The organism is Photobacterium halotolerans DSM 18316 (assembly GCF_000425165.1).
In the GTDB taxonomy this organism is placed as follows: Bacteria; Pseudomonadota; Gammaproteobacteria; order Enterobacterales; family Vibrionaceae; genus Photobacterium; species Photobacterium halotolerans.
Map to the genome: position 1 here is coordinate 1 of NZ_AULG01000028.1, position 57671 is coordinate 57671.

A 57671-nucleotide genomic window follows, 5' to 3' on the forward strand; every position below is an offset into this window, starting at 1 on the left:
CGGCCTCTCGTTGAACTTTCCAGACCTTCGATACCGCACTCTGTGTACCATCGAACCCACCTGTTTACAGAAGACCGAGCTGCAGCAAGTGTATTGGATACAGCAGCAACAGTCTGGCCTTCAGCGAGAAGCAAAATGGCAGTCAAACGTCGGCAGTGATCCTTATCTTTGGTTTTATGTATATTTTTAATGAGGCGACGTCGCTCTGCCCGGTCGGGTAATGTTAGAATCATGGCACTCGGTACTGTTTTGTGAGTTTTGGATGTTTGGCGACTGATCAGATCGCACAAACGCTACCGAGTTCCCTTCAATTTCTACTTATCAGTGATCTACATTTAGGAACAGTTATTTAGTCGGGGCTTTTTTTATTGGACTGCAGATGATGTTTTCCGGGATTTGAAAATCCCTCTATACCTTGTTCTGGTTCCGCCACATTCGAAGAAACCGCTGAACTGTCAGCGGTTTTTTTTCGCCTGAACCTTTGCAAAATGAGAGAGCAAGATGAGACAGGGTGAAGAAGCCTGGACGGGGCGGACGGCCAGTCTTCAGCCGAGCCTATTCAGGCACAGGCTAGCCCCGAGGTCGCAATCCTGTACTTCGTCTCAAGTAAGGGACAACACCGCCACCCGTGAATGGGTTTTACTCTATAGATAGGTTGATTTGATTACACGGGACCTGTTCCGGGTCGCCGTGGTGCGCCTGCGCCATAAACCATAGTTGGCTGAGCGAGCACTCTGTGCGTGTGGTCCAGGTAATGAATGACGCGGAGGCGGGTATGAGCCAGCTAGAGGCTGCATCTATTGATAGATTCAGGGTGCATTTTCAGGGGAAGGTGATAGTCCCCAAAGATGATGAATATGATGAGGTCCGGCAGATCTGGAACGCGATGATTGACCGTAAACCGGCTCTCATTGCTCGTTGTACTTCGGCGGAATGTGTTCTCCAGGCGGTGAATTTTGCCCGTGAACATGACCTTCTGTTGTCTGTGCGCGGCGGTGGACACAATATTGCCGGTAACGCGGTTTGCGATGACGGGATCATGATCGACCTGTCATTGATGAAGGCGGTGCATGTGAACCCGAATACCCGCAAGGTGATGGTGGAACCTGGCTGTACGCTGGGCGATGTGGATGCCGCGGTACAAAAATACGGCCTTGCTACTCCTTTCGGCATTAACTCAACCACAGGTGTGGCAGGTTTGACTCTGGGAGGCGGCTTCGGCTGGTTGAGCCGTCTGTATGGCATGACGGTCGATAACTTACTTTCAGCGCATGTAGTCACTGCCAAAGGCACACAGGTAAAAGCCAGCGACACTGAAAACGCCGATTTATTCTGGGGACTACGGGGCGGCGGCGGTAATTTCGGTATTGTCACCAGCTTTGAATTTCAGTTGCACCCTGTGGGCCCGGATGTGCTTAGCGGGCTGATCGTTTTTCCGTTTGAGCAGGCAAAATCCATTTTGACGCAATTTGCCCGCTTTACCGAATCCATGCCAGACGCGCTGAATGTCTGGATGGTGACACGCAAAGCACCGCCCTTACCATTTTTACCGGAAACGGTTCATGGCAAAGAAATGATCGCGCTGGCCTTGTGTTATTTTGGCGATCCCGAAGAAGGTGAAAAACTGATTGCGCCACTGCGCAGTTTCGGTACACCGTACGGTGAGCATGTCGGCGTACAACCTTATGTCGCCTGGCAGCAGGCATTTGATCCTTTATTGGCCCAAGGCGCCCGGAATTACTGGAAGTCGCACAACTTTACCCATTTATCGGATGAGGTATTGGATATCCTGATCGCATTTGCCGGAAAATTGCCGTCACCCCAGTGCGAGATATTTATCGGCACCATTGGCGGTCAGACAGAAAACGTATCACCGGATGCCATGGCATACGCCAGCCGTGATGCACGCTATGTCATGAATGTACACGGCCGCTGGGACACTGCAGAGGAAGATGAAGCCTGCATCGCCTGGGCACGGGAATTCTTCGCTAAATCCCAACCATTTGCCAGTGCCGGGGCATACATTAATTTTCTGACTCAGGACGAAGGTGATCGTGTGGCCTTCGCGTACGGGGAGGCCTACACGCGCTTGGTCGCACTGAAGAAAAAATACGATCCCCACAACCTGTTCAGGATGAATCAGAATATCAAGCCAGAGTAGAAATCGTGCATCTCAATGAGACCGTCCGCAGCGGAGCGGTCTCGGTTTGCTGTCATTGGCGTTTACTTGTCCCAATCACAATGGTTTTTGTCCTGAACGAGTAAGACAGTCATGGCATGCACCTTTAGGGTATTAAACATACTTATAAGGAGACATGTCATGCTAAATCCCGCGAAAAAATATATTCCCTCATCAGTAATAGATTTTCCTCAACGTAGTTGGCCGTCACACAAGCTAGTTCAGGCACCTCGTTGGTGCTCTACAGATCTTCGTGATGGGAATCAGGCTTTGGTCAATCCGATGGACTTTGCTAAAAAAACACGCTTGTTTGAACATTTGATTAAATGCGGTTTTAAAGAAATTGAAGTTGCTTTTCCGTCTGCATCAGCAATCGATTATGACTTTGTGAGGTATCTGATAGAGCAAAGCATGATACCCAAAGATGTGTGGATTCAGGTGATCACTCAGTCCCGCCCCGAGCTGATTGAAAAAACGATGAGTTCTCTGAGGGGAGCTCCCCGAGCCATTGTGCATCTGTATAATGCAACAGCGCCTGTGTTCCGGGATATTGTGTTTAAAAAGAGCAAAGAAGAAACACTCAATTTGGCAGTAAACGGCGTGAAGCATATTCGTCAGTTATGCGAAGAGAATACCGAGACAGACTGGGTTCTTGAATACTCTCCGGAGACCTTCTGTTTTACTGAGTTCGAGTTTGCTCTGGCTATCTGTGAAGCTGTCAGGGATGCGTGGCAACCGGATGAAAAGCGGCCTTTAATCTTAAACTTACCCACCACTGTGGAAGTGAATACGCCAAACGTGTATGCCGATCAAATCGAAAAATTCATCCATTCTTTTTCTGATTTACGGCACGTTACAATCAGCATCCATCCTCATAATGACAGAGGCACTGGTGTTGCCGCTGCTGAATTGGCTATGCTTGCTGGTGCTCAGCGAGTCGAGGGGTGTTTATTCGGTAATGGTGAACGAACAGGAAATGTTGATATTGTCACCCTGGCGCTGAACTTGTATACACAGGGAATTACACCTCATCTGGATTTTTCAGATATCAGAGCATCGGTAGATATTGTTGAAGAGTGTAACGATCTACCCGTTCACCCCAGGCATCCTTATGCGGGAGAAATGGTGTTTACCGCTTTTTCAGGCTCCCATCAAGATGCAATCAAAAAAGGCTTTGATGCCAGAGCAAATGAGCCATCTGAGCGATGGCAAGTGCCTTACTTGCCGATTGATCCGAAAGATGTGGGTTGTGATTACGAAGCGGTCATCCGGGTAAACAGCCAGTCAGGAAAAAGTGGCGCTGCCTGGCTTATTGAGCAAAATCATGGTTTGAAATTACCACGGAATCTGCAGATAGATTTTAGCCAACAGGTACAGCGTTGCAGTGAGCAACACGGACTCGAATTAAGTCTGGCGGAGATATGGACCTTGTTTCGCCGTCATTATGGTATGACACCCTATACATCAATGCTTTTGCTGGACTATGAGAGTAAGCCTGAGGGGGCAGAGCAAAGCATCACCGCCAGAGTTCGATATCACAACCAGGTGATAAAAGTTCAGGGAAGAAGTAATGGCTTGTTAAGTGCTCTTATTTGTGGCCTTGAAAGAATACTGGACATTCCGATAGCGATAAGGCATTACTCCGAACATACGCTGGGTAAAACAACCCGCAGCCGTGCGGTTTCATATATTGAATGTCATTCATTCCAAAGTGGGCGTTATTTTGGTGTTGCAATTGAAAGTGATACCAGTCGAGCATCATTACAAGCGACATTGAATGCGGTATCCAATCTTCTGGTTGAAGAGGAGATTCAGGTTTTTCCGACCGGGGAAACAGAGCATTTAAATGTTACTGAAGGCGATAAGTAATCTTGTGATGTCGTCTGTCAGGCAGTCAGGGTTTGAGAGTAAATAGAGGTGGTCATTATGTATTTCCAGTTTGAGTCAATGCCTGGTGGATTGAAAGCGCTGGCGCATTGTTACTTTCATGGTGATACCGAACCACCTCATTCTCATACAACGGCCCAACTGCTTCATACACTGCATGGTTTACTACGAATAGAAACGGAAAAAGGGAGCTGGATAGTACCACCTGGGCGGGGATTGTGGATTCCAGCCGGAATGACGCACAGTTTAAGGGCTAATGGTACGGTGCAGGTGAAAACGCTATTTATTGATCCCTTAGCTCGTGCGGATTTACCGAATGAGTGTCAGGTGCTGGAGGTGACTCCCTTACTACGAGAGTTAATTCTTGCAGCTATCAATATCCCTCAACAGTACCCAAAAGGTGGAAAAGAAGAGCGGATTGTTGAGCTTATACTAGATGAGCTCAGAGAAATTTCCGCATTGGATTTTTACGTACCTGTACCCCACGAGGATTCAGGCTTAAAAGTGATTTGCGAGAAAATATCCTCCCGGTTGGAACATCCATGGTCGCTCACTGATGCTGCTAAAATGTTAGGGATCTCTGAACGCAGTGTGTCCAGAAAATACCATCTGCATTTGGGGTTGAGTTTTGGTGAATGGCTTCGCAGACAGCGGTTATCTCGTAGCCTGGAGTTATTGTCCAGCGGTTTGAATGTCATGGACACATCACTTGCGGTAGGTTATGACAGCCCTGGTGCGTTCAGCACAATGTTTAAAAGCCGCGTGGGCCTTTCTCCGACAGACTATGTGCTGTTATCCAGAGACTAAAAATATCCTTCATCTGTTACCAGTTTTGGGGCCTTTCAGCTCAAGATCACCACTCCATGCAGGACAATCACGCCTGCAGTCAGTCTGCCACGTAAAGTCTGATACCCTTTGGGGTTCACTTCACCTTCTGTTTGCCGGATGAGTTTCTCTGCAAACCAGACGGCTGCATAACCCAGTGCCAGTAAACCTGTTGCGATAAGGTCATGTTTATGACCTTGCAGTATGGCTGCCCAGGCAAGCAGCACAAACAGATTGCTCAATATAAGGGCATTGCGGCTGAGTTTATGGGAAATATGATCAATGGCATTTCCCCACAGGATCCCGGATAAAAAGCTCAGGATAACCGCACTGTAAGCGATGAACATTTGTTGCCCGGACAGGTTAAAAAGGCTGATGTCAGCAACAGCAAGCAGGGCGGTGATGACAAAAGGGACCAGCCCTAAATACCCGAGTTGTTTCATGATAGTGTTGGGTTCTTGCATGAGCCAATCCTGTGTGACAAACATTGAGTTAATCGCTTACTTTGTTGTATTGACTATAGCTTCTGTAAATATCTCCCGCCAAACGCTGTTATGTCTTCTGTAGCGAGAGCCAGAACCTGCCAGGCAATGCCCGGTATTTGATTTTCAAATACCTGCCAGTGAATCATTTAATTTCAGAGTACTCAGGACAAAACGTATAGTGTCGGATTATCCTGATTAATGAATTCCGAAATAGTCACACGTAAGTAAAAGGCGCAGTATGAATCCATTTTTATCGCAAGCTATCTCATTGGCTGAAAGTAACGTCAAACAAGGCGGACGCCCGTTTGGTGCAGTGGTTGTGAAAGACGAGAAAGTGATCGCGACAGGGGTAAACCGGATGCAGGCCGAGTGTGATCCTACGGCTCATGCTGAGTTGCTGGCATTACGTGAGGCCGGTAAGGCGCTCAAATCCCCCCGGCTGGATGGCTGTAAAGTGTATGCCAGCGGTCAGCCCTGTCCTATGTGCCTGGCCGCGATGCGAATGTCCGGCGTTACAGAGATAGTGTTTGCTTACTCTAATGAACAGGCGGAAGCTTTTGGCTTATCTACCGCCGCGATTGCACGCGAGTTGTCTGTGCCTGTTGAACAACAAAGCTGGGCGGTGATAACACATCAGCCTGACCCGTCAGCGGTGGAGGCTGAGCACCATCTGTATGAAAAGTGGCAGGTGGCAAATGCACTTTCTGACACTCAGTCATGATACCGGCTGCCAAGTATGCTCAGCCTCGCTCAGGCTGGATGATACTCGTACTGATTGTATTAATCGGGCTTAACCTCAGACCTTTCCTGGTTGCTCCCGGACCCATTTTAAATACCATCATGCCCGAGTTAGGCATGACGGTGTATTCGGCATCTTTACTGACCCTGTTACCTATGCTGCTGATGGGAGTCGGTGCGTTTGTTTCTCCCGGGCTTCAGGCCGCCTGGGGAACCCGGAAAGGGATGTTAATTGCCCTGGCAATCCTGTTACTGGGTACGTTATTGCGATTTTGGGTGCAGGATGGGGTGACTTTCATCTTTACGGCTGTGTTGTGCGGGGTGGGCGTGGCATTTGTTCAGTCAGCCATGCCCGGCTTGATTAAATCCTCGTTTCCCCGGCAGGTTGCACCCATCACGGGGGTGTATTCGGCCTGTCTGATGGTGGGCGGTGCGCTGGGTGCTTACAGCATTCCGCATCTCATGGACGCTGGATTGAGCTGGCGTCAATCGTTAGGGCTGCTGGCTGTACCTGTCTTTATCGCGATGCTGGTTGGCTGGCGGTATTTAACAGGAGTTCCGGCAAAGCGGCCGAATATGTCGCAGGTGCAGACTTTGTTGCATCGCCCTCGCACCTGGTCTTTGATGGCTGCATTTGGCTTGGTCAATGGCGGTTATTCTACGCTGGTCGCCTGGCTTGCACCTTATTATCAGTCACTGGGCTGGGAGCGCTCTGACAGCGCAACGCTGATTGTTGTGATGTCTGTCTGTCAGGCAATCAGCGCCGTGGGATTGCCGGTATTGGCAAGAAAACAAACGGACAGGCGGCTGTGGTTAATGCTGACGCTTGTTATGCAGTCGCTCGGCTTTTGTGGGCTGGCACTCTGGCCGGCCGGAACGGCTATGCTATGGGTCGGGATGTGTGGCGCAGGGCTGGGAGGCAGTTTCTCATTAATCATTGTTACTGCATTGGACCACAGCAAAGCTCCCGAAGAGGCGGGCACACTGGCCGCTCTGATGCAAGGAGGCGGGTTTATTATTGCCGGCCTGGCCCCCTGGGTGATCGCCTTACTGAATGATCTTACGGGTTCGTTTGTGTCTGGCTGGCTGCTGCATTTGGGTCTGGTGGCGATCACCGCCTGTCTCTACTGGCGATTCAATCCGCGTTATTACGATCAGGTGATGCAGCCTGTGGCTGCGGGTAGCCGATGATCACAGTGCCGGGGTCAGGCGCAAAACCGGTAATTGGGGCACTGAGCAAACGTCATTTCTCAGAGACTCAGCTACAGTTATTTCTACAGAAGAATTTGGCGGTTCAGGCAATGGGAGAGAGGCCAGGCATAGTCCTGAATAATCTTTCCTGAAGGATGTGTTCTACCGTCATTGAACTATCGCATTCACTAAATGGAGAAAAGTAATGAAAGTTCTGTATTCAACAAAAGCAACATCTACTGGCGGCCGTGACGGAGCATCGGAGTCAGCGGACGGTAAACTGAAAGTGAAACTCAGCACGCCAACTGAGCTGGGGGGCCAGGGAGGAGAAGGCACTAACCCGGAGCAGTTATTTGCGGCAGGGTATTCCGCCTGTTTTATCGGAGCCATGAAATTTGTTGCGGCTCAGGACAGTATCAAACTACCTGGCGAGCCGAGTGTGACAGCGCAAGTAGGCATTGGTGAAAATCCTGCCGGTGTTGGTTTTGCTATTGATGTTGAACTGCACATTTCACTGCCGGGGCTGGATCGCGAGGCTGCCACTCAACTGGCTGAGAAAGCACATCAGGTTTGCCCTTATTCGAATGCAACGCGCGGAAACGTACGAGTCGAGCTGGTCGTCGAATAACATTCATCCTATTGATGCGAATTTTAAAGGGCTTAAATAGCCCTTTTTTCGTTGGCCTTCATAGCACGATACAATTAATGCGCTATCTGTCAGCAAACCTGAATCAGATTTGTACTGAGATACTAATAAAAACAACTATGCTCAGTGAAAAGGCCTGTTAAAGAAGCAAGAGCAGAGCGTTGTGAACAGTAAAATGGTACCAACATAAACGACCATATTGTCACTTTAATTAAGTGGTGATGAACATTCATTGATTATTTCACTCCCCACGCTTTTATCAACGGGAAAAATTATTTGGGATCAATATCAACATCCCATTATTGCGGGTATTTTTGTCTGCGCAAAAGCTACTCATCGCCCTGTTTCATTATGAGCTTTTTTATAGTGAAAATGACTTTCTTGACTATCAAAAAGTCGGAATGTTATTCGCCTATTGAAATGCTTAATAAGACAACTCTAAACTCTCGCCATCTATTGGTTTTATGGCTGGTTTTTCCCTTTGTCTGAATCTGGCAATCAAAAGGTGTCTGCGATTGATGATGTTATTAATCGCGCGCTGATAAAGAAAAAGAAACGTCAAAAGGAATTGGATCTTGCGAGCAGACCTTCTCTTGAAGAAAGCTTGCGGGCGAAGTTCGATATTCTCGACACGATTACCAAGCCGGGTCGTGGCACTGTGCTGTATAAATTAGCCGATAAAGATGAACCCAATAAAATCATTTGCTGTAAGTCGGTATTAGAGCGAGGCAATGAAGCCACCGAAAATGCACTACTGAGCGAGGCAACCAAACTCGAAGTGTGTCAGCACCCCAATGTTGTGAAGTACATAAAAGTCGGGCATGAGTTTTCCACACCATACTTCTTCATGGAATGGGTGAGCGGGGAGAATCTGGCACAGAAAGTCAGTCGTCATAATCACGGTGGTTTTCGTGCCGACCATATTGCCTGGCTGATTTACCAACTGGCCGGTGCGCTGGACTATGCGCACACACAAGGTGTGTGCCACCTTGATGTCAAACCCTCTAATGTGCTGATAGGCGCTGATGATGCCGTTCGTCTGGTGGATTTTGGCGCTGCACAATATACCGGTGAAACGAACACCTATGCGGAAGCCAGCCTGAATTACGCGTCACCAGACTATATCCGCTCCGGAATCGGGCAGCCTGAAGATGATGTGTACTCCCTTGCTGTTATGGCGTATTGCCTGTTTCTGGGGGTAGCGGCAAGCCCGGAGATTGGGGTGGTGATAACCGGCCAGAAGCGGCCTGTGGTCATTCCGCCACATGCCTGGAAAGCCATTAAAACAGTGATCGGTAAACCGCGCAGCCATGGTTTCTCACCGATTCATTTTGCGCAGATCCTGGGTCAGATTGACACAGATACACCGCTGTCTAATGCACCTATTTTTAACAATATGCGTAATGCCGATCTGTTATTAAGCAGAAGAAAGCACGATCTGATACATGCCATTGATGGCTGGCGCTCGTTGGAAATTACTCTGATTTGCGCCACGTTAGTGCTGGTGGCGTTTCTGGTGCTCCGCCATGCTTACTTTTTTGCCATGGATAACTATCAAACCAGTTCGCCGGCCAGTTTTGCTTATGACGGCAAGGTTTTTCAGCCTGATGATACCTCGTGGTACAGCTACCAGTTTCTGAATGAATTCACCTCAGAAACTCCTGAGTTATCAAAAACAGCGGTATCTGTGGTTGAAGAATATGACCGCAGAAAATCAGCGCAGGAGAAGCAGATTTATCAGCAGATGAGTCCGGTGTTTGAGCAGGAAAGAGCAACCAATGCCGAACGCCGCGATCAATTGCAGGCCGTAAAGAATGAATTAATCGTCATGCGCCGATTAATGCAGGGTGGTAAAGACAGTGACAAAGTTCACATTGAAAAACAGCTGTCGAGTGCGCAGGCGAGAATTAATGCCCTGTTGCAAAACGCAAGTTTATACAGTGAAAACGCAGTGACACCAGAAGAAGCCTTGAATTTACTGGAGTTGGGCGATGTGATGTTTGCCCGTAAAGCGTTTGAAGCGTCATGGAAAAAAGCAACGGCAAACGCATATTACTATTCTCACGAAGTCCGGTACCAGACTGTCACCAAAATTCTTGCCCGCGTGTCACAGCTTATGGATAAAGCGCAATTTAAAGATGCGGCCGGCCTGATCGAAAGTGCCCAGCAGGTGTTTCCCGAAAGTAAGGACATCCGCAGCATGGGCGCCTTACTGTATGCCCGCCGCGGTGAATACATACTCCGTCAGTCTCTGCAGTCCGATCTGGTGGTAGAAAAAAATATTATTCAGCAGGCCTATCAGGATGTGAAAACCTTTGCGCCTGACAGAGTAGATACCATCAAAGCCCTGCTTAAACAGGATATTGAAGCAAGCCATGCAACCCGCTTTAAAGCCGGGGCACTCAGTATCAATGCCAATAATGTTACCTCTGTTGTTTTGCCTGACTGGGAGTGGGATACATGAGCGAACTCAATACCCGATTAGATAAGCTGTTGTCACCGATAGGTGCCGGGCTTCCGGTCGGAGAAGATGCCCGTTATGAACTGTGCTATGAGCTGATGGAAGCGGAAGTCAAAAAGTTCGGCTCATTGTTTGGTGAAACGGTGGACTGGCAAATCGTTGAGCTGCAGGCTGAAACCGTACTGCTACAGCACAGTAAAGATCTGAAAGCCATGGCTTACATGGCTCGGGCTTGGGCTGAGCATTATGGCAGCGACGGGCTGAAAGCCGGACTCACTTTGCTGAAATCGGCGCTGGAACAGTATGGCAGTTCATTGTACCCGGCAAGAGCGCGAGGCCGGGATGGCGCGATAGAATGGCTGGATAATCAAATTGAGCTGATTGCAGCCAAACTGAGTAATCCTGTTCAGTCTGATCTGCAAGCCTGTGCGGCCTTATGTCAGGACATCAGTTTTGCGATGGGCGAAGTCTTTGAAGGCTCAGAGGCATCTTTGATCAATGCGCGCAATGCGTTGACTACCAGCAGCAATTCTCTTGGAGAACTGCCTGCATCACCACAATCCGGAGTGGAACCAGACAAAGGCCAGATGGCAGACGGGCCGTCATTTGTGGCTGAGCCCAAAGCGGTTGCGGCCCCTGAACCTGCGTCTGCCTCCGCTGTGACGACGCCAAAAGTAACCCCGTCAGCTCCTGTGGCAAAGACAAGTGTATTGAGTGGCGAGGCGGATAAAAAATCCCTGGAGCAGATGGCAGAACATTTACTGCATCAGAGCCCTGAAATGCCACTTGCCTATCAGGTTGGACGATTTGTGACCTGGATGGCAATTGATGAATTACCCCCTCACGATGCCGAAGGTAAAACACCACTCAGGCTACCGGTGAACAAAGATACCTTGTCCGATTATGAGTCGGCACTGGTAAACCAGTCTGCCTCTGAGCATTACCGCCGGCTTGAAAAAAGCCTGCGCAATACTCCGTTCTGGCTGACCGGTCAGCGCCTGATGCATGACATGCTCAAACAGCTGGGATTTAGCCAGGCTGCGGAGTCCGTGCGCGAAGAGACGCGGCGTTTTACCACACGATTAGCCGGTATCGAGGCGCTGAAGTTTGACGATGACACCCCGTTTGCTGACGAGGCTACCCGCCAATGGCTGGCTGCACAGTCAGCCACTTCCGGCTCATCAGGCCATGAAGGGCTCGCTGAGCTGCTGGGTGACAGCGGCGATGACATTCTTGAAGGTGCTGAACTGGGACAGCTTCTGGTGTCAGCGTCTTCGTTACTGGATGATGCCCAATCAGGGCGATCACGATTTCTCTTGCATCTGCAATTGGCCAGGTTGCTGCACCACAACGGGCTGCACAGTATTGCGCTGCCGCATCTGGAAGTGATCTGGCCAGAAAGAGAACGCATTAATTTGAGTTACTGGGAACCGACTCTGGATGCCGAACTGGAGCAGTTACTGTCTTTAACGCTGACTCAAATTTATTCACGGGAAGATGCGTTTCCCGCTAAGTACAGAGAATGGCTCGCGGCCGTTCATTAACATATAGCTGCTAAGAAGGACAAGTTATGTCTAAAGATGGTTCAGTCGCTCCTAAAGAGCGAATTAATATCCGATATGTTCCTGCTACAGGTGATGCTCAGGAAGAAGTAGAACTGCCCCTGAGCATGATGGTGATTGGTGATTTCACCGGTCGTGATAACGAGACTCCTATTGAGGATCGTGATCCGATAAACATTGATAAAGATAACTTTAATGATGTGCTGAGTGCCTATGCACCGAATGTCAAAGTCAACGTTGATAACCGTTTAAGCGGCGAAGAAGGCGCACAGATGGGCGTTGATCTGACTTTTAAAAATATCAAAGACTTTTCACCGGAAGCCGTTGCCCGCCAGGTGCCTGAATTGAGCAGCCTGCTGGAGCTGCGTGAAGCGCTGGTTGCACTGAAAGGTCCTCTGGGTAACGTGCCTGCATTCCGCAAACGTATCGCCCAGGTGCTGCAGGATGATGAAGCACGCAGCAAGCTGCTCAGTGAACTGAGCATCAATTCTAATAACGAAGAATAAACAGGTGGCACATGACAACTGAAGCTATGACTCCGGAGCAGGATGCACAATTGGCTGAATCCGGTTCACTGTTAGACAGTATTTTGAACGAAACCCGGCTCAAGCCATCTGATGAAGGTTTTGATGTTGCAAAGCGTGGCGTTGAAGCGTTCATTTCGGAACTGCTGAGCAAAAATGTATCCGATAAAGTAGATCAGTCGCTGGTTGATCTGATGATTTCTGAAATCGACCAGAAAATGTCGGCTCAGGTCGATGCCATTTTGCACTCGCCAGAAATTCAGGCCATTGAATCTTCCTGGCGTGGACTGAAGTACCTGGTTGATCAGACTGATTTTCGCGAAAATATTCAGATCGAAGTGATTTCAGCGAAGAAAAATGAAGTGCTTGATGATTTTGATGATGCCCCGGAAGTGGTGAAATCGGGTCTGTATAAGCAAATCTATACCCGTGAATACGGCCAGTTTGGTGGTAAGCCAGTGGGTGCGGTGATCTGTGACTTTAAGATGTCGTCAACCTCACCGGATATTAAACTGATGGAATATATGGCGAATGTGGGTGCCATGTCTCATGCACCTTTCATTACCTCTGCCGGGCCACAGTTCTTCGGTGTAGACAGCTACGAGGAACTGCCAAATCTGAAAGATTTGAAATCAGTGTTTGAAGGCCCTCAGTACACTAAATGGCGTGGTCTGCGTGAACATGAAGATTCCCGTTATCTGGGCCTGTGTACTACAGGTTTCATGCTGCGTGCGCCGTATTCTGTTGCAGACAACCCGATTAAGGCGTTTGACTACAACGAAAATGTGTCAGGCAGCCATGATCATTATCTGTGGGGTAACTCTGCCTACGCTCTGGCTTCCCGTATTTCCGATTCCTTCGCGAATTTTCGCTGGTGTCCGAACATTATCGGTCCGCAAAGCGGCGGTACGGTGAATGATCTGCCGGTGCACAACTTTGAGTCGATGGGCCGCATTGAAACCAAAATTCCGACAGAAGTCCTGGTGTCTGATCGCCGTGAATTTGAACTGGCTGAAGAAGGCTTCATCGCACTGACGATGCGTAAAGGCTCTGACAATGCCGCATTCTTCTCAGCAAACTCTGTGCAGAAGCCAAAATTCTTTGGTAACTCACCAGAAGGCAAAGCTGCTGAAACCAACTACAAGTTAGGTACTCAGCTGCCTTATATGTTCATTATCAACCGCCTGGCGCATTACCTGAAAGTGCTGCAGCGTGAGCAGATCGGATCGTGGAAAGAGCGTACTGATCTTGAAATTGAACTCAACAAGTGGATTCGTCAGTACGTTTCTGATCAGGAAAATCCGCCGGCAGAAGTACGTGGCCGTCGTCCGTTACGTGCAGCGCGGGTTGAAGTCTCAGATGTTGAAGGCGATCCGGGCTGGTACCGTGTGTCTCTTGCTGTGCGTCCGCACTTCAAGTACATGGGCGCCAGTTTTGAATTGTCTCTGGTCGGTAAACTGGACCAAAACTAAGTAAAGGCGAACGGCAGCTATTGTCAGGGCGAGTGACTCTGAAGTGGTCTGCCGTTCGAAATTTGTCTATGGATAAAGGTTACCGATTACTCGAGCGCATTGAGATGGGCGAAACCAAGAACAGCTATGATGCGGTGGAGTCGACCCAGTATCTGATTGAGTCGATTCACCATCATCTGGCTGATTTGCTCAATACTCATGCGGGCAATGCCATGATAGCGAAAGATTATGGTCTGCCTGATTTTAATGATGTTCTGGCCGATAAATCCAATATCGTCCGGGAAATCAGAAACAGTGTGAAAGCCACCATTGAAAAGTTTGAGCCAAGATTAGCAGGCGTAGTGGTGAGGTATGTCCCTCACACTGATGATCCGCTCCAGCTCCGGTTTGCCGTCAATGGCGAAGTTTTTCATAACAATAAGAAAACCAGAATGAACATTGATCTGTCTGTTGGTGTAGACGGTAAATTTTCAGTGTAGAGACGACGAACATGACTTATAGCAAGTATTTTCAGGATGAGCTCTCGTTTCTTAAAGAAGCGGGTTCTGAGTTTTCGAAAAGCCACCCTCAGCTGACTAAGTTTCTGTCGGAAAGCAGTAATGATCCCGATGTGGAGCGCTTACTGGAAGGCTTTGCATTTCTGAACGGCAAATTACGTCAGAAGCTGGATGATGAGCTTCCTGAACTGACCCAATCCCTGATATCTCTGTTGTGGCCGCATTATTTACGCTCTGTGCCTTCAATGTGTATTGCTCAGATGATCCCTTATACGGGGAGTGTGTCGCAGAAAAGCACAGTGACGCGTGGTCATGAAATGGCCAGCGAAAAAGTCGATGAGACACAGTGCCATTTTCGGACCTGTTACGATGTCGATTTGTATCCACTGTCTATCACTTCTGTGGCTCAGCAGAATACACGCTCGAACAGTCATCTCAATGTCACCTTATCAACCGACACAGGGGTAGAGTTATCACGCATTGGGTTAGATAAATTACGTTTTCATATTCACGGTGAATTGCATATCTCCCGCATACTTTATCTGTGGCTATTTCGTTATTTAGACAGTGTTGATGTCAAGCTTGCGGGAGGTGGAAGTCAGCGCTTACCTGCTTCATGTATAAAGAAAGTGGGTTTTTCTGAAGATGAAGCATTATTGCCCTACGGGCCAAATTCTTTTTCCGGCTATCGATTGATCCAGGAATATTTTTCGATGCCGGACAAATTTATGTTCTTTGATGTCGATGGTCTGGAATGGCTCAAAGGGGTACCCAGCCAGAGTACCATGAGCCTGGTATTCAATTTTTCACGCTCTTTGCCGTCAGAAGTGACGATAAGAGAGAAAAATTTGCGGCTTTTCTGCACGCCGATAGCTAACGTGTTTGAGCTGGATGCCGATCCGATCCGCTTGGATCATAAGCGAACTGAATACCGGGTGCGTCCGCAAACAACCCGGCAAAATAACTTCGAAGTGTATTCGGTCAACCAGGTACGAGGCTGGAGTAATGAAAACCGTCGTCAGGTTGATTATTTACCTTTTGAGTCCTTTGAGCATCAGTTAGGTATTGATAACAATCGCCATTACTACAATGTAAAAGTCACGGAACATGTCTCAGGGAAAGGCTTGTCGCATTATATTTCCTTTTTTGATCACAATGCCGGTGTCGCCAATCTTGAGACTGAAACGGTGTTGATTAAGTTAACCTGTACTAACGGTAAACTCCCGCAACGGTTGGCACCCGGAGACATTACATTTACGACCCATAAGTCACCGAAGCAGGCCGATTTCACTAACCTGACAAAGCCGACAGTTTCTGTCAGCCCGCAAATTGACAGTAGTCTGCATTGGCAATTGATTGCCAATATGTCACTTAACTATTTGTCGTTAATTGATACTGATGTGCTGAAAATGATGCTGAGTATTTACGACTTTCATTCACGCAGTGACAGACAGTCTCAGCGCGCGTCGGCTAACCGCCTGAACGGTATTAAAGCGATTAACATGAAGCCCATTGAACGTATATTCCGTGGTTTACCTATCCGGGGTAACCAGATTGTACTGCAAATGGATTCATCCATGTTTGCCAATGAAGGGGACATGTACCTGCTGGTATCTATCCTGAATGAGTTTTTCTCTTTGTATTCCAGCATTAACTCATTCTCAGAACTGGAAGTGATTGATGTAAAAACCGGTGAGGTGTATCGGTGGGATGGCAATCAGGGTAAACAGGCGGTGATATGATAGATAAGATTCACCAGTCCAGCCATGAGTATGCTTTTTTTCAGGCGGTTTATTTACTGGAGGCTGCCGAGAAAAAGAAAACATCCGTGCAATTTGCCTCTGTAGGACAGGCGAAAACACCGCAGCAGGAATTTCTGCGGTTTCGTATTTCACCTGAGTTGGGTTTTCCCCGCTCTGATATCTCGCAGTTTGAGACTGTGTCATGGGATAACAGGGATGTTCCCAGTCTGACAGTGAATTTCGGTGGCCTGCACGGTACTGGCTCACCTTTACCTACCGCATATACAGAAAAGCTGGCAGGTCGGGAGGGTGATGATAATCCGGTAAAAGATTTTTTCGATTTCTTTCACCACAGGTACCTCTCACATTTGTACAGGATATGGAAAAAATACAGATACCATGTCCGTTACGAATCCGGGGCCGTTGATCCGTTGTCCCGTAATCTGTTTAACCTGGTTGGTATTTCTTCTGATCTCAGCGAAGACAGTGACTTTAACTTCGACAGAGCAAAACTGCTTTCTTATATTGGCCAGTTATCTTCAAGAACGCGTTCTCCGAACCTAGTGTCAGGCATTGTGGCCCACTGTTTTAACCTGACAAAAGTCAGTATTGAACAGTGGGTACCCCGCAGGGTGAAAATTGCTCCTTCGCAGCTCAACAGCTTAGGACATGTTAACTGTGTGCTTGGCCAGGATTACCACTTGGGTGATCACCTCACCGACATCACAGGTAAATTTAATTTGGTCTTTCATGAATTGGACTATGAGCAATACTGCCATTTCTTGCCTGGTGAACAGGGTTATGGGCTGCTCAAAGAGTTGATGCGTTTTGTGTTGCGCGATCCTATGGCCTGGGACCTGAAACTGGAAGTGAAAACAGATGGACTACCAGCCAGTATTCTGGGCTCGAAGGAAGCGAACCGGCTTGGACAGGTCAGCTGGTTGGGTAAGGTGCAAGGTGATAAACAGACAGTGGTGATCATCGGTGCTGTCTAGAAATAGTGCCTGGCACTCTGCTACTGCAGTATTGGCTGCATCGCTGAGTGCCAGGTGGGTAAATAAAGCGGCTAAGGGTGACCCCGGCGCTTAACGGCAAATAGGGCTATGGAAAACAACTGTGGTATGCAGCTCCTTGATACCGACAATGTTTTCTGCTTCATCACACAGTTCATTCATCAGGTGTAATGAAGCCGCCTCCAGTAAAGTGATGATGTCAAATCCACCACCGACAACACTGATGGATTTAATCTCCGGAATTTCTCTCAGGCTGTCGCACACTTTTTTCTTCCAACCATTTTCGCATTTGATCAGCAGGTAACAGCTGGTCATGGTTGCGCTTTTTTGGGTCCCGATTTTGGCCGTGTAACCCTCGATCACCCCAGACTTCTCCATTCGCGTAATCCGCTCAGCGACGGCTGTTCTGGAAAGGCCCACATTGCGGGCCATATTTGCGATCGATTCACGTCCGTTAACCAGCAGGTTTGACAATATCTTCCTATCAATTCGGTCAATGCTGTTGCTGTGTAAAGTATTCATTATCATTATTCTCGACTTTGATTAACCTAAGCTACCAACTTATTGGATATCTCTTGGAACAGAGAAGTTATACAGTTCTTGTAAAAGGAACGGATTATTAGAGTTAGACGGTTTGATTTTTACCGTCATATGTCGCCCTGAAACAAGAATGTCCGCGTTGAATCCACCATCCGATGTCGGTTCGAGTTGTGACTCATTTAATAGTCGGAAAATGGACCAAAAACCTTCCTTTGCTTTTCTGTGTTGTTCACCGCTGGAGGTGATGTCCTGAATGTTGACGTTCACGAAAAACTCGTTACTTTCCGGTGGCCACACAAACTGCTTACTCTTTGCCGGGCCATGGTAATAATCCAGACTTTCACCACCGAAGTTCAGGCTGGCGCGTATTGCGCTGGAATCCAGATCGATAAAGCGTGAACTGAAATCAATGTTGAACTTGTTCGATGTGGGATCGAAAAGCACATTCTTGATCATGGTGTAGTTCTTCATCTGGGTGATCATTTCTTGCGATAGCTGCAATGTTTCGCCATCAACACGTTTGGCCTGCCACAAATTCGTGTCATAGAAAGGCGAAAGCGTGTCATCAATGAAGCTGTCCAGAGTGCCTTGCGCAGCAAAAAATTCTTCGAAATCGGTCAGTGAAATCTCAGTTTCAGCATGCTTGGTGAACGGATACTTGTTCTGACCTACAAGTTCAAATTTACTGTAGACATTACTGGTCCATAACTCCTGGATACCCAATTGGGATTCTGCCAGCAAGACAGACCACGCCTGATGGGCGATTTCATTTAACCAGCTTTTCACAGGCTCCGGTGCTTTTTGGGCAACCTGCTTCAAACGAACAATGGGATCAGCCGCGGTTTCACGCATTCTGGCTTTGGCGGCGATCAAAGCCGCTTGCTGTACATTTGGCGCATCGGTGATCTGCTTCAGATACGCTCGCAGGTTGCTGAGCGAACTGATCACCTGATCCCAGGGGGCTTGTGAGTTTTCTGTTTCACTGGTTTGCAGGGTATTAATTACCGCAAAGGCTTTCTCGACCCTTTTCATCAGCTCGTAATCAGGTTCGATCACTTTCTCTGCCGAGTCTTTTAACAGATCTACCGCTTGATTAAGGCGTTCATCCTTCAGTGGTATCTGAGCCAGCGCACCAGCTTCTGGCGAATATTTGGTGTTGGTATACAACAAATTCAGTATGGTACTTAACGGTGATGTCGGGCCTGACAGAGTGTCAATCGCATTGGTTATTTCAACTATGTTGTCATACCGCTTAAAGCGTAAATCGCTGATGGCAGTACGCCAGACATTGATATAGTCGTCAGTATATTTACGACGCACCTTGGCCTGAAAGGCTTTAAGCTCTTCGTCAGACGGCAGAGTGTTATTGGATAAACCCAACACCCAGTTGTCGGCAATCAAATCGTGCGATAAAGACTCCGATAAAGGACGATAGAAAGTGGTAAAGCCGGTCGCGGTATAAATTTTGTTGATATTCAGTTCATTAAGATTGCTTTTTTCATTATCAAAAATTTCACCAAAATTGAAACCTATTGCACGTGGAATACTGAGCTGGCCGAGATCGGCATCTCTGCCACTGTTGAGAATCTGGCTGTAGGCAATCTCCACTTTGGATTGGGACAGCAGGTCACGCCTGGTAGTACGAACCAGATCCCAGTTGATCTCAATGGGTGGGAAATTGGTTTTGAAGTACACCGCCAGATATTGAGGTATGCTGGCATACGCCCCCTCAGAGCCCAAATCACCAGTGAGCAGACGTGAAATTGACTTCAGAAGAAAACTGTAATCGCGTTTGTCAGCTTCATTCAGCATCAGATAAATTTTCAGTAAATGGAGCTTTTCTTGATGTGACAGGCTGCTTTTTGCCAGCTTCAGTTGGATATGCTTTTCTACTAGCGGCAACAGTTGCAGGTGAATGCTGTCCAGTAAATGCTGATAGGCAATCTGCGTTGTCTGATCCAGTTTGTCGACATTAATATCGATCAGCTTTTCGTCCAGAAGATGGCTGGCGTTGGTCCAGGCCTGATAAAGAGGCAAAATACCGTTTGATGTGACGGCAAACTGGCTCTTCAGGTCGGCGTATTCGTGATCTTCGCTTTTATTATTAGCGACTTCCAGAAGCTGGTTGATTATGGAAATATTGCTTTGCGTAGTCGTAAAGAAATAGTAACCACTTACGCTGAGCAAAGTGACACAAGCGGCCATTGTCATGTGGCTTTTGCGGATGAGTTGTCTTAGATGGCGCTTGTTTTCACCGGCAAAGTTTGCCTCTGGTAGCACCTGCTCATCAATAATAAAGCGAGTGAACAGAGGTGATTCTGATAACTGGTCGTGTTCGGACGCAATCATTGGAACATTGAAATAATTACTGCATCCTTTGGCAAGCAGGTTGTATTTCCGGCCACCTTGATGACTGGATGTGAAGTAAAGACCCCGCAAGTCAACAAGGTGAAACCCGTCCTTTTCCAGCCGCACTTTGTTCAGGGTATCCCGGATGATTCTATGACAAAGCTCGAACTGTTTTGGAAAAGTAACCAGTGCACTGTTGTTGACCAGTGAGCGTTCCATCGCGGCACAGTCAAGGGTGCTTTGTTCCATCTTGCTCAGAATAGCGTAAAAGCCGCTGTCAAAGACGTCATTGAGTGTGCCTTTGGCATCTTTCAGGGAAATGGAAAGATGTTCTAGCTGCATTTTCAGCGGGCTGAGAGACACAAATTCTTTGAAGCCTTTCAGTTTGTCGATTTTTGACAGGAAAACATACACAGGCAAGGCTGTATGGGTCATCTCAGTGATGTCACTGAGACGGGTATTGATAATATCCAGTATATACTCGCGCTGAGACTCCTCCTGAGTGATCAAAAATTCAAGATCCACCACATACAGGCAGCCTGCAAATGGTTTGCGGGGCTTAACACTGACAATTTTCTCCAGAAATGCTTTCCAGAGAGTTTGATCTGTATTGGATGTATCCTGATAAATCAGGCGCGGAGCAGGCTTGATGTAAATCGCCTTTTCTGATTCGTGCCAGACAAAATAATCAGTTTGCAGCGTATTTTTCTGATCTATTGGCTTGATCGCATGAGAACTGGTCAGGAGCGATGTCTTTCCTGATTTCTTGTTGCCCAGTAACAGGTAAATAGGTTTATGACTGGAACTTTTCAACAGGGAAGACAAGAGTCCCTTCAGCGTTTCTTCTTCTGTTTCTATATCGCTGGTAGAGCGTGACTTACGCTTCTTTATTTCGTAACCGATCAGAAGCAATATTGCTACACCAAAAATGATGACCATAGGCCCCCATGTCAGGTAATTACTGACAGGAAAAGCCATAATGAAATATGAGAATAAGCCATACAGCACCGAAAGCAGCACTGCAGAGAGCACGATAAATACTCTTGGCGTTTTGAGTTTGCTAATCAAGATATAACCTGCCTGAATAATTTTTATTGGTTTTTATTTTCGAAATTATGTGTGAGTTCCATAAGGCGATATTGATAGGCACTCAAGGTTTTTTGTGCTTTTAAAATATCGTCATGGTTTATGTGACCTTTCTCCAAATAATCAAGGCGGCCAAGGAATGGAAAAAGGGTATTACTAAATCGGTAGGCCGCTGAAATATTCTCACTGTCATCGACAAGTGCTGCATTCGCTATGATAGTTCTGGCTCGTTTGAACTGGTCATTGATGAGCAGATAATCCTGCGCCAGCGCCGCTTTACCTGCCCGATACTGACTCACTGACTCTTTGGCTGCAATGGAGTCGGGATAGAGCGTATTGACGTTATTGGCCAGCTCTTCCAGTGTCTGGTGCTCATATACCCGTCCGGGAAAAGCCGTCCAGTTCATCATCAGATCATGGGTTCTGGTCAGGACATCTTCTTTGAGTCTGTGTTTGAAATAGGGCTCTGCCTGGATAAGTCTGGATGTAATACTTTCCAGTTGTTCGGCAGTTGCGGTCTTAATATCACGCTGGTACAGGTATTGCCGGACTGCGACAACAGAAAAGACCAGGCAACCCAGGGTAAACACGGTGGCCAACCAGTAACACCAGGCCGGCAGAATGTGTTTTGCCGCCTGTTTTTTGACAGGTGGCTGCTCAGCAGCAGGCTGATTTGTCACTTCTGGCGACGGGGCTGGCGTGGGTAATTGACGCTGCTTTTGTTTAGCTAATTCTTTTTCGGCCTGTTCATCCAGCTGATCTTTCCATTCCGTAAACTGCCTGCGAACAGGGCCCAGCGATGGGGCTTGCTTCCCCAATTGACGATGAAGTTCCTGTTCAATATTCAGAGCAAGGTGGTGTCCGGCTTCGACTAAGGGCAGGTCCTTCAGCGACACTTTAATTTTGCTCAGTGCCAACGGCATTTGTTCTGCCACCCAGTCAAAAGACTGGATACGTGCATTGGGTTTACTGGCAGCCGGAAAAGCCGTGTGCCAATAGACGATGGACAGATCATTGAGAACATTGAGTCCGTTAACCGCTCCCATCAATCCGTCAATACGACAGGCAGATACACAATAGTAACTGGCACAGCGAAAGTCCTTGCTGTGCTGGGTCAGGAGTGATTCTGAAACAGTATAGATCTCTTTCCATGGCGCTGGTGAGACAAGGCTGCTTAATCGATTTACGTTTCTTTTCAAGTCAGAAAAGAGATCGAGATCCCTCGGATCTTGACCAACAGGCAATTGTGCCGATATTGGTCTGAGTGCAATATCAGTGAATTTCATTGTTTTAGCCAACGTCGAAGCTTGTAATTATGAGTAAAAGTATTTATGTGGCAGGAAGTTAATTTCTGCTCACTAACTTAATAATTAATTTATTAGTAGATGCTAAACTACAAGGCGGATCAATTTTACGCTTTGTTAACTCCTCTGCGTATTACTGTGATTATAAAATGCCACCCTAGACAATATGCCTGTTTAGGCTGTTAATTTTTATATCTGAGGAATAATTTTAACTATTCCTTACTGCATATGAACCATATTGTAATCTGAAGCGTTGTAGTAAACTAAGTGAATGCTATTTTTGCTGGATAAAGATCACACATTGATGTCTGTCAATAATTTTTTACCCGTTTTTATTAGAACCATCCTTATGTTTTAACCGTTTTTAACATTGCTATGACAATCTTTAATCTTTGTTGTCATCGCTGATAGAAGTGATTTTAGTTCTTGATGCATGAACTTGGGAGTTTAATCACACTTATGGTCGATTAAATTAATGAATCATAAAATACATTTTTGGGACGCATGCCTCAAATTGATATTTTCAATCCAGTGACCTTAATGGTAGGCAATTAAAGATTAGCTTTGTGAGTTTAAAATTGCTGTCAATTCGCAACCTCATACAGTGAAAATGACAGATCCAATAGGAAAAATAACTTATTTACAGATAGCGTAAATCAAGCCTTGAATTCGTATTTTTATGCGTTTATCTTTCAGGGGTTTTTAAATTAGAGAAAGCGAACATTATGCCTCGTCTTCTTACAGTAGCCTGTATAGCTTATTGTTTAATTCATGCTTCCTTTGCCTCTGCCAAAGGTGAACGTTTTGGTGTCACTGGCGCATATTATGATTTTACGTCGACTGCTGAGGAAGGTGAGTCGGGCGAAAACCAAAGTATTCGCTGGGGACTGGTACATACACGGCCTATCGATGATAACAGTGCCCGCTGGCGCTGGTGGTTTGGTCTGAATTATTTCGCGGACAGTATTCCTGCACCTCAGAATGGTGTTTACCAGGAAGTTACCAATTATGAGTTTCGTGTACTGCCTCAGTATGCCGTACCCGTGGCGAGCTGGCTGACACCTTACCTTGGCGCGGGTATATCACTGGCCTATAGCCAGTACAGCGAGCGGTGGCATGTTGATGCCGATGAATTCAAGTACGGTACTCAGTTACCTGATAACAATGCGTTTGAAGCCAGTTTACTGCTTAATGCAGGCATGGTGATAAAAATGGGCAGTAATCCCGATGCGCATTTACAGATTGCTCCTCAGGCGACGCTGATCGTGCCGGTCAATGATGGTCTTGGCGGCGTAGAATTTTCCTTATCGTTTCTATTCTAAGATCGTTTATGACGCACAAAACCCTCATTCTCAAAGTGAACAGTGCCCCGGAAGAATATGTCGGGGCAAAGCAAATGGAATTTGACAGTCAGGGCGGGACAATCGGCCGTAGTGCTCAGAGTGTCTTTCATCTTGAAGACCAGAATAAGTATCTATCGGCGACACATGCTCTGATCACCTGTTATAACGGTGAGTATTATCTCAATGATATCAGCACCAATGGTACCTTTATCAATGGTAAGCGTGCGCTGAAGAGTCAGCCGACAGTGCTGCAGGAAGGCGATTCTATTTCGATGGGCCGCTATGAATTCAGTGCAGGATTTGAGAATGAGGTGCAGCATATTAATCTGGCAGAAGACATTATGCCGGATATGAAAAGCAATGATCCCGTCGACAGTTTGAACCTGATCCTTCCTCCTGAATCTGAAATGTTAGGGGAGGGAACGATAGAAGAGCTGTTCCTGCCACAAGATGATAAAGGGGATTCTACTGAACCGCTTTCTTATCTTCAGGAAGTGAATGAAGAAGCTGAATCTCTGATTGAAGATGACGAGCCCAAACAGTTTGTTGATTACAACGCAACACAACGACAAATCCTTGACGATAGTGAAAGCATTCATTCTGAAATGGATGTTCCCAGCCTGATTCCGGAAGACTGGAATGTTGAAGATGGCAGTTTTCCTGCTTCGGAAAAAGCGGAGACCTTTTCATCACCACGGGATAAATTCACTCAACGAGCTGCACCTGTCAGGCGTGCAACATCACACACCCAGCCTTCAGTAACAGAACAACCCACTCAGTCCAGAGCAGTGAGTACTGCCAAGAAGCGTTCTGAAACATCAGATATGCAACCGGAACAGGCGTTTTTGCAAGGGTTAGGCATTCCCTCCGAGTTGCAACACCTTTGTGACGAGCACTGGTTTCGTCAAATGGGGCTGAGCTTAAAAGGGTGCCTTGATGCACTGAGCGCAGAGTTGCATCTTTCTCTGGAGATGGCTGGTGACTCCGAGTCAGCCAAACCGCACTTACTGGACAGTATGATGTCGCTGTACCAGCAGTCGATTCTTGAGCCTTATGAGTTGATAGAACATATCCAGGAAGAGCTGGATGCGCACCGCTCCCGATTACTTCAGGCACGAGAAGGTATTTTCCAGCAACAGCTGGAAGCTTTGTCACCGTCAACATTTGAAGCCAGACAAAAGGCCGGCGGGGGCTGGCTGAAGAGCCAACGCAACTGGAAAGCGTATCAGGCGTACTTTTCTGAGCAGCAGTCAAATTGGCGGACCGAGGAAAAACATAGCTTTGATGCAAGCTTAGAATCAAAGTACAGAGAATTGTTACAGGAGCAAAATGCGTAATTATTTTTTGGCATTGATTGCCGCACTGTCACTGTCAGGGTGCGCAGTTTGGGAGCAGTTTAAAGATACTACCGGGCTTATCCCTGAAACTGCGGAAGTAGAAGTGCATATTATGACAGATAAGAGTCTGAATCTTCGTCCTAACGGGTCATCATCACCGGCCATTCTGCGCATTTATGAGCTGTCTTCACCTGTGCTGTTTCGCAGCTTGGATTTCTTCTCATTATTTGAAAACGACAAAGCTGCACTGGGTGATGAATATATTAAGCGGTATGAGTACCAGCTAGAACCCGATCAGGAACTCACGGAATTCTTGAAACTTCAGCCAGAAACACGCGCCGTCGGATTTGCAGTTGCTTTCCGGGATATTAACGGGACAAGTTGGCGGACTATACACACTATCGAAGAGCGGGAGAGTTATTATCTGGACGTGAATCTGGCGAATAACGTGTTGTCTGTTGAACGTACACAAGGCGTAGAACAGATTTATTTCTAAGGAAGCATTATGTCATTGCATAACCCGGTTGTCTGGCAAGACGGCATGTTCATGAAACCACAGCATTTTCAGCAGTTGGACCGTTTTCACTCTCAGCAAGTGAGTTTGTACACAGCTTTCAGCTCGCCATTAAATTGGGGGATTAGTCGCTTAGAGATTAATGCTGAACTGCTGAAAATGGGCAAAATCGGCGTCACGGTTGCTGAGGGGATATTACAGGATCGCACACCGTTTGCTTTTCCTTCTGAAGCCATGGCGCCGGCTATGTTGGAGGTGGACTCATCGACGGTAGATAAAGTGGTGTATTTATGCTGTCCTTTACCGTCAGAGCAGGGAGAGCTGTATACCAATGCGGGGGACGGTGCACGCTATCGTCTTCAGGAGCAGCAAGTGGTCGACTGTTTGTACGACAGTGAAGATACCACAACCATTCATGTCGGCAGCCTGAATTTCCGGTTGATGTTAGAGACGGAAGATCGTTCGGCTTTTACGTCGATCCCAATTCTGAAAATTTCGGAAGTGAAAAGTGATGGCACTGTCTTGCTTGATGACAAGTTCATTCCTACTTGTCTTGATATTAAAGCATCCGCTGTACTGACAAAGTTTGTTACCGAATTTGCTTCTCTGCTAAAACATCGCGCTGAGTCAATTGTTAGCCGGCTTGGTGTGGTTGACCAGCAAGGCGTATCGTCGGTTGCGGATTTCATGCTATTGCAGGTGGTGAACAAGCTGGAGCCGGTTTTCTGGCATTTAGCGGGTTTGGAGGGTGTTCACCCTGAAGCACTGTACCGTGTGTTGCTGCAGGCCGAAGGAGAACTGGCGACATTATGTACATCATCCCGTCGTCCTGAGACTTTCTCGCCCTATAATCACGGTGATCTGACCGACTGTATGTGGTCTCTGATCAGCCGGAACCGCAATAGTCTGACAGTAATGTCAGAACAGCGTGCAATCCCACTGGTGTTGAAAGAGCAAGGCTATGGTGTACGTGTCGCCAATATTGCTGATCGCGAGATTATCCAGACGACGACCTTTATCCTTGCCGTGAAAGCCGATGTCACACTGGATGTACTTCATACCCGCTTTGTATCCCAGGTTAAAGTGGGCAGCCTTGAGAATATTCGTGATCTGGTGAACTTCCAGCTCCCTGGTATCGCCATTAAAGCAATGCCGGTTGTACCTCGTCAGCTACCTTACCATGCGGGCTTTACCTATTTTGAGCTGGATAAGGCGTCTGATGAATGGAAGGCATTGTCTTCTTCATCCGGTATTGCCATGCATGTGTCCGGCGATTTCCCCAATATTGAACTACAAATGTGGGCTGTCAGATTATGAGTCAGTTCGATGATGACATAACCGTCGTTCTGTTTCAGCCTGAGCCCGGCAAACCTATGGAGGTCATGCCGGCTCCTGAGGTACCACGTAATATTGCGGTAAAGCAGCTGGAAATCAAAAAACTGGGTATTAACCAGTTGGTTGACGAGTTTACCTGGGTACTGGCCTGTCTGACGTGTATTCCATCAATTCCCTGGTTGGATGATCCTACCTTGCTGCGTGAGAAAATCAGCAGGGAAATTCAAGACGCCGAGAAGCGGCTGCTACTCGCAAACACAGACAGAGCATCGCTGCTGGTGATGCGTTATTGTGTCTGTGCTGCTGTTGACGAAGCGGTTTACAGTCAGGAATGGGGAGAGAAAAGTAATTGGAGCACGCATAGCCTGCTTGCTGAGTTTCATAATGAAACATCAGGTGGTGATAAATTCTATACCATTCTGGACAGGCTCAGACAAGATCCCAAACGTTACAGGCAACTTATCGAATTTTTATACTTTCTGCTACAGGTGGGTTTTAAAGGGAAATTCGGTCGTGTTGAACGTGGTAACGAAAAAATCGCTGATATTGCGGAAACCATTTACCAGCTGATAAAAGAAGACAGACTGCAGGAGCAGGAAAAGCTTCAGTTAGTGAATTTAAAGGCCGCGGTTATTAGCCGGCCTCTGAGGCGTGTGATTTCTCCCAAATTGATTATTGGCTTTACAGTGGCTCTGCTGGCAGCCATGTATTCAGCGACGTATTGGGTTATCGATTTTAAATTTAATCAACTGATTGGCTGAGTTGTTAAATTTATTTTGTATTCACTGAATTATTCAAGCGCGATGAACTCGCGCTTTTTTGATCTCTCTCCCCCTCACTGCCGCTATGATGAGACAGTCTAAACTGGCGTTTTCAGCCACATATCATCACGATATCACTGGCCGCTTGGCGGCGAGCATTGCCCGACGTTTACGCCTGAACAATAAGCTAAAAGGCAGAGTAAGCAGGATATTGGCGGCTAACCCCAGGATGGCACCAAACATCAGACCGTTGAGCGAGAGTGGGATGCCGGGTTTGAAGTGGGTGAGGGTTTTTTCTAATGCGTCAAAGCGTGCAGGTGTGAACATGTACACTGATTTCTCAATCAATGTCCCTTGCTCAAAAACGGCTAGGCCGGCTTTCAGGTCTTGATAGTGGCTCAGGGTTGCTTGTTTTTGTAAGGCGTCCGCTCTGACACTGGCTTCCTGATTGTCCAGATGTTGTTCAATCATTGCATTCACGTCAGGGTAACCGTATTGTCTGGCGGTGTTTTCGTAGCCTTTGACCTGCCACTGTGTGGCTTCAAATAATCCTGCCAGATATTGCTGATAGTGATCGGCCAGTAACGGAACCTGAAGCGCCGCGATGAGCATGACGCCAAACAGCAATTTATCAACAATTCTTCCTACCAAGGGACTTTCCTTTTCCGTTTAAAGTGTCGCAAAGCGACATTCGGTTAATGTAACCTGTTCCAGCCTTGTATGTTATAGCTGATCAACAGGAGGCTGTTCAAAGTAAAGTCTGCGCTGTGCTTATCGTCACAGGTCAGCCCGGACCGGCATTTACTGGTTTTTTAATGACAAACCCGCGCTCAATACCCGACTGAAACCCGACTTTCTCATAAAGGTGATGCGCTTCTGGCCGGTTTTCTCCTGACAGCAACATAACTTTGTAGCATCCCATGTCCCAGGCGAGTGAGAGGGCTTTCTCAATGACTTTCTGGCTCAGTCCCCGCCGCCTGTATTTTGCCGAGGTAATAACATGTTCGATGATGGCAAAGGGCTGACCTCCGTTCGTCATGGTGGGCACCAGGCCAAGCTGGCAGGTGGATGCCAGCACCCCGTCAATATCAGCAACAATGATGTTTGTGTGCGGGCTGCTGAGTATGTCCTGCCAGCATTTCGTAGCCTGCAGATCCGATAAAACGGGGTCATGAGGGCGCAGTTCTGCGTAGAGTTCGCGCACACCAGCTAAATCGCTGGTCTGGCAGCACCGGATGATTTCCACTGGGTTCTCCTATACCTGAAAGAGGATCGCTGAGGTTACCGTCAACTAGGGCTAAGAGGTGCAATGGGAATGCACCGCGCACAGTCCTTTCCAGTCTTCAAGATCTTGATCTGGTTTTTCTTTTCTGAATTGTGCGTAAAGTGCAATACCTTGTTTATCTTCCAGAATATCGACCTGAATCCCTTTTTCCCGCAACAGCTCTTCGTTTCCTGAGGCATTGGTGATATCGCCGACGACAACCCGCTTGAATCCGCGCATGTACAGGAGCGTCGCGCAGACATCGCAAGGACTCAGGCTGGTAAACAAGGTGGTCTGGCTGAAATCTATCCGGCCTGCATCGCGAATGGCGGAGGTCTCACCGTGGTTGTACGGGTGATCTTCCTGAACCAGCGTATTGTGGCCTTTGCCAACTATTTGTCCGGTCTGGTTATTGATGATCACCGCACCAATCGGACAACCGCCTTCGTGGTAACTTTTTTGCGCCAGCAGAACAGCAATGCGCATGTAATCAGCATCGGATAATTTGCTTGTGAAGTCATGGCCCATCAATACCGGTAAGCTGGTCGTTGGCATATGGGCGATAGCGCGAAGGGCGGCTTCATTGATGTCTGAATGCGTATCCAGCAGGGTCGTCATAAGGTTCTCTCTGTTCCCGGTAATCTGGTAACAGAAGTATAACGCCTGATTTTGTTGATCATTTCACTTCGGCAGTTTGCCATCCGTCATGGCTCACATTCTTGTCCGAAAATAATGCAAATAATGAAGAAAAAGCCCTCTGCCGGCTTTATCGATTGCCCCATCAGGCAATCTGTTGCTTCAGCTGATCGGCCTGCTCTGAAAAGATCGCCATGTCGGCTGGTTTATTACCTTTTACGACGGTAATCCACTGCAGCCCGGTTTCGTCAGTGTGCTCGAACTCAATCTGTAGTTCATATTTACGTGCCGTGACTAAAGCGCTCAGCGCGCCAGTGATAAACCCGAACGGCGCGAAGATTAAAGCCATTCCTTCCGGATCGATGAACCAAATAACACTGGAAACAATCATGCCGATAATAAATACCCTGAGCAGGTGGTCTTTCAGCGTATTTACTTTTACTCTCGCATTTTTAATTCTTGATAATCTGTATTCATCTGCTTTGTAGATGAAATACTGGCGACTGACTGCAAAATCTTGGGCGGAGGCCATATACGTTTTTCCCTTATTGTTGATTTTTTAACGGGGCAGTAAAGAAACCCTGACTGCAGTAACTGTACATCCATTACTTATTTAAACTCAGCCATTGACGTGAATGAGCACAGCAATAGTAAGGGCAAGCCCGGCTGTCAGGGATTTGAATAGTAAACGACCTCCAACTCACCCCAAACGGTGCGCCCATTTGCCCTTGTTCTCTCGTTCGCAATTCTCTTCGGTGTCATACGTGATGTGGGCAGACGGTCTGTTCAGGCGGACGCCAACCGCTGCCAGTTTTTTGACTATCAAGGCTTCAAGTACAGGGTTTCCCGCATCATCATAAAAGTGTGACAGATTCGCATTGGTATCGAACACACAAACCACTTTCAAACTGTCAGGAAAGTGCGAGTAATCAACCAGATGGGTCAGCCACTGAAAGCCGGGGTAAGTGCCCAGCGCATGGTCACACACTTCTGTCAGTACTATTCTGATTTGATTGTCCGTTTTTTTATCTGTCTTTCGCATGTTTGTCTCGCTGAGGGCGGTAAGCTTGATGTTTTGCTTACCGCACTGTTTGCCGGAAGGACGATACGGTAACGTTTTGGACTGCACAATAAAAGTGTCTGTGTGGTTTAGCTGTCTGGTTTCTCGTAACTGGCGATGAGGGTGGTGGCCCGAACCGACGGTGTAAAATAATGCTGTTTTACTGCCATATACTCTTTGTCATTAAAGAATTGATTTTTCATGTCTTCGCTGGGAAAGCGAACAGAGAAAACACGGTTGATGGGTGCAGACACCTGTGAAATCAATACTTCAGAAACTTTGAAATCATAGCCAAAGCTGCCGTTATAGCGGGATAAAATGGGGGTCATTTCGCGTCTGTATTGTGCGTATATTTCATCGTCCGCAACATCAAGCGCGACCAGCATTTCAAAAGACATAGTTACTTCCCTATTCTGTGTTTGTCTGAAACCCTAGGGTAATCCTTCGGGAAAACATAGCCAGTTGAGTGAAGATTCAGAGTTTGCTCAAGAAATGCGTTGATAATTATCTACAACCCTGTCAGGAGCAGCACTTTAGCGATAAAAAAAGTGCCTGTCCTGCTAAGATCTGTTGCTAAGTACCTGCTGTGCTTCCATAGCTTGCTCCTATCTGAACAATCCGTGATTTCAATTACCCAGCCAGACCGACTTTAGGTAATATTTATTTAATTTAAATCAGTTGGTTAGCAATTTATGAAGAAGACAACAGCATTAGTGGTGGAAGGCGGTGCCATGCGCGGTATTTTTGCCAGCGGGGTACTGGATGCTTTTATGGACGATAGCTATAACCCTTTTGATCTGGCCATCGGCGTTTCAGCGGGCGCATCGAACTTGTTGGGGTATCTGGCGAACCAGCCTAAACGGAGTTATCGCGTTATCACGCAGTTAGCGACGGATAAACGGTTTTACAATCCTGCTCGTTTCCTGAAAGGAGGCAACCTGGTTGATGTGCGGTGGCTCATCGATGAATCATTGCGGCTCTATCCGCTGGATCAGCACAAACTGTTCGGGAAAACCGCACTGATTGCCGCAGCCACCAATATCAACACGGGCACGGCTGATTATTACAACGTAAGTCCATCTAACGTCAGCGATGTCATGGAAGCCACCAGTGCGCTGCCGATTGCTTATAAAGCAACACCTTGTTTTGCCGGCGGCTGTTATACCGATGGTGGCGTGGCAGATTCGATTCCGGTGCGGGAAGCCTATCGCCGCGGTGCAAGGGATATCACAGTGATTTTGTCACATCCGCTCAGCTATCAGATGAAACCGGCAAAATATCCCTGGATGATGAAAAAAGTCTTCGCCCGTCAGCCGCAGATAGCCAGTGCCATGATCAAACGTGCTGATAACTATAACGCGTCGCTGGAGTTCATCCGTCAACCGCCGCAAGATGCCACAATCCGGGTCATCGCCCCGCCAGAAAGCTTCAGCGTGAAGCGTTTAACGATGCGTAAATCTACTCTGGATGAAGGTTATAAGATGGGGCTGAAGGAAGGCATGCTGCATATACATCGCCGACAGTCTCTGAATGGCTCCCATGATGAAAACTGTCAGTTTTGTCTGTGAGAAACACTTTCCTCACAATAAGGGCTAAAAATCAGTGTAACTGTCATTTATCTATCGCCTTTTTCAGCATGATGATTTCAAATTGAGTGCAAATTACTCAATACCGGGTTTACCTGAGGGGGAAATGATGAGTGTGTTAGTGTCCACATCCTGGCTGGAACGCCATAGTGGGTTGTCTAAAGTGGTTATCGTCGATGCCACCATGCAGAGTGTGGCTGGCGACAATACCGACCTGGACACACGGCAGTATATCCCCGGCGCTATGGTGTTTGATCTCGAGCGACAGTTTTCTGATGCTTCTTCTTTGTTGCCTCACATCGCACCGAAATATAAGGCATTTCAGCGAGAAGTATCCAAACTGGGCATTGAGACGGATTCTGTGATTGTCATTTACGATGCAAAAGGTATCTACTCAGCGCCGCGCGTCTGGTGGTTGTTTAAGCTGATGGGGCACGAGCAGGTCTTTGTGCTGGACGGCGGTTTGCCTAAATGGATCGCAGAAGGTAGGGCTGTCGTCGCTTCTCCCGTCATTCCTGAGAGCGGCAACGGGTGGCAGGGTGAGTATCGCACAGCGTGGATTGCTGACTGGCGAGAACTGGCAGAAAAAGCCGGTCTGCCGGGGCATCATGTTATAGATGTACGCAGTGCCGGGCGGTTTTCTGGCCTGCAACCGGAGCCTCGACCAGAGCTGAGAAGCGGGCATATTCCCCATGCGATAAACCTTCCCTTCACCTCTTTTATTGAAGACGGCCAGTATAAAAATCCAGACAAACTGCAGGCGTTGTTCGCAGAGCAGCAGGTGATCGGCGACGAAAAACTGTATTTCAGCTGCGGCTCCGGCGTGACCGCCTGCATCGGACTGCTGGCGGCTTATCAGTGCGGGTACAGAAACCTGTCGGTTTATGATGGTTCCTGGGCGGAGTGGGGGCAGCGAACCGATTTACCGGTTGTTTGAGGTCATCGGTTCGCTGCTGATTATGGTGGTTAAGACACTATCTGATAAGCCTGAATCTTAGGCAGTTTCAGGGAGATCAGGGTGGTGAGGGCGAGAAAGACGAAAGAGACCCACAGGCAGGCGGAAAGGCCTGCAACCTGGAAGATCCAGCCTGACAGCACTGTGCCAATTAAGCGGCCCATGGCATTGGCCATGTAGTAGAAGCCGACATCCAGTGATACGCCATCGTCTTTGGCGTAGCTGACAATCAGGTAGGAGTGCAGTGACGAGTTAATCGCAAAGATGGCGCCAAAGAGCATCAGCCCACCGACGATCACCAGTTCAGGCTGCCATTGAATCTGCACCCCGTAAGCGATACCCGCGGTAATGACAGCCAGCAGCAGTGCCCAGCGTGTGGCGGCTTGCCCGTCCGGCACTTTGCCCTGCGCTTTCCCTGTCAGTCTTGGTGCAAAGCCCTGCACAAATCCATACGCCATTACCCAGGCTGCCATGAAGCCGCCGACGGCACTGTGATTCCAGCCGAACACCGAACCGAGATACACAGGCAGAGTAACCACAAACCAGACATCTCGCGCTCCGAACAGGAACATGCGGGCAGCTGACAGGATATTCACACTTTCAGATTTGGAGAACATCTCGGCGAATTTGGGCTTATTTTTCGCTTTGCCCATGTCGGCTTTCAGCGTCACGATACTGCTGATGAACACCAGCGCCAGCACCCCAGCCATTGTCAGCACCGCATTCTGGAACCCTATAACGCTGAGTAACAGACCACCGAGAAAGAAACCGGCACCTTTGAGAGTGTTTTTTGACCCCGTCATCAGTGCGACCCACTGGTACAGCGCACTTTGTTTGTTGTCCGGCACCAGGGTTTTGATGGCGCTCTTGGCACTCATTTTGTTGAGATCTTTGGCGATCCCGGATAACGCCTGTGCAGCCATGACCCAGGGAATGGTCAGCATGGGGTTGGGTACGGCCAGCATCAGCAGGGCAACAATTTGCATGCCAAGGCCAATGTTCATGGTCCGGTTCAGACCCAGTCTGGCGCCCAGCCAGCCCCCGACCAGGTTGGTGATCACGCCGAAAAATTCATAGAACAGAAAGAGGGAGGCGATAGCGAGGGTGGAGTAACCCAGCTCGTAAAAATAGAGTACGACTAACATGCGAAGCGCGCCGTCAGTCACAGTGAAATTCCAGTAGTTGAAGGTCACCAGCATATACTGGCGAACCGGCTGGCTGAATTGTGAGAAATATTTAGCAAACATAGACACGACACTCGTATTGTTCGCCGTTTCGGCTGCTGGTTGTGATGTAACACAAAAGCATCAGCAGGCATGAAACGGCGAAGCACTGTTTATTATTGTGACGCTACCTGACGGATATAATCCACCTGTACCGGTTTGGTAAAGGCCCCGGGACGTAGCGCCTGGACGTCTTCGATAATGCGTGACAACGGCCAGCCCATTTCCAGCAACAGATGTGCGGCGAGTAAACCGGTACGGCCGGAACCGCCCATGCAATGCAGAGCGATGTTGCCCCCTTCTGCCATAATTTTATGCAATTGCGGGCTGGCTGCCTGCCATTGTGCCGCAAATTCGCTATCAGGCGCGGCATCGTCTTCGATCGGAGTGTGTGCCCACAACATGCCCGACTGTTCAACCAGCTGGCCTAAGTCAGCGACCTCTTTGTCTGCCATTTCCTGCTGATTGATGGCGGTGACGACAGCGCGTACCCCTTGCGCTTTCAACTGCGCCAGACTGTCTGACAGAGCAACGCCTTTGGTGCCGGGGCAGGGGGTCAGTACCAGTGCGCTGGTATCGGTAACGGGTAAAGTCCAGGTTGGATGTGTCATTGTCATTGCTCCCTTAAGCCTGTCCCACTTTGCGGACCAGTTCTGCAGTGCGGGTGGCGTAACCCATTTCGTTGTCATACCAGGCATAGATTTTCACCATACGCTTGCCTACCACCATAGTTGATAGAGCATCCACTATGGTGGAGCGCTGATCGCCTTTATAGTCGATAGACACCAGCGGGCGATCCTCGTAACCCAAAATGCCCTGCAGTTCGCCCTGCGAAGCGTCTTTCAGCAGTTGGTTGACTTCTTCGGCTGTGGTGTCGCGTTTGACGTCGAAAATGATGTCGGTCAGTGAAGCGTTGGCCAGCGGGACACGCACGGCATGGCCGTTGATTTTGCCTTTCAGCTCCGGGAAGATCTCGACAATCGCCGAGGCCGATCCTGTGGTGGTCGGGATCAGGCTCATGCCACAGGCCCGGGCGCGGCGTAAATCTTTGTGCGGTGCATCCAGAATGGTTTGTGTATTGGTTAAATCGTGAATCGTGGTAAATGCAGACTGCTCAATCCCCAGTTTTTCATGGATCACTTTGACCACTGGTGCAATGCAGTTGGTGGTGCAGGACGCTGCCGTGACAATGCGGTGGTGTTCAGGATTAAAGATATGATCGTTAACGCCCACCACGATATTGGCGATGCCTTCTTCTTTCACCGGTGCTGACACGACGACACGCTGCACACCCTGTGCCAGATACTGATTCAGGAATTCGGTTTTGCGATGCTTACCTGTGGCTTCAATCACCACGTCACAGCCAGACCAGTCAACGGCATCAATTTCTTTTTCCTGTGTGGCAAGGATGGATTTGCCATTAATAACAATGTGGTTGCCTTTCGCTGCCACTTCATGGTGCCAGCGACCCTGTACGGAGTCGAATTCCAGCAGGTGGGCCAGCGTTGCGGCATCACCGGCAACATCATTAATCTGTACAAATTCCAGTTCGGGCCAGTCAAACGCTGCGCGCAGTGCCAGGCGGCCAATGCGGCCAAAACCATTGATACCTACTTTGATTGTCATACTTAATATTCCTACATTATTGGCAACAAACAGGGCGTTGTTTCATTACCATGAGTCGTTCACTGTCCTGCTGGTACTCCTGCTCTAAACAGTTTGAATCCACCAGGCCGTAAATTTGTTTGCGCATCCAGCCGGGCATATCTTCGGTTAACCGGTAGAACACCCACTGGCCTTGCCTGACATCAATCAATAACCCGCTGGCGCGCATTACAGCCAGGTGGCGTGACATTTTTGGCTGGCTGACCTGCAGCGCTTCGGTCAGCTCGGCCACACACAGGCATTGCTCTTTCACGATTAACCGTAAGCAACGCACACGGGTTTCATCTGCCAGCAGTTTAAAAAATTGATGTGGGAGCATGCTTATAACCATATTCGAATTTCCGTATATCTTAGTCTGATGAAGCGTGTGGTCAATCCCTGTGAAGCCGATGTCATCAAATCTTCATATTGGAATATTGGGCGGTCTTTAGCGGGACAGGTCTTCAGGGGGTGGGGGCGAGTTAGCGGGGCTGCGCTGGTGGAATCATGCCGGATGTTGGCTGATAAAAAGAGCCCGCTGGCTACAGCGGGCTGAAGTGGTGTTACATTTCTAAATCGCTTTTCTCGACAGAGTTGACTGTACAGACCGAGAGCACACCTGGCACGGTTGCCAGGCAATTGATGATGATGGCATTCTCGCTATCTACATCGGTGCCTGACATATCGGCGGTGGAAGTAATCAGTACATCAGTCAGTACGCCCGCCAGTAAGCTGACCACGCCATCGGTGCTGACCGCCAGCAATGACGCCGCAGAGACGTGATAGGTCACGCTGCTGTTATCAACCTGCTGTTTAGTACCGTCAGAATAGTAGGCGTGGGTTGCGACAGTGAAAATCTCTGAACCAAGCAACTCAACGGCCAGCTCACCAGAGTAATCTGACTCGATCCGAACACGTAGCAACTCAGCAGGACCAACCGTCAGGGCTGCTGTCGCCGAGCTGCCCTCATAGTTCGCAGTAATGGTCGCTGAACCAACGGATACGCCCTGCGCCAGACCGTCTGCTGTGATAGTCGCGACACTGGTATCACTGCTTTGCCAGCTCACCAGTTCCGTGACATCCTGAGTGGACGTATCCGTGAAGGTGGCTGTGGCCGTGAACTGCTGGGTCAAACCGTTGGCGATAGTTGCCGTTGGCGGCGTCACTGTCAGTGACGTTACCGTTGCAGCCGTGACTTCCAGGATTACGGCCGGACTGGTTTGCCCCTGATAGCTGGCAGTCATCTCTGTCGTCCCCATTGCCAGCGATTGTGCCAGGCCTGAGGTGTTGATACTGGCGACACTGGTGTCCGAGCTGACCCAACTGACCAGATGGGTGACATCCTGATCCGGGCCGCTGGTAAAGCTTGCCGTGGCGGTGAACTGCTGAGTGGTGCCGTTAGCAATACTGGCGGCGCCTGGACTTACAGTAATCGCGCTTATTTCCGCCGGTGTAACTGAAAGTGGAATGTCGGCGCTGGTGACACCCTGATAGTGGGCGGTCACGACTGTATTGCCTTCATTCAGGCCGTGGGCTAAACCTGTGGCAGAAATAGTTGCGACACTGGTATCGTCGCTTTTCCAGCTCACCAGATCGGTCACATCCAGGGTGCTGCCGTCGGAGAATTTGGCGGTGGCGGTAAACTGCTGGGTGGTGCCGTTAGCAATACTGGCCGATTCCGGTGTAATGGTGACAGACAGCACGGTTGCTGCGGTCACAGTCAGGTTCGCGTTGTTGCTGACGGTCCCGCCAAAGCTGGCCGTGATCACGGCAGATCCCGTCGCGAGTGTACTGACAACCCCGGTTCCGGACACAGTCGCGACAGCGGTATCGCTGCTGTGCCATGTCGCTTGCGCACTGACATCCTGCGAGGTGCTGTTATTAAAATGCGCGATGGCCGTGTAGGCATGGCTGGTGCCTTTGGCTAAGCTCAGAGTGCCGGGTGTGACTTGCACTGAATCAACTGCGGCAGCCGTAACGGTGAGATTCACAGGATCGCTGGGTAGGGTACCGAAACTGGCGGTGATGTTGGCCGTTCCTGCACTTTCGGCATCGACCAAACCCGTTGTTGAAACTGTCGCGGCAGTTGTATTGTCGCTGTTCCAGGTGACCTGAGAGGTTAAGTCTTGTGTCGAGCCATCGGAGAACTGACCTGTGGCAGTAAACTGCTGTTGTGTGCCAGCGACCAATGACGCCGTAGCGGGTGAGAGGTGAATGGAATCCAGTGTAGCCGTTGTCACCGTCATCACCGCCTGATTACTGCTCACGCCTTCAAATTGCCCGGTGACCGTTGCTGACCCTGACGCCTTGGCGAAGACCATGCCGCCGGTGCCCACCTCAACGGTACTGGCATCCGTGGTATTCCAGATGGTCTGGCTGGTGACATCTTCACGGCTGCCATCGTGATAGTAAGCCAGTGCGGTAAACTGCACCTGCGTCCCAGCGGCGGCTGACACCTGTCCGGGAGTGATTTGCAGCTGACTGACTGTGTGGCCGCCCGTTACCGTAATCACAACGCCGCCGCCACTGACACCGGCATAGCTGCAGGAAATGGTGGCTTCGCCGGCTGCAACGGCCTGGATCACGCCTTGGTCACTGACGGTGGCAACCGATTCATCGCTGCTGGTACATTGCGCGTTCTGGGTGACATCTTTTTTATCTTTGTTAGCGTAAATGGCATTTACTTTAAAAGTAAGGGAGCTACCTGCTTCCGCTGTGTTCGCGCTGGGGATGATTTCCAGGTTACGAACCGTTTTGCCGCCCTTATCTACGGCACTGGTGTCGTTGTCTTTCTGGCTGGGCAAACCGCTACCTTCTCCGCCGCAACCTGCCAGGGTCAGCGTCATGAGAAAAATACCCAGCCAGAGTGTTAAATACCGGCAAATGTTGTTCTTCATTGGATTGCCTTCCTTGTAAACTGAGGTGAAGTCAGCACGACGCGTCGGTTCATTGCTCGGTTAGCCGGGGTGTCATTACTGACCAGCGGCTTGGTTTCGCCAAACGCTTCGTAGCTGATACGGTCAGGGGTAATACCCTGTTGTTCAAAATACAGCACAACACTTTGCGCCCTGCGTTGAGACAGCTTCATGTTGTAGTCTTCCGAGCCGACATCGTCGGTATGGGTTTCAACCCGCAGCATGGCTTCCGGATACTGATTCAGGTGATTCAGCATCGGCTGGAATGTGGATGTCATATCGGGGCGGAGCTTGGCAGAATTGAATTCAAAGATGGCATTGGACTGAGTGCCGTCCACCTGCATCGTAAAGGCTTCCTGAGTGACAGGTTGCGGCGCGGGTTCTGGCTCGGGCTCAACCACCGCGACAGGCTGCGGGTCATTACCCGAGAACCGGTAGCTGATGCCCAGCATCAGAGTATGGAGATCGGCGCCAGCCGTGCTATCGTCACCGACATTATTGGCAAACTGGTAGCTGAGTCCGGTTCGCCAGCGCGGTGTAAAGTCCCAGTCTACGCCGACACCGACAAGGGGGGAGAAGCCATCTTCGTCGTTAGATACAGTGCCGGCAATTTCTTTACCGTCGCTGGAGACATGCCAGGCCATCACGCCGGCCTTGCCCACCAGAGACACCACATCCGATACCGGATAGCGATAGCCCAGAGAGGCTGACAGACCTAACACATCTCCTTCATAATCGGCACCCACCGAAGGGTCATCCAGCGCCGGGTAAGTCGCATCGAACTGGCCGTAATAGTCATAGGCCACTTCCAGCTCCCAGCGCGGAGTCCAGGCGTAGTTATAGAAAATCCCCGCACCTGGCGCATCATCATCACAGCTGATGTTCTGGCTTTCACAGGCATCATCAGCAAATGTGTAACTGGCGCGTAGCCCGGCCCGGTGCTCAGAAGCATTGGCGAGAGAGATGCATAAAGTGCTCAGTACAAAACATGAAAGGGAAAACCTTGTGCTCTGATTCATTACAGTTCCATCCTCAGTCCTTGAAAACGCTATGAAGAGCTACCCAGCTTAGGAACTTCTTGTCATCCAGGTATGCTTTAAGTCAAATTAGTACATAGATCACAAAATAGCGAAATAAGTTGCACGGATATCATTACTTGATGGGATGGATTTTTAGTCTTGGTCGTTCATTCTGGAGGGAGAGGTGACAAATCGGGCTTAAGGAATGATTTATGCAGGGTACCAGAATGCATTCGGGCGCAGATATAAAAACACCCCGCCAGGTGAACCCGCGGGGTGTTGGAGGTATTGATGCCTGATGCCTATGCCTGATGGCGAATCAGTGCATGCTGTCGTGGTTCATACCGTCATGATCCATGCCTTGATGGTCCATTTGGCTGTGGTCCATGTTTTGTCCGGTGCTCATCATGTAGTCGGCTTTTTCTACTTTCACTTTCACTTCCACCTTACCGGCGTTCTGAAAATAAAGCGTCAGCGGAAAACTGTCACCCAGTTCAGGTACTGAGGTCAGGTTAAACATCATAATGTGGTAACCGCCGGGCTGCAGCAGCTGGGTGTCATGGGCAGGGATCTGAATGTCGTCCACTTTGCGCATTTTCATCATGCCGTTTTCATGTGCGTGTTCATGAAGTTCGACTTTTTCAGCAATCGGCGATTCTGCACGCAGCAGGACATCCGCCTGATCGCCGTGGTTATCCACTGAGAAAAAAGCCGCTGCGACTGAAGACATAGGCGGGACTTCTTTGGACCAGGGATGATCAATGTGCAGCTCGCCAGACTCAAATTCGTGGGCCATTGCCAGGCCGGAGGTGAAGACAGAAGCGGCCAGCAGCAAAGCGTGTAATGGTTTCATTGTGTTCTCCAATGGGTTTTAAGCAATCAAAAATGTCAAAAGGAATGTGATGATGTGCTTATCGGCGGAGGAGAATGTTTTGGCCCAAACAGTTCATACAGTTTGTTGTTAGCCCTAAGCCAGAACATACGGCGCAGGCCGGAATAAATCGCAACGGATACCAGAATAAGCGGCTGAAGATAACTGGTGTCGTAATGGATAGGCTGTAATGGCGTGAGCAGCGGGCAGTGGTTTTGCCATTGTCCGTGCGGCGACCTGTCATGCTGATTAACCAGATCGGCGACCGAGACCCATTGCAGGCCATGCACGGTACAGATCAGAATTTTATCCCCGGTCAAGCCGCTCGGAGTACCCTGATGGAAGGCCGGATTGATCACCACGACAGCCGACAACACATTCAGCCATAACAATGACACCAGAATGATAGTTATCATTCCGGCACGATTGCGGGTTGAAGTAAAAGTCGCGGTCATGGTGTTTTGTCTGATTCTGGGAAGCTGGAATCATAGCAGATGAGAATAACATTCGGTAACAGATTACCGGTAAGTGCTTGAAAAAATCCGACTGAATACAGGTTTTCCGTGTGTTTATCCGGCTGACAGCGTCTTGAGTATCAGGTTGTTTTTTCATGAGAAGAGTGCTTGAATATCGGCACTTACCCACCGGAGGCAAAGGAATGAAGGTTGCTATTCTGGACGATTATCAGGATGTTGTCCGTCCTGCCGGTCTTGCGAATGCCGCGGTATTGAGCACTGAACCTCATCAATAACTATGGAATGAAAAGGAATCGAAGATGCCTAAAGAGCGGGTAGTATTGATTACCGGATCCAGCCGGGGAATTGGCGCGGCTACAGCGATTCAGCTGGCCTCTCAGGGGGTGAGTGTCTGCGTGAATTATCGTTCTGAGCACGAAGCGGCAGAGCAGATTGTGCACCGGGCGCGTAAATATGGCGTGAATGCCATAGCGGTACAGGCGGATGTGTCTCAGGAACAGGAGGTGATGCGACTGTTTGCCACACTGGATAATGAACTGGGGCCGATAACCGGGCTGGTGAATAACGCCGGTATTCTGATGCAACAGATGCCGGTGTTACACATGACAGCAGAGCGGATCAATGCCGTGATGCACACCAATGTCACCAGTTGCTTTTTATGCTGCCGGGAAGCGATCCGGCGCATGGCCTATTCGCAAGGCGGTCAGGGCGGCTCGATTGTCAATGTCTCTTCGGCAGCGTCCCGTACCGGCGCGCCTTTTGAATATGTCGATTATGCGGCGTCGAAAGGGGCGATGGATACCATGACCCGCGGCCTGTCACTGGAAGTGGCCAGTGAAGGCATTCGTGTCAACGGCGTTCGTCCCGGCTTTATTTACACCGATATGCACGCCTCAGGTGGCGAGCCGAATCGGATTGAACGGCTGAAATCAGCGATACCTATGCAGCGCGGCGGCACTGCCGAAGAAGTATCCGAAGCAATCTGCTGGTTATTGTCGGATCAGGCCTCTTATTCGACCGGATCGTTTATCGATCTGGCAGGCGGCCGCTAAGCACAGTCATGACTGGCCGATGCCCGTTATCAGCGGGACTGGCCGCAGCCAGCTGTTATGGCTGACTGCGGTACTTACGCTCCGGGCGGCCGACACTGCCGTATGAGACTTCGGCGCTCAGCTCATCAGTACTGACCAGATACTCAAGGTATCGGCGGGCAGTGGTTCTGCTGGCGCCGATTTCCTGACCGACCTGCTCGGCGTTGAGATTAATGTTCGGCTCGGTGAAGACACTGCGGATTTTATCCAGCGTCAGGCCGTCAATGCCTTTCGGCAACCGTGAGGCCGTGGCGGGCGGTGTTTGCGGCGCAGGTTGATCCGTGGCGGAAGTGGGCTGCAGCAGGCCATCAACATCGCTTTGCACCAGCGAGTGCATATCAGACAACTTGTCCAGATGAGCGCTGAAATTGAACAGCGCCGATTGCAGTCTTTCAAACACCACGGGTTTTAAAATGTAATCAAATATCCCGCTGCGCATCGCGGTGCGCAGGGTATCGACTTCAGTGGCCGCCGTAACCAGAATCACGTCGGTATGGCAGCTTTCAGCACGCAGTTCCCTGAGCAATTCCAGCCCGGTGCCGGTCGGGAACTGATTATCCAGTAACAGTAACTGAGGCTGGAACACGTCGATCAAATCTCTGGCTTCATCCAGGCCATGGGCTATGCCTATAACCTGAAAGCCCGGTGTTTTTTCGACGAAGCGGCGCTGTATTTCCGCATTTTGCGGATCATCTTCTGCAATGACGACAGTAATGGGTGCTGTCATTGTTGTTCCTCTTGTCCATGTCTTGTTGCATTGTCTGAACGACGCAGTGATTTGGGAATGTACACAGTAAAACGACTGCCGGAAGGTTCAGCGGGTTCGACGGTAATGATGCCGCCGAGATGTTCTGTCAGCTGTTTGACTAAATGCAGTCCGATGCCGTGTCCTTCAACGTCCTTGGTGGTGTAACCACGGGTAAAAATTTTATCTTGTTCCCCTTCGGCAATGCCAGGCCCCTGATCATTGACCTCGAATATCAGCTCTTTGCCTAAGTCGCTCATACTGAGCAGCACCATGCCGCCTGGGCCATGGTGCCTGAGCGTCGCTTCCAGTGCATTGTCTATCAAATTGCCCAGTATGCTGACTAATTGCTCGCGGGGCAGAGAGGCGGGAATGTCCGACATCTGGCTGTCGTCGTCAATGGCCAGCTCCAGGTTCAGCTCTCTGGCCCGGTTGTATTTACCGAGCAGGCAACCGGCCAGAATACTGTCTGAGGTTGCTTTCATTATGGTCTGAATAAAACTCTGATGGCTGGATGTTTCCTGCCCGATCACCTTCAGCGCCTGCTCAATCGCACCAATCTGAATCAGACCGGCGATGGTGTGCAGCTTATTGTTGTACTCATGGGACTGGCTGCGCAGGCTATCGGCATATTGCTGAATACGGGTCAGCTTACGGCTGACCAGATCGACTTCATTCTTCAGCCGGAAACTCGATACTACCCCTGTGACTACCCCGTCCTGCACCATGGGAAAACGGTTGGCGATCAGGTTACGGTCATGCAGCCAGATTTCCTGATCAAAATGGTGCTCGCCGCTTTGCAGGACATCCAGCATCCCGTTGTCGGGCAAGACATCATGGATATGGCGGCCAATGTAATTCTCGTCAGCAGGCAGTTGCAGCGTTTTGATGGCGGCATGGTTAAAGGTGGTGATGATACCGTGCTGATTAATGGCCACTATACCTTCACGCACGGTTTCCAGCGTGGCATTGCGTTCATGAAACAGCCGGCCAATTTGCTCAGGCTCCAAATCAAAAATGGCTTTGCGGAAGTGATTGGCAAACCAGAGTGCCATGATCACGCTGAACAGAAAGGCCAGCGTACTGGCGACAATCATGGAAAGCTGGTGGCGGCTGACAATCGCATCGACTTCGGTCAGCAAATAGCCGACTGAAACTATGCCGATGATCTGAGCACCATCGGTGCTGAAAATAGGGGCTTTGCCACGCATCGACCAGCCGATGCTGCCTTTATCCAGCGCGACATACGCCTGGCCGTGAATCAGCGCCTGGCTGTTATCGTCACTGTCATCATCCGACATGGATTTACCGATACGCTGCGGGTTGAGGTGGGCGAGCCGAATGCCCTGGCTGTCGCCAATAACGACAAATCTTGCCTGAGCGGCCTGGGCCATTTTCAGGCTGAGCGGCTGCAGAAATGCGGTATCTCTGTCTGATACGGCGCGAATCACATCGGGTGAAGCCGCAATGGTTTTCGCGACTCGTATCGCCTGCTGACCAATTTGTTCATGTAACACACTGTCGAGATAGCGAATGGTAAAGTGGCCGAGCGCGCCTGTTTGCAGGATCGCGATAAAACCCAGAATTAAAACCATCCGGGTTTTGAGTCGAAAATGACGTAAAGACAACAGCTTAGTCATGTTGGGAAGGCGTTCCGTCTACCTTTGTAACATCTGTGAAACAGTGTACCGTCAGTGGCATCGAAATGCTGTGAACAATATGAACTTAATGCATTTTACGCCCGGTATTCACATTATTTTTACAATCTTTTCATATTTATGATCGTGGCATACCTTGATTTTGACGTTAAGCAATAACAGAACCTGAACCGCAGACAGACATAAAGCTCCAGTCACAGCGGCAAATCAGGTCGGGCAATGGACCCCTATCTAATAACGAGGAAAAGGTATGCTTACTCAGTTAATGACCCGCAAACGTGTCTCCGTACTTGCTGCAATCATGGCTTCTGCATTGAGCGTCAGCGCTCAGGCAAAAGTGGATTCCATTCACTTTCTGGTGCCGGGTGGTGCGGGTGGCGGCTGGGACAGCACTGCACGTGGTACCGGCGAAGTATTGAAAAAGTCTGAACTGGTTGACACCATTTCTTACGAGAACATGTCCGGTGGCGGCGGTGGTAAAGCCATTGCGTACCTGATTAAAACCGCTGAGCAATCCACAGACACACTTATGGTTAACTCTACTCCTATTGTGATTCGCTCACTGTCTAAAGTGTTCCCCCAGTCGTTCCGCGATCTGACCCCGGTAGCCGCCACTGTGGGTGACTACGCCGCGTTTGTGGTATCGGCCAAATCCAAATACACCAGCTTCACCGACATAGTGAACGATTACAATAAAGATCCCAGCAGTATCACAGTGGCGGGTGGCTCTGCACGCGGCAGCATGGATCACCTGGTTGCCGCCTTGGCGTTCAAAGCCGGTGGTGGCGAGCCGCGTCGTCTGAAATACCTGGCGTATGATGCCGGTGGTAAAGCCATGGCCGGTTTGCTGTCGGGTGAAACCACACTGCTGTCAACCGGCCTGAGTGAAGCGCTGACGCTGGCAGATGCCGGTGAAATCCGCATCCTGGCGATGACGGGTGATCAGCGTTCTCCTTCAGCGCCGGAAGTACCGACTCTGCAGGAGCTGGGCTATAACGCGACCTTCGTTAACTGGCGTGGATTCTTTGCCGCACCGGATATCAGCGATGAAAAAGCCGATGAATTCGCCGAAGTACTGGGTGAGATGTACAACACAGATCAGTGGAAAACCGTACGTGACCGCTACGGCTGGACTGAAATCTACAAGCCTCGCAAAGAGTTCGTTGCCTTCCTGTCACAGCAGGAAAAAGAAATCGGCGATCTGATGCGTGAACTGGGCTTCCTGAAGTAATCCTGTCTGCATGACATATTGCGCACCGCCTGGCTGGGTGGTGCGCGTAGTAACAAACCGGCCTGAGTCTGGGGCCGGGTCAAACCGATAGTGGTGAGGATGACCATGACAATTACAAAAGATCATATCGGTGGACTGGTGTTTCTGTGCTTTTCCATCGTTTACGGTTACTACGGCAGCGGAATTGAGATGTTCCCCGGCGATGAATATCAGCCCTTCAATGCGAAATCTTTGCCACTGACATTAGCTGGTCTCGGTATCGTGCTGGCCTTGTGTCAGCTGGCTACGGCCAGCCGCAGTCAGGATGACAAGCTGGACTTACGGGGATTGGATTTTGTTCTGATCACCAAACTGCTGCTGCTGATGCTGATTTTTGCCGCTTCCCTCGAATGGATTGGCTTCATGTTATCGACCGTGGTCTTTCTGATGGGCGGTTACTGGTTGCTGGGTGAACGTCGTCCTAAGGTTCTGCTGGTGGCGTCTGTGCCATTTGCCGTGTGTTTCTGGTTCTTGCTGACACAGTTGCTTGATATCTATCTGGCCCCTGGCCGACTGATCACAAGTATTCTCGGGGGTTAATTATGTTCGATGGAATGATGACTGGATTGTCGACGGCAATTATGCCCTTCAATCTGATGATGGTGGTGGTTGGCTGTTTTGCCGGGACATTCATTGGCATGTTGCCGGGTCTGGGCCCGATTTCTGCCATCGCACTGATGATCCCTATTACTTATGGTCTGGATCCGTCTTCAGGCATTATCCTGATGGCCGGTGTGTACTACGGTGCTGTTTTTGGCGGGTCAACCTCATCAATACTGATTAATGCGCCGGGCTGTTCAAGCACAGTGGTGACAGCCTTTGACGGTTTCCCGCTGGCGCAGAAAAATCAGGCGGGTAAAGCGCTGGCACTGGCCGCGTATTCCTCTTTCACTGGCGGCACAGTCGGTGCCATCATTTTGCTGTTTGCAGCGCCCGCTCTGGCCAAAGTTTCACTGAGTTTCCAGTCCAGCGACTATTTTGCGCTGATGATTCTGGGCCTGACGGCGGTGGCCGCTTTCTCCGGCAAAGGCCAGGTGCTCAAAGCCCTGATGATGACAGTCTTCGGCCTGATGATTTCGACCGTCGGTAACGATGTCATGACAGGCGTGCCGCGCTTTACTTTTAATAATGTCGATTTGATTGACGGTATCAGCTTCCTGCTGCTGGCGATGGCAACTTTCGCACTGACAGAAGTAGTGATGACGGTTCTGCGGGGTGAGCACCGGCAGGAAGATGCGCAGATGGACATGAATAATCTGGGCAGCATGAAACTCAGCAAGGAAGAAGTGAAGCATGTGGCACCGACGGTCGCGCGTTCTTCCGTCTTTGGTTTCCTGGTTGGTGTATTGCCAGGCGCCGGGGCGACCATTGCCTCTTTCCTGAGCTACGGCATGGAGCGTAATCTGGCGCCGAAAGAAGAGAAAGAAAAATTCGGTAAAGGCGCGTTACGGGGCCTGGCTGCGCCTGAATCTGCGAACAACGCAGCGTCTACCGGCTCTTTCGTTCCTTTGCTGACACTGGGTATTCCCGGCTCGGGCACAACCGCCATTATGCTGGGGGCGCTGATTGCGTATGGTATTCAGCCTGGTCCGCGTCTGTTTATTGATAATCCGGATGTCTTCTGGTCGGTGATCATCTCGATGTACTTCGGGAATCTGGTGCTGCTGATTCTGAACCTGCCGTTGATTCCGTATATCTCCAAACTGTTGGTGATTCCGCGTCCGATCCTGATCCCGCTGATTCTGTTCTTCTCCATCACAGGGGTATATCTGGTGAGTTTCAATGCCTTTGATATCCAGATGATGGTGTTGATCACAGTGATTGCGACCTTCCTGAAATTGCTCAACTTCCCTATGGCACCTATGCTGCTGGGATTCATACTGGGCGACATACTGGAGAAAAACCTCAGCCGCTCGCTGACGCTGTCTGATGGGTCATTTGCTTTCCTGGTGGAACGTCCACTGACATTAACCATCATGGTGCTGGCAGTGCTGGCGCTGTTGATGCCACTGTTCAGCACCTGGCGTGATAAGCGCAAAGCCGTGGCAAAAGGGCAGACACAACAGGTATAAGCTGAAGCCGGACAGATGACCGGCTAAATGAGAGTGAAGAAAAAGCCGCACGTTCTTTGAACCGTGCGGCTTTCTTTTTATGGCTTATGACGTCTGGCCAGCATTGTCAGAAACTGAATGCGACCTTGGCTTCCACTGAACGCTCGGCGCCCAACCAGCAGTTGCTCTGATCGAAACAGGTGTAGTATTCCTTGTCGAACAGGTTTGAGGCACTGACGGTGGCGCTCACATTGTTCAGGCTGGCGCTCAGCTCGCCTAAATCATAGCGGGCAGACAGATCAAACAAGGTGTAGTCAGGGACTTTGGCGGTGTTTTGCGCATCGATTTCAGACTCGCCGACATAACGCACACCGGCACCTAACACAGTACCGCTTAACAGGCCGTTGTAGATGTAATAGTTAGCCCACAGCGACGCCATCTGCTCAGGGATCCACACCGGGGTTTTGCCTTCGATGCCGGTATTGTCCTGCGTCACTTCCGCATCGGTATAGGTGTAGTTCAGCGCAATATCCAGATTGTCAGTCAGCAGCCAGAAGCTTTCAAACTCCAGTCCACGGGTACGGATCTCGCCCGTTTGGATCTTGTCATAGGCACTGCCATTGGGGTCTCGGGTCACTACGTTTTGTTTAGTCAGCTGGTAGGCCGCGAGACTGGCGGACTGGGTCTTATCTTCAGACTGGTATTTCACCCCGGCTTCCCATTGCTGGCCTTCAGAAGGGTCGAACACTTTACCGAACCTGTCCTGCCCGGCTACCGGCTCAAAGCTTTCCGAATAGCTGATATAGGGTGCAAAACCGTAGGCCAGATTGTAGAGCGCGCCGATTCGGCCCGAGAAGCTGTCTTGCTCAATATCGCCGGATATTACACCGTCGGTTTTCTGGTCAAGCTCGTAATGATCATAACGCCCGCCTGCCAGCAAAATAAGCTTATTCCAGCGGATCTGATCCTGCAGATACACACCCAGCTGAGAGGTATTGATGTTGTACCTGGCTCTGTAGTTAAAGCCAGGGTTGTTCGGGTCAATCTGATCATTATCCGGATTGAACATATCAATGCTCGGTGCACTGAAGTCCAGTGTGTCCTGGTACACCACAGAAGAGTCCATGTGCTGGTAGTCCAGGCCCATCAGAACATTATGCTCGGCAGCGCCCCAGTGGAGTTTGCCTGTGAGCTGGTTGTCCATGGTCAGGAATCCCAACTCCTCATCGGTCTGATAGGCATTACGGCTGAGTGTCCGGTTATCTGTGGCGAGCGCACCATTGTAGGTGTTTGTCTGATGCAGGCTGGCGTCGCTGTATCTCAGGTTATGCAGTAACGTCCAGTCATCATTAAAATCATGCAGCACTTTATAGCCAAGCATCAGCACTTCACGTTCGAAATCATTCCAGTTTTTATCGCCCGTGAACGTGTCAGGCGACAGCTGGCCTTCCGGGTTAGGCAGTACAGAGCCCTTTGCCGGCACTGTAGTGTAAATACCTGCACTCGGGTCGTTCTGATAATACAGGTTGAGGTTGATCAGGGTGTCATCAGAGGCTTGCCAGTCAATGGAAGGGGCAATCATGTAACGCTCATCCTCGGCAGTCTTTGCCTGACTGTCCCTTTGCCGCGCCAGGGCGATAAGGCGATAGCTGACATCGCTGTTCTCCAACTGACCCGTGGTATCAATATTGGCTTGCATCAGGTTGTGGGTACCTGTACTGATTTCGATATCCGTTTGCCGGGTTTTCTGTGGTGTTTTGGCAATCAGGTTCACCATACCGCCCGGCGGGATATTGCCGTACAGCACAGAGGTTGGTCCTTTAAAGACTTCAACTTGCTCCACGGCAAAGGCGTCTACCTGGCCTTGCAGGTTCCAGCCACTGAGGTAGGGCAACTGCAGGCCGTCATAGAAATTCTGATAGTTGATGAAACCCCGGATATTGAACAGGTCCAGCCGGGTGACCGCCCCGCCGCGCAGTTCAGTATTGACCCCAGACATATAGCGTAATGCTTCGCTCACTGAGCTGGCGCCGCGCAGATCGAGTGTTTCACGGTCGATAACCGAGATAGCCTGCGGGGTTTCTTCGGCGGTCAGTGCGGTTTTGGTGGCAGTGTTGCGATAGGTCTCACCTAACACTGTAATGGTGTCATCTACCCGGGTTGTCTGGGTGTCTGTCTGGGCAATAGCCGATACGCTGAAGGATGAGGCAATGGAAATTGCCAGCCATGAAGGAGCGAAAGTGCGATACATGAAAAGAAACCTCTGCTGCAATATGTGAATGCTAATTGTTATCAATTGCATTCTAAGGGTTTTGCAGCGGGAAAATTAACAATTTGGTGCATCTTGAGATCTGTGGTCGCGATTTTTCAGGCTGGCTCAACCGGCAGCCAGTACTCCATACGGTGAGATGGGTTGGCGGTATCAAATTGCGGTGGGTAAATCTCCAGTTCATAGCCATCAATGCCTTTGAAACTGGACTCAGGCAACCAGGCGGCAATAAACCAATGAAGCACTTTATCCAGCTGGTGGATAGGCCCGGAATAGGGGATCACGGCGTAAAGCTGTTCGGGAACGCTCAGACATTGAGCCTCTGCCGCGATAAGCGGCTGCACAGCAAGCGCCTGTTCGGACGGTATGCCAGCCCAGTAAATCAATGCCTCGCCCGACTGGCTCTGCGTGTCGATCACCCCTATCTGGCTGATGGTGCCTGTGGCGGTAAAGTGCTGATGAAACTGCTGCCAGATCGCGGGGACAGTCTCCGTGTAATCGGGGTTATCGGCAAACAGGCCATGAATTTTACCGTTCACACCGTATAGCTGGAATGCCGGGCGGCGCTCAAGGCGGATTTGTAACAGACGCTGTGAGATCTCAGGGGCTAAAGTCACCGGTCTGGTCGATTGCAAGGGGGTTCTGAGGCCTGTCAGCAGGCCGCGCTTTTTATAGCTGCCGGGCGCGCAGCCGAACATTTGCCGGAAAGCGCGGATAAAACTGATTTCGGAGTTAAAGCCGCAGGAGAGCGCGATGTCGAGAATCCTGTCATTGCCCGATAACAGCTGTTCAGCGGCCCGGCTGAGTTTCAGCTCGCGCACATACTGCGCCAGTGTCAGCCCGGTTTCGCTGTTAAACACCCGCTGAAGCTGCCAGCGCGACCAGCAACTTTGCTCCGCCAGTTCCACCACACTCAACGGCTGATCCAAATGAGAGTGGATGTAATCCAGTACCCGTTGAATACGTGTGAAATGATGCGGTTTGGATGTCTGACTTGGGCTGGCTGGTGTTTTCATTACGACGGCTCAGTGTCTGTGTCATTCCATAATGGTCACAGATAGTAACACTGAAGCACTTTGCCCGGTAGTTGAGTAGATCGTCTTTACCGCCCGAAAAGGGCGCCACATCACAGCGCTGACCGTCAGGGTATTAGTGCCGGCGGTGAATTGACCTTTGACATTCCGTTGGCAACAGCCGAAGGTGTACGAAGTAGAATGAATTCATCAATATATCCATCTTGCCTGAGGCTGCATCAGACAGGATGGATAGTCAGGGTGATATTGCAGGTAACAGGTGACACGGATAAATGACAGTGAACAGCTCCGACAATGATACGCACAATACCACTCACTCACGTGAGCTGCCTTTATTCCTGACAGGGCCGGTTTTGCGCCGCTGTAATGCCAGAGTGATTACGCTGTGGATGGTAACGTCCGCCCCGCTTGAAGGCCAGTTTCAGCTTTTTCAGGGCAAAGAGACATCGCCTTTTTTTCAGGCTGACTTTACCCGCGAGCAGCAGATCCGGATAGGGCAGTCAGCCTGGGTGGTGATGGCACAATTTTCGGGCGAATTTCCGCTGGATACTGAGCTGGCCTACGATATCACCACCCGGCAGGGTGCGCTGACCGCGCTGCTGCCTGACATCCTCTATCCCGGCGAGGAGCGGCTGACGCTGACGATTAAATCCCATGCTGACTATATTCAGCATGGCTCCTGCCGCAATCCGCATTTTCCCGGCAAAGACAGCCTGGTCGCGGCAGATGAGAAAGTGGCGTCACTGCCGCTGGGTGAGCGCCCGGCCTTACTGATGATGAGTGGCGATCAGATCTATGCCGATCATGTTGCCGGGCCGACGTTAGATGCGATCAGTCAGGTGATCGACTTGCTCGGATTACCCGACGAAACCTTCACCGATGCCCCTTATGCCTCATTATCGGCATTACGCGCCAGTCATCACCAGCTCTACGGCCGGGATCAGGTTCTGCCTGTGTACGAGCCTACCGGCAACTGGCTGTCAGACACCCGCATCATGCGCTGGCTGCCGGCCAAACAGCGCCCGGTTTTTACCGCCAATGAGTGTGAAAACCACCTGATTGGCCTGAGTGAATTTCTGGCGATGTACCTGCTGGTCTGGTCGCCGAATGTCTGGCAGCTGGTGGATACCGACCGCCTGGAGAAACAGGGTTTTCAGTGTGGCGAACAAGTGCTGGCGGACAAATGGCAGCAGTTGTGGCAACAGGAAAAAACGGAGATTGAGGGATTCATCAGCGGGCTGGTTAAGGTGCAGCGGCTGGTGGCACATATTCCCACTTACATGATATTTGACGATCATGATGTCACTGACGACTGGAACCTGACTGTCGGCTGGGAACAGGCCGCATACCAGCATGCCTTTTCAAAGCGCATTATCGGCAACAGTCTGTTCGGATACTGGCTGTGCCAGGGCTGGGGCAATGACCCTGAACAGTTTGACGACACTTTTATGGCAAAGGCCCGCACCTATTTTTCAGCGCCGGATACCGCCTCTCATGATGCCATGATAGATCACTTGTATGATTTTGAGCACTGGCACTATCAGGTAGAGACAAAACCTAAGATGCTGGTGCTGGATACCCGAACCCGTCGCTGGCATTCAGAGTCGAAAATGAACAAGCCCTCCGGCCTGATGGACTGGGAAGCCCTGACAGAAATGCAGCAGGCGCTGATTCATGAACCGGCGGTGATCATAGTGTCGCCCGCGCCTATCTTCGGCGTGAAGTTCATAGAAACCTTGCAGCGCATCATGACATTACTCGGTAAACCTCTGGTGGTGGATGCGGAGAACTGGATGGCCCATCCAGGGGCCGCCAATACCTTGCTGAGTATCTTTACCCATACTAAAACACCCACCCATTTCGTGATCATTTCCGGCGATGTGCATTACTCGTTTGCCTATGATGTTCAGCTGCGATTTCGCCGTAACAGTCCGAACATTTATCAGATCACCGCCAGCGGGATTAAAAATACCTTCCCGGAGAAATTGTTACGGGTTTGTGAGCGAATGGACAGGTTGCTGTACAGCCCGCATTCTCCCCTGAACTGGTTTACCAAACGTAAACGCATGAAGATTTACAAGCGGGATCCGGACACCCCGGGACACGGCCGCTTAGTCAACAGCAGTTGTATCGGCGAGCTGTGGCTGAAGGATGACGGCCAGCCCGAGCGCATTGCGATTCTGACTGCAGAAGGGCAGTCCATCGGGTTTCCCCCGACCCGGCAGGAACAGAAACGGCACTCAGAAGCGGGTGAAAACGCAACAGCAGGGCCTGACAATAATTAGCCATAGTCGGGTGCTTCACATATTTTTAACACAGAGACGCGGCGCTGTTGACTTAGGTCAAACGTCCGTTTAATCCTATGGTTCAAATGAAAAGACAGGCGGGAAGCTTGTCTTTATAAAACGTTGTGTAGAACTCAACACAAGGAAAACACCATGTTGAACCTTGCCGCTGCCTTACAGCGTAATGCTGTGTCCAAGCCTGACAAAGTCGCTATTGTTTTTGGTGACACTCAGATCACTTATGCCCAGTTCAATGCCATTGCCAGCCAGATCGCCAATGGTTTGAAGGCCAAAGGCATACAGCCTGGTGATCGGGTTGCACTGAGCTGTCCCAATCTGCCGTTCTTTCCGCTGGTGTATTACGGCATTCAAAAAGCGGGCGCAGTCACTGTGCCGCTCAATGTCCTGTTGCGTGAGCGCGAAATTGCCTTCCATCTGGAAGATTCAGCGGCGAAATTCTACTTCTGTTTTGAAGGCGTGGAAGGACTGCCAATGGCGCAGGCCGGTATGGCAGCCTTTAATCAGGTCGATGGCTGCGAGCACATGGTAGTGATGACGGCCGATCAGTCTGCGATGGATTACCAGGGGCTGCCGACTCTGACAGCCTTCATGAACGATCAGTCACCTGTGTGTGATTATACACCCCGTGAAGCGGATGATACCGCAGTCGTCCTGTATACCTCGGGCACCACGGGTAAACCGAAAGGGGCGGAGCTGACGCACAGCAATCAGTACATCAATGCACTGGCCGCGCAGAATCTGATGGAAATGCGAGGTGACGACGTACACTTGCTGACCCTGCCGCTGTTCCATACCTTTGGTCAGACAGTCAATATGAATGCGCCCGTCAGCCTGGGCTGTACTATGGTGATGGTGGCCCGCTTTGACCCGGCAACCGTGAAGGGATTAATTGAAAAGCATAAGGTCACCCTATTTGCCGGTGTGCCGACTATGTATATCGGCATGAATCTGTGCCAGGCCGACAACGATGTGTCTTCATTGCGTCTGGGTGTCAGTGGCGGCGCGTCGCTGCCGGTGGAAGTGCTGCGTACCTTTGAAGAGAAATTCAACGTACCGATTCTTGAAGGTTACGGTCTGTCGGAAACCAGCCCTATCGCCAGTTTCAATCATCTGGACATGCCCCGGATTCCGGGCTCAGTCGGCCAGCCGATTCAGGGCGTTGAGGTGCGTGTGGTTGATGACAATGGCCAGCCACTGCCACAGGGTGAACCGGGCGAAATCATCATACGTGGTCATAACATCATGAAAGGCTACCTCAACCGGCCGGAAGAGAATGAGAAAGCCCTGCGCAATGGCTGGTTCTACACCGGCGATGTCGGACGGTTTGATGACAAGGGCAATCTGTTCATTGTCGACCGGGTCAAGGATTTGATTATCCGGGGTGGCTTTAACGTCTATCCGCGTGAAATTGAAGAAGTGTTCATGACGCACGCTGACGTGGCGATGGTCGCGGTAGTCGGTGTGCCCTGTGATCAGTATGGCGAAGAAGTGAAAGCCTTTGTGGTACTGAAAGAGGGCGCGCAGGTATCCGGAGAGGAGCTGAAAGCCTGGGGTAAAGAACAGCTTGCCGCTTATAAATACCCGCGCATGGTCGAGATCCGTCAGGCACTGCCAATGAATGCGACCGGTAAAATCCTCAAGAAAGATCTCAGGGCCGAAGTGCGGCAGGCCGCAGAAACCGCTTAAACCTCATCAACATCAGGCACCGGGTAATCTGCCCGGTGTTGGCATTTTCCCTGTTTATCCTAATCTCCTGTTTTCCCTTGTTACAGCTACAATTATCCAGAATATCCTTAACCTTAAGCCTGTTGTTCATTCATTAATGGCAAACGGAGGCCCTATGCATACCACTCATGGATTATTGTTTGAGGTAGACAGGGATGGCGATAACTTTTTTATGGAACTGAAAGCTATCGGCAAGCTCACTCACCAGGATTATGAACGGATCACCCCATTGATCGACGATGCCCTTGACGGTGTGGCTAATCCTAAGGTCAATGTCTATTTCGATGGCTCAGAGTTTGAGGGCTGGGAATTACAGGCCGCATGGGATGACCTTAAACTTGGCCTGAAGCACGGTAAAAAGTTTCACCGGATTGCCATTTATGGTAATCAGCGCTGGATGGACATAGTGGCTAAAATTGGCAGCTGGTTTATCTCAGGTGAAGTGAAATGCTTCGACACCCCCTTTGACGCATTAGCCTGGTTAAGAGAAGACTGAAACTGACAGCTCGATGTTTGTTGCTGTTTTTGCTGGGATTTACTCGTCTGTAAAGCAGGGAGTTGCTATGATGCAGCAGTATTCATGCTCTGGGGGAGTCCCCACTATGGCTGTTTAAACAGGGAGGCAGCTTTGCAGTTTCGAACCTTTTCTTTTTTACCTCTTTCTTCTGTTTTGTTATTGGGGTGTTTTACCAGTGCCGGCTCCATGGCGGCAAGCCCGTTACCGACTGCCGTTAAACCAGCGTCGGAACTGCCATCGGACCAGGCGGCCGGCCAGGAAGCAGACCAAGAAGCCAGCCGTTATTTCTTCGGCTTACGGGGCGGCGTCAGCCTGATGGGGTTAACGGACACAGCAACGATAGCCGGCGTGTCGTCATCCTCTGATGACGCTGATGCCAATGGCTTCTGGGGCGTGGATATTGGCTATTACACACCCGAAGGGCGCAGCCGGCTTTACTACAGTTTTGAACGGCATGTGGCGGAAAGCCAGTACCCGTCATCAGGGCTGAAATATGACAATATCGCTAATCTGAACCTGCTCGGCACAGACTACTTTTTCCTGTACCACAAAGACTTTTCGCCGTATGTCGGCCTGCATTTCGGTTATGCCAGCGTCAGTTCCGATTCCGGTTATCAGGGCGACTACAAAACCAGCGGTTTTGTGATTGGTATGCAAACCGGCCTGGCGTGGCGCGTTTCATCTGACATGACAGTTGAAGCCGGTTTCAGACACACAGTGTTGCCAAGCAAGCTGAAAACCTGGCAAGGGCAGGACGAGTCGGGCAACAGCATAAACTTTGAATCTCAGCAGCGCGGTGTCAGCTCTTTGTTTCTGGCGGCGAACTACCGTTACTGAGTGTTGTTTGCACACAGCTGGCAATGTACATGATGGTGCCGACGGCTTTGGGTTTACACCTTTGGCTGTGCGCGTATAATGCCCAGCTCCGAAAACGACAATCATTTCTGTAAGGACGTCAGCGTGAAGCTATTTGTCAGAGATCTCACCGTTATTGATGCCTCCTACCTGTGCCCGACCAGAGGTATGGTAGGAGAAAGCTGGATTCTGGACGTGGTGATGTCTGGCGAGCTGAATGAAATGAGCATGGTGCTGGATTTCAGCCGTGTCAAAAAGCAGATTAAACAGCTGGTGGATCAGTATGTTGATCACCGTCTGCTAGTGCCGGCTGCCAATGCATCGATCAAAATGGCCGCGACTCAGCCGGGTTATGCGACCCTGGATCTGCTTCGTGGTGATAAAAGTATTCATCTGCATTGCCCGGAAGAAGCCTATTGCCTGGTGGATGCTGACGCCATCACCATAGAGACAGTCACCCGGCATTTGCATCAGGTACTGTCAGGTAAGCTGCCGGACAATGTCCAGGGCCTTGAACTGGTATTACGTCACGAAAAGATTGATGGTGCGTTTTATCACTACAGCCACGGCCTGAAAAAGCATGACGGCAACTGTCAGCGCATAGCACACGGTCACCGCTCACCGATTGAGCTGTATGTTGATGGCCAGCGTGACCCTAAACTGGAAGCAGACTGGGCGACGCGCTGGACGGATATCTATCTGGGCACTGA

At 49.9% G+C, this 57671-nt stretch carries 52 protein-coding genes (1 of these 52 running past the window's edge); 29 read left to right on the plus strand and 23 right to left on the minus strand.

Going from position 1 to position 57671, the window contains the following annotated elements:
- The coding region (locus H511_RS24340) for a helix-turn-helix domain-containing protein (protein ID WP_155804818.1) at positions 1-233 on the minus strand (233 nt) is incomplete at its 3' end.
- 542 nt (positions 234-775) lie between these two features.
- Here H511_RS24340 and H511_RS0107975 point away from each other — a divergent pair.
- The 3 genes from H511_RS0107975 to H511_RS0107985 all read left to right on the plus strand — a co-directional run bounded on the left by H511_RS0107975 (position 776) and on the right by H511_RS0107985 (position 4873).
- Positions 776-2161 carry an FAD-binding oxidoreductase gene (locus H511_RS0107975; RefSeq protein WP_027251838.1) on the plus strand — a complete coding sequence of 462 codons (1386 nt, stop codon included), beginning with the start codon at positions 776-778 and terminating at the stop codon, positions 2159-2161.
- Between the two features lie 159 nt (positions 2162-2320).
- Complete coding sequence (gene leuA, locus H511_RS22855; protein ID WP_081669222.1) at positions 2321-4048, plus strand: 2-isopropylmalate synthase; 1728 nt, start codon at positions 2321-2323, stop codon at positions 4046-4048.
- A 57-nt stretch (positions 4049-4105) separates the two neighbouring features.
- Positions 4106-4873, plus strand: coding sequence for an AraC family transcriptional regulator (locus tag H511_RS0107985; RefSeq protein ID WP_027251839.1), 768 nt, complete (start codon positions 4106-4108; stop codon positions 4871-4873).
- A 35-nt stretch (positions 4874-4908) separates the two neighbouring features.
- On the opposite strand, the gene H511_RS0107990 is transcribed toward H511_RS0107985, so the two are convergent.
- Positions 4909-5355 carry a DUF3429 domain-containing protein gene (locus tag H511_RS0107990; RefSeq protein ID WP_027251840.1) on the minus strand — a complete coding sequence of 149 codons (447 nt, stop codon included), beginning with the start codon at positions 5353-5355 and terminating at the stop codon, positions 4909-4911.
- A 259-nt stretch (positions 5356-5614) separates the two neighbouring features.
- Here H511_RS0107990 and H511_RS0108000 point away from each other — a divergent pair, with 259 nt between their 5' ends.
- The 10 genes from H511_RS0108000 (at position 5615) to tssG (ending at position 17204) form a co-directional block, all read left to right on the plus strand.
- Positions 5615-6097 carry a nucleoside deaminase gene (locus tag H511_RS0108000; protein WP_027251841.1) on the plus strand — a complete coding sequence of 161 codons (483 nt, stop codon included), beginning with the start codon at positions 5615-5617 and terminating at the stop codon, positions 6095-6097.
- Positions 6094-7305: a cyanate transporter gene (locus H511_RS0108005; RefSeq protein WP_027251842.1), complete on the plus strand. Its 1212-nt coding sequence runs from the start codon at positions 6094-6096 to the stop codon at positions 7303-7305. The genes H511_RS0108000 and H511_RS0108005 overlap by 4 nt, the downstream gene beginning before the upstream one ends.
- A 205-nt stretch (positions 7306-7510) precedes the next feature.
- Positions 7511-7933, plus strand: coding sequence for an organic hydroperoxide resistance protein (locus H511_RS0108015; protein WP_027251843.1), 423 nt, complete (start codon positions 7511-7513; stop codon positions 7931-7933).
- Positions 7934-8456: 523 nt separating this feature from the next.
- Complete coding sequence (locus tag H511_RS24055; protein WP_051287995.1) at positions 8457-10415, plus strand: serine/threonine-protein kinase; 1959 nt, start codon at positions 8457-8459, stop codon at positions 10413-10415.
- A complete protein-coding gene (tssA, locus tag H511_RS0108025) occupies positions 10412-11956 on the plus strand; it encodes a type VI secretion system protein TssA (protein WP_027251845.1) in 1545 nt (514 codons plus the stop codon). Before H511_RS24055 ends, tssA begins: the two co-directional genes overlap by 4 nt.
- Positions 11957-11982: 26 nt before the next feature.
- A complete protein-coding gene (gene tssB / locus H511_RS0108030; RefSeq protein WP_027251846.1) occupies positions 11983-12480 on the plus strand; it encodes a type VI secretion system contractile sheath small subunit in 498 nt (165 codons plus the stop codon).
- Positions 12481-12491: 11 nt separating this feature from the next.
- Positions 12492-13970, plus strand: a complete 1479-nt coding sequence (gene tssC / locus H511_RS0108035) for a type VI secretion system contractile sheath large subunit (protein ID WP_027251847.1) — start codon at positions 12492-12494, stop codon at positions 13968-13970.
- Positions 13971-14038: 68 nt separating this feature from the next.
- The gene (gene tssE, locus H511_RS0108040; RefSeq protein ID WP_027251848.1) at positions 14039-14449 is read left to right on the plus strand and encodes a type VI secretion system baseplate subunit TssE; all 411 of its coding nucleotides are present in this window, start codon (positions 14039-14041) and stop codon (positions 14447-14449) included.
- Between the two features lie 11 nt (positions 14450-14460).
- Positions 14461-16209, plus strand: coding sequence for a type VI secretion system baseplate subunit TssF (gene tssF / locus H511_RS0108045; RefSeq protein ID WP_027251849.1), 1749 nt, complete (start codon positions 14461-14463; stop codon positions 16207-16209).
- Positions 16206-17204 (plus strand): type VI secretion system baseplate subunit TssG, encoded by a 999-nt coding sequence (gene tssG / locus H511_RS0108050; RefSeq protein ID WP_027251850.1) that lies wholly within the window; start codon positions 16206-16208, stop codon positions 17202-17204. The genes tssF and tssG overlap by 4 nt, the downstream gene beginning before the upstream one ends.
- A 90-nt stretch (positions 17205-17294) precedes the next feature.
- Here tssG and H511_RS0108055 read toward each other — a convergent pair whose 3' ends face one another.
- Genes H511_RS0108055 through H511_RS0108065 form a run of 3 tightly spaced genes read right to left on the minus strand, consistent with a single transcriptional unit; the run spans position 17295 to position 22483 of the window.
- Entirely contained in the window at positions 17295-17747 is a 453-nt protein-coding gene (locus H511_RS0108055; protein WP_027251851.1) for an Lrp/AsnC family transcriptional regulator, read from the minus strand.
- Positions 17748-17783: 36 nt separating this feature from the next.
- Positions 17784-21179: a type VI secretion system membrane subunit TssM gene (gene tssM / locus H511_RS0108060; RefSeq protein WP_155804834.1), complete on the minus strand. Its 3396-nt coding sequence runs from the start codon at positions 21177-21179 to the stop codon at positions 17784-17786.
- Positions 21180-21202: 23 nt separating this feature from the next.
- A complete protein-coding gene (locus tag H511_RS0108065; protein ID WP_081669224.1) occupies positions 21203-22483 on the minus strand; it encodes a type VI secretion system ImpA family N-terminal domain-containing protein in 1281 nt (426 codons plus the stop codon).
- A 743-nt stretch (positions 22484-23226) separates the two neighbouring features.
- Between H511_RS0108065 and H511_RS0108070 the strand changes: the two genes are divergently transcribed.
- The 5 genes from H511_RS0108070 to icmH are packed head-to-tail and all read left to right on the plus strand — an operon-like array spanning position 23227 to position 27791.
- The gene (locus H511_RS0108070; RefSeq protein WP_027251854.1) at positions 23227-23823 is read left to right on the plus strand and encodes a hypothetical protein; all 597 of its coding nucleotides are present in this window, start codon (positions 23227-23229) and stop codon (positions 23821-23823) included.
- A gap of 8 nt (positions 23824-23831) precedes the next feature.
- Positions 23832-25181 (plus strand): type VI secretion system-associated FHA domain protein, encoded by a 1350-nt coding sequence (locus H511_RS0108075; RefSeq protein ID WP_027251855.1) that lies wholly within the window; start codon positions 23832-23834, stop codon positions 25179-25181.
- Positions 25174-25677 carry a type VI secretion system lipoprotein TssJ gene (tssJ, locus tag H511_RS0108080; protein WP_027251856.1) on the plus strand — a complete coding sequence of 168 codons (504 nt, stop codon included), beginning with the start codon at positions 25174-25176 and terminating at the stop codon, positions 25675-25677. Before H511_RS0108075 ends, tssJ begins: the two co-directional genes overlap by 8 nt.
- A gap of 9 nt (positions 25678-25686) precedes the next feature.
- Positions 25687-27012, plus strand: coding sequence for a type VI secretion system baseplate subunit TssK (gene tssK, locus H511_RS0108085; protein ID WP_027251857.1), 1326 nt, complete (start codon positions 25687-25689; stop codon positions 27010-27012).
- Entirely contained in the window at positions 27009-27791 is a 783-nt protein-coding gene (gene icmH / locus H511_RS0108090; protein WP_027251858.1) for a type IVB secretion system protein IcmH/DotU, read from the plus strand. Before tssK ends, icmH begins: the two co-directional genes overlap by 4 nt.
- 126 nt (positions 27792-27917) lie before the next feature.
- On the opposite strand, the gene H511_RS0108095 is transcribed toward icmH, so the two are convergent.
- From H511_RS0108095 to H511_RS0108120, 6 genes are all read right to left on the minus strand, one after another.
- On the minus strand, positions 27918-28442 hold the full coding sequence (locus H511_RS0108095; protein WP_027251859.1) for a DUF2937 family protein: 525 nt from the start codon (positions 28440-28442) through the stop codon (positions 27918-27920).
- A gap of 133 nt (positions 28443-28575) precedes the next feature.
- Positions 28576-29037 (minus strand): GNAT family N-acetyltransferase, encoded by a 462-nt coding sequence (locus H511_RS0108100; RefSeq protein ID WP_027251860.1) that lies wholly within the window; start codon positions 29035-29037, stop codon positions 28576-28578.
- Positions 29038-29088: 51 nt separating this feature from the next.
- On the minus strand, positions 29089-29673 hold the full coding sequence (locus tag H511_RS0108105; RefSeq protein WP_027251861.1) for a nucleoside deaminase: 585 nt from the start codon (positions 29671-29673) through the stop codon (positions 29089-29091).
- 163 nt (positions 29674-29836) lie between these two features.
- Positions 29837-30223, minus strand: coding sequence for a hypothetical protein (locus H511_RS0108110; protein WP_027251862.1), 387 nt, complete (start codon positions 30221-30223; stop codon positions 29837-29839).
- Positions 30224-30391: 168 nt separating this feature from the next.
- Positions 30392-30733 (minus strand): hypothetical protein, encoded by a 342-nt coding sequence (locus H511_RS0108115; protein ID WP_027251863.1) that lies wholly within the window; start codon positions 30731-30733, stop codon positions 30392-30394.
- A gap of 107 nt (positions 30734-30840) precedes the next feature.
- Positions 30841-31149, minus strand: a complete 309-nt coding sequence (locus H511_RS0108120) for a DUF1330 domain-containing protein (RefSeq protein WP_027251864.1) — start codon at positions 31147-31149, stop codon at positions 30841-30843.
- A 294-nt stretch (positions 31150-31443) separates the two neighbouring features.
- On the opposite strand from H511_RS0108120, the gene H511_RS0108125 reads away from it, so the two are divergent.
- Both H511_RS0108125 and H511_RS0108130 read left to right on the plus strand, forming a co-directional pair.
- Positions 31444-32319 carry a patatin-like phospholipase family protein gene (locus tag H511_RS0108125; protein ID WP_027251865.1) on the plus strand — a complete coding sequence of 292 codons (876 nt, stop codon included), beginning with the start codon at positions 31444-31446 and terminating at the stop codon, positions 32317-32319.
- A 127-nt stretch (positions 32320-32446) separates the two neighbouring features.
- On the plus strand, positions 32447-33274 hold the full coding sequence (locus H511_RS0108130) for a sulfurtransferase (RefSeq protein WP_051287998.1): 828 nt from the start codon (positions 32447-32449) through the stop codon (positions 33272-33274).
- A gap of 29 nt (positions 33275-33303) precedes the next feature.
- Here H511_RS0108130 and arsJ read toward each other — a convergent pair whose 3' ends face one another.
- The 8 genes from arsJ to H511_RS0108175 form a co-directional block, all read right to left on the minus strand.
- Complete coding sequence (arsJ, locus tag H511_RS0108135; RefSeq protein WP_036759193.1) at positions 33304-34539, minus strand: organoarsenical effux MFS transporter ArsJ; 1236 nt, start codon at positions 34537-34539, stop codon at positions 33304-33306.
- A 92-nt stretch (positions 34540-34631) separates the two neighbouring features.
- A complete protein-coding gene (locus H511_RS0108140; protein ID WP_027251868.1) occupies positions 34632-35126 on the minus strand; it encodes a cyclin-dependent kinase inhibitor 3 family protein in 495 nt (164 codons plus the stop codon).
- 13 nt (positions 35127-35139) lie between these two features.
- Positions 35140-36141, minus strand: coding sequence for an ArsJ-associated glyceraldehyde-3-phosphate dehydrogenase (locus H511_RS0108145; protein ID WP_027251869.1), 1002 nt, complete (start codon positions 36139-36141; stop codon positions 35140-35142).
- 16 nt (positions 36142-36157) lie between these two features.
- Complete coding sequence (locus H511_RS0108150; RefSeq protein ID WP_027251870.1) at positions 36158-36499, minus strand: metalloregulator ArsR/SmtB family transcription factor; 342 nt, start codon at positions 36497-36499, stop codon at positions 36158-36160.
- 223 nt (positions 36500-36722) lie between these two features.
- On the minus strand, positions 36723-39056 hold the full coding sequence (locus H511_RS24060) for an Ig-like domain-containing protein (RefSeq protein ID WP_051288000.1): 2334 nt from the start codon (positions 39054-39056) through the stop codon (positions 36723-36725).
- The gene (locus tag H511_RS0108160; RefSeq protein ID WP_027251871.1) at positions 39053-40093 is read right to left on the minus strand and encodes an OmpA family protein; all 1041 of its coding nucleotides are present in this window, start codon (positions 40091-40093) and stop codon (positions 39053-39055) included. The genes H511_RS24060 and H511_RS0108160 overlap by 4 nt, the downstream gene beginning before the upstream one ends.
- A 319-nt stretch (positions 40094-40412) precedes the next feature.
- Positions 40413-40946, minus strand: coding sequence for a copper chaperone PCu(A)C (locus tag H511_RS22870; RefSeq protein WP_081669225.1), 534 nt, complete (start codon positions 40944-40946; stop codon positions 40413-40415).
- 35 nt (positions 40947-40981) lie between these two features.
- Entirely contained in the window at positions 40982-41419 is a 438-nt protein-coding gene (locus tag H511_RS0108175; RefSeq protein WP_027251872.1) for a hypothetical protein, read from the minus strand.
- 320 nt (positions 41420-41739) lie between these two features.
- Between H511_RS0108175 and H511_RS0108185 the strand changes: the two genes are divergently transcribed.
- Positions 41740-42492, plus strand: a complete 753-nt coding sequence (locus tag H511_RS0108185; RefSeq protein ID WP_027251873.1) for an SDR family oxidoreductase — start codon at positions 41740-41742, stop codon at positions 42490-42492.
- Positions 42493-42547: 55 nt separating this feature from the next.
- Here H511_RS0108185 and H511_RS0108190 read toward each other — a convergent pair whose 3' ends face one another.
- Positions 42548-43258, minus strand: coding sequence for a response regulator (locus H511_RS0108190; RefSeq protein WP_027251874.1), 711 nt, complete (start codon positions 43256-43258; stop codon positions 42548-42550).
- Entirely contained in the window at positions 43255-44916 is a 1662-nt protein-coding gene (locus tag H511_RS0108195; protein WP_051288002.1) for an ATP-binding protein, read from the minus strand. Before H511_RS0108195 ends, H511_RS0108190 begins: the two co-directional genes overlap by 4 nt.
- A 268-nt stretch (positions 44917-45184) precedes the next feature.
- Between H511_RS0108195 and H511_RS0108200 the strand changes: the two genes are divergently transcribed.
- From H511_RS0108200 to H511_RS0108210, 3 genes are all read left to right on the plus strand, one after another.
- A complete protein-coding gene (locus H511_RS0108200) occupies positions 45185-46165 on the plus strand; it encodes a tripartite tricarboxylate transporter substrate binding protein (protein WP_027251876.1) in 981 nt (326 codons plus the stop codon).
- 105 nt (positions 46166-46270) lie between these two features.
- Positions 46271-46744 carry a tripartite tricarboxylate transporter TctB family protein gene (locus tag H511_RS0108205; protein WP_027251877.1) on the plus strand — a complete coding sequence of 158 codons (474 nt, stop codon included), beginning with the start codon at positions 46271-46273 and terminating at the stop codon, positions 46742-46744.
- Positions 46745-46746: 2 nt separating this feature from the next.
- Positions 46747-48276, plus strand: coding sequence for a tripartite tricarboxylate transporter permease (locus H511_RS0108210; protein WP_027251878.1), 1530 nt, complete (start codon positions 46747-46749; stop codon positions 48274-48276).
- Between the two features lie 106 nt (positions 48277-48382).
- On the opposite strand, the gene H511_RS0108215 is transcribed toward H511_RS0108210, so the two are convergent.
- Together H511_RS0108215 and H511_RS0108220 are read right to left on the minus strand one after the other, a co-directional pair.
- Positions 48383-50506 carry a TonB-dependent siderophore receptor gene (locus H511_RS0108215; protein WP_027251879.1) on the minus strand — a complete coding sequence of 708 codons (2124 nt, stop codon included), beginning with the start codon at positions 50504-50506 and terminating at the stop codon, positions 48383-48385.
- A 116-nt stretch (positions 50507-50622) separates the two neighbouring features.
- Positions 50623-51540: an AraC family transcriptional regulator gene (locus H511_RS0108220; protein ID WP_027251880.1), complete on the minus strand. Its 918-nt coding sequence runs from the start codon at positions 51538-51540 to the stop codon at positions 50623-50625.
- A 290-nt stretch (positions 51541-51830) separates the two neighbouring features.
- On the opposite strand from H511_RS0108220, the gene H511_RS22875 reads away from it, so the two are divergent.
- The 5 genes from H511_RS22875 to H511_RS0108245 form a co-directional block, all read left to right on the plus strand.
- Positions 51831-53843, plus strand: a complete 2013-nt coding sequence (locus tag H511_RS22875; protein WP_051288004.1) for an alkaline phosphatase D family protein — start codon at positions 51831-51833, stop codon at positions 53841-53843.
- Between the two features lie 153 nt (positions 53844-53996).
- On the plus strand, positions 53997-55550 hold the full coding sequence (locus H511_RS0108230; RefSeq protein WP_027251881.1) for a long-chain-fatty-acid--CoA ligase: 1554 nt from the start codon (positions 53997-53999) through the stop codon (positions 55548-55550).
- A gap of 154 nt (positions 55551-55704) precedes the next feature.
- Complete coding sequence (locus H511_RS0108235) at positions 55705-56085, plus strand: SpoIIAA family protein (RefSeq protein ID WP_027251882.1); 381 nt, start codon at positions 55705-55707, stop codon at positions 56083-56085.
- 132 nt (positions 56086-56217) lie between these two features.
- Complete coding sequence (locus H511_RS22880; RefSeq protein WP_051288005.1) at positions 56218-56943, plus strand: outer membrane beta-barrel protein; 726 nt, start codon at positions 56218-56220, stop codon at positions 56941-56943.
- Positions 56944-57066: 123 nt separating this feature from the next.
- Positions 57067-57671, plus strand: partial view of a 6-carboxytetrahydropterin synthase gene (locus H511_RS0108245; protein WP_027251883.1) — the 5' portion only. Its footprint extends 274 nt past the window's final position; 605 of the gene's 879 nt are visible here — the first part of the coding sequence; its start codon is at positions 57067-57069; its stop codon lies off the right edge, out of view.

Coding starts and splice junctions, on each gene's coding strand:
- H511_RS0108175 (WP_027251872.1), bottom strand. CDS start 41,419: ATGACCGCGACTTTTACTTCAACCCGCAATCGTGCCGGAATGATAACT.
- H511_RS0108130 (WP_051287998.1), top strand. CDS start 32,447: ATGAGTGTGTTAGTGTCCACATCCTGGCTGGAACGCCATAGTGGGTTG.
- tssB (WP_027251846.1), top strand. CDS start 11,983: ATGTCTAAAGATGGTTCAGTCGCTCCTAAAGAGCGAATTAATATCCGA.
- tssF (WP_027251849.1), top strand. CDS start 14,461: ATGACTTATAGCAAGTATTTTCAGGATGAGCTCTCGTTTCTTAAAGAA.
- H511_RS0108070 (WP_027251854.1), top strand. CDS start 23,227: ATGCCTCGTCTTCTTACAGTAGCCTGTATAGCTTATTGTTTAATTCAT.
- H511_RS0108210 (WP_027251878.1), top strand. CDS start 46,747: ATGTTCGATGGAATGATGACTGGATTGTCGACGGCAATTATGCCCTTC.
- leuA (WP_081669222.1), top strand. CDS start 2,321: ATGCTAAATCCCGCGAAAAAATATATTCCCTCATCAGTAATAGATTTT.
- H511_RS0108125 (WP_027251865.1), top strand. CDS start 31,444: ATGAAGAAGACAACAGCATTAGTGGTGGAAGGCGGTGCCATGCGCGGT.
- H511_RS0108150 (WP_027251870.1), bottom strand. CDS start 36,499: ATGCTCCCACATCAATTTTTTAAACTGCTGGCAGATGAAACCCGTGTG.
- tssE (WP_027251848.1), top strand. CDS start 14,039: ATGGATAAAGGTTACCGATTACTCGAGCGCATTGAGATGGGCGAAACC.
- tssG (WP_027251850.1), top strand. CDS start 16,206: ATGATAGATAAGATTCACCAGTCCAGCCATGAGTATGCTTTTTTTCAG.
- H511_RS0108160 (WP_027251871.1), bottom strand. CDS start 40,093: ATGAATCAGAGCACAAGGTTTTCCCTTTCATGTTTTGTACTGAGCACT.
- H511_RS0108075 (WP_027251855.1), top strand. CDS start 23,832: ATGACGCACAAAACCCTCATTCTCAAAGTGAACAGTGCCCCGGAAGAA.
- H511_RS22875 (WP_051288004.1), top strand. CDS start 51,831: ATGACAGTGAACAGCTCCGACAATGATACGCACAATACCACTCACTCA.
- H511_RS0108190 (WP_027251874.1), bottom strand. CDS start 43,258: ATGACAGCACCCATTACTGTCGTCATTGCAGAAGATGATCCGCAAAAT.
- tssC (WP_027251847.1), top strand. CDS start 12,492: ATGACAACTGAAGCTATGACTCCGGAGCAGGATGCACAATTGGCTGAA.
- H511_RS0108065 (WP_081669224.1), bottom strand. CDS start 22,483: ATGAAATTCACTGATATTGCACTCAGACCAATATCGGCACAATTGCCT.
- H511_RS0107985 (WP_027251839.1), top strand. CDS start 4,106: ATGTATTTCCAGTTTGAGTCAATGCCTGGTGGATTGAAAGCGCTGGCG.
- H511_RS0107990 (WP_027251840.1), bottom strand. CDS start 5,355: ATGCAAGAACCCAACACTATCATGAAACAACTCGGGTATTTAGGGCTG.
- H511_RS0108140 (WP_027251868.1), bottom strand. CDS start 35,126: ATGACACATCCAACCTGGACTTTACCCGTTACCGATACCAGCGCACTG.
- H511_RS0108215 (WP_027251879.1), bottom strand. CDS start 50,506: ATGTATCGCACTTTCGCTCCTTCATGGCTGGCAATTTCCATTGCCTCA.
- H511_RS24060 (WP_051288000.1), bottom strand. CDS start 39,056: ATGAAGAACAACATTTGCCGGTATTTAACACTCTGGCTGGGTATTTTT.
- H511_RS0108235 (WP_027251882.1), top strand. CDS start 55,705: ATGCATACCACTCATGGATTATTGTTTGAGGTAGACAGGGATGGCGAT.
- H511_RS0107975 (WP_027251838.1), top strand. CDS start 776: ATGAGCCAGCTAGAGGCTGCATCTATTGATAGATTCAGGGTGCATTTT.
- H511_RS0108195 (WP_051288002.1), bottom strand. CDS start 44,916: ATGACTAAGCTGTTGTCTTTACGTCATTTTCGACTCAAAACCCGGATG.
- H511_RS0108185 (WP_027251873.1), top strand. CDS start 41,740: ATGCCTAAAGAGCGGGTAGTATTGATTACCGGATCCAGCCGGGGAATT.
- H511_RS0108145 (WP_027251869.1), bottom strand. CDS start 36,141: ATGACAATCAAAGTAGGTATCAATGGTTTTGGCCGCATTGGCCGCCTG.
- H511_RS22870 (WP_081669225.1), bottom strand. CDS start 40,946: ATGAAACCATTACACGCTTTGCTGCTGGCCGCTTCTGTCTTCACCTCC.
- arsJ (WP_036759193.1), bottom strand. CDS start 34,539: ATGTTTGCTAAATATTTCTCACAATTCAGCCAGCCGGTTCGCCAGTAT.
- H511_RS0108005 (WP_027251842.1), top strand. CDS start 6,094: ATGATACCGGCTGCCAAGTATGCTCAGCCTCGCTCAGGCTGGATGATA.
- H511_RS0108105 (WP_027251861.1), bottom strand. CDS start 29,673: ATGACGACCCTGCTGGATACGCATTCAGACATCAATGAAGCCGCCCTT.
- icmH (WP_027251858.1), top strand. CDS start 27,009: ATGAGTCAGTTCGATGATGACATAACCGTCGTTCTGTTTCAGCCTGAG.
- H511_RS0108000 (WP_027251841.1), top strand. CDS start 5,615: ATGAATCCATTTTTATCGCAAGCTATCTCATTGGCTGAAAGTAACGTC.
- H511_RS0108115 (WP_027251863.1), bottom strand. CDS start 30,733: ATGCGAAAGACAGATAAAAAAACGGACAATCAAATCAGAATAGTACTG.
- H511_RS0108110 (WP_027251862.1), bottom strand. CDS start 30,223: ATGGCCTCCGCCCAAGATTTTGCAGTCAGTCGCCAGTATTTCATCTAC.
- H511_RS0108230 (WP_027251881.1), top strand. CDS start 53,997: ATGTTGAACCTTGCCGCTGCCTTACAGCGTAATGCTGTGTCCAAGCCT.
- tssA (WP_027251845.1), top strand. CDS start 10,412: ATGAGCGAACTCAATACCCGATTAGATAAGCTGTTGTCACCGATAGGT.
- H511_RS0108205 (WP_027251877.1), top strand. CDS start 46,271: ATGACAATTACAAAAGATCATATCGGTGGACTGGTGTTTCTGTGCTTT.
- H511_RS0108015 (WP_027251843.1), top strand. CDS start 7,511: ATGAAAGTTCTGTATTCAACAAAAGCAACATCTACTGGCGGCCGTGAC.
- H511_RS0108120 (WP_027251864.1), bottom strand. CDS start 31,149: ATGTCTTTTGAAATGCTGGTCGCGCTTGATGTTGCGGACGATGAAATA.
- H511_RS0108220 (WP_027251880.1), bottom strand. CDS start 51,540: ATGAAAACACCAGCCAGCCCAAGTCAGACATCCAAACCGCATCATTTC.
- H511_RS0108200 (WP_027251876.1), top strand. CDS start 45,185: ATGCTTACTCAGTTAATGACCCGCAAACGTGTCTCCGTACTTGCTGCA.
- tssJ (WP_027251856.1), top strand. CDS start 25,174: ATGCGTAATTATTTTTTGGCATTGATTGCCGCACTGTCACTGTCAGGG.
- tssK (WP_027251857.1), top strand. CDS start 25,687: ATGTCATTGCATAACCCGGTTGTCTGGCAAGACGGCATGTTCATGAAA.